Genomic DNA, 55,254 nt, shown 5'->3' on the forward strand with positions numbered 1-55,254 from the left:
GACCAGGTCCTGATCAACGACGGCAACGTCGAGCTGAAGGTCGTGGACGTCGAGGGCCCGCGGGTGCGGACCATCGTCATCGAGGGCGGTGTCGTCTCCGACCACAAGGGCATCAACCTGCCCGGCGCCGCTGTGAACGTGCCGGCGCTGTCCGAGAAGGACGTGGAGGACCTGCGCTTCGCCCTCCGCATGGGCTGCGACCTGGTCGCGCTGTCCTTCGTGCGGGACGCCAAGGACGTGGCCGACGTGCACAAGGTGATGGACGAGGAGGGCCGCCGGGTCCCCGTCATCGCCAAGGTGGAGAAGCCGCAGGCGGTCGACAACATGGCGGACGTCGTCATGGCGTTCGACGGCGTCATGGTCGCCCGCGGTGACCTCGCCGTCGAGTACCCGCTCGAAAAGGTGCCGATGGTCCAGAAGCGCCTGATCGAGCTGTGCCGGCGCAACGCCAAGCCGGTGATCGTGGCGACCCAGATGATGGAGTCGATGATCACCAACTCCCGGCCGACCCGCGCCGAGGCCTCCGACGTGGCCAACGCGATCCTGGACGGCGCCGACGCGGTCATGCTGTCCGCCGAGTCCAGCGTGGGCGCCTACCCGGTCGAGACCGTGAAGACCATGTCGAAGATCGTCAGCGCGGCCGAGCAGGAGCTGCTCTCCAAGGGCCTGCAGCCGCTGGTGCCGGGCAAGAAGCCCCGCACGCAGGGCGGTTCGGTGGCCCGAGCGGCCGCCGAGATCGCCGACTTCCTCGGCGGCAAGGGCCTGATCGCGTTCACCAAGTCCGGTGACACCGCGCGCCGGCTGAGCCGCTACCGCGCCGCCCAGCCGATCCTCGCGTTCACCACCGACGAGGGCACCCGCAACCAGCTCACCCTGAGCTGGGGCGTGGAGTCGCACGTCGTGCCGTTCGTGAACAGCACCGACGAGATGGTCGACCTGGTGGACCAGGAGGTCGTCAAGCTGGGCCGGTTCGACGCGGGCGACATCGTCATCATCACGGCCGGCTCCCCGCCCGGCGTCCCCGGCACCACCAACATGGTCCGCGTCCACCACCTGGGCGGCGCGGAGACCGACTGACGGCCCCGATGGTCCGGCACGGGCCCCTTCGGGGGCCTGTACGGCCCCTGGGGGCACGCGTGGCACCTGTACGGCGCGGAGGGCGCCCCCTGGCTTCCAGGGGGCGCCCTCGGGCGTGAGCGGCCCTGAACGGGCTTGCGCGGCCGTTCAGTCGGTGACGTAGACGTGCATGCCGGGCACGTGCAGGTTGCCGCCGAACTGGCCGGCCTGGACGACCTTCACGTTGGTGAAGTAGATCAGCGGGATGTTCAGCGGCGGCGGGCTGTCCGGGCTGAACGTGACCGGGATCAGACCGAACAGGTTGCCCGAGATGGACTCCGTGTACATCACGGTGTCGCCGTCCCTGATGGTGGACGTCGAGCCCTTGGCCGCCTGCACGTGGTAGGTCTTGCCGGCCTGCTTGTCCTGCACCGTCTGGTGCAGGTCGCCGATGTCGGTGCCGCCGGATATGACGTACTTCAGCACCTTCTTCTTGGTGCCGTTGGCCGTCTTCACCTCGACGATGCCCTGGTAGTCGGCGCCCTTGAGCAGCAGGGAGCTGGCGTTCAGGTACCAGGGGTCGTCCGCCACCGCCACGCTGTTGTCGACGCCGCTGACGTCCTCGGTGGCCGCCGGGCAGTCCGCCGCCGACGTGCCCGAACCGGCCGAGGGGCTGGGGTCCGCCGACTTGGCCGTGTCCGTCACCGTCTTGGTGGCGTCCCCGGCGGTCTTCGTCACCGTGCCGGTGGTGTCCTTCACGGTGTCCTTCACCGCGTCCGTGACCGTCTTCGTCGCCTTCGAGGCGGTGTCCCCGACGGTGCCGGTGACGGAGTCCTTGCCCGCCGTGGACGTCTTGTCGGACGACGTGGACGTCTTGTCGGACGAGGAGGACGCGGAGGACGAGGACGAGGTGTCCGACGCGGACTGGGACGCGCTCGGGCTGGGGCTCGCGGTCGTACCCGAGTCGCTCTTGCCGCCCGTGAGGATGCCGCCCAGCGTCGTGCCGATGTCGTCGATCGTGCCGAGGAGCCCGCCGCTCTTCTGCGTGGTGGTCTGCGTCGGCGTGGTGGTGCCGCCGGTGCCCGAGCCGGAGGACTTCGAGGTGTCCGCGGAACCGGAGCCGGTGTCCGTGGACTTGGTGTCCGTGGTCGGCTTGGGCGTGGACTTCGCGTCGGAACCTGAATCCGACGAGGAGCCCGTGTCCGCCTTCCCGGTGTCCTTGGCGGTCCCGGTGTCCTTGGTGTCCTCCGTGCCCGAGGTCGCGGAGGGGGACGGCGTCGCCTTGTCCGCCGAGGCGCTCGGGGACGCGGACGGCGACGGCGAGTCCGCGGCGTTCTGGTCCTTGTCCAGGGCCTTGACGCAGTCCTTGTACTCGTCGGCCGTCAGGCTCTTGGCCGTCGTCGACGGGGACGGGCTGCCACCGGCGGCGAGCGCGAGCGAGGACGTGAAGCCCAGGCCCACGAGAACCGCCGTGGGCATCGCCACGGTGGCTATCGCCTTGCCCGCCGGCATGTGGAACCTGGTGAACAGCGGCCTCCTGGGTGCCGCGTGGCGGGGCCCGGTTCTCGCACGGGACTCCTCCACATCAGCCCCGTGGGTCACCTCGTCAGCCGGCACTGTGCCTCCCGTTCGCCCCGTTGGCCGGGCTCGTTCCTGACAGGTCGTGCTCCGCCGGCCCGCCATGAGCCTGGGAGCCACCGCCACCGATCGCCCCGTCCACGCCGTGGTCGTAAGGCGCCTCGAAGGCCGCCCCGTCCACGCCCTGGCCGTACGGCGCCGCCTCCGGAGCCGTGCCCTCCGCCGGGGCCTCTCCGCCCGGCTGCGCCTGCGGGGGCTCGCCGGGCGCCCACGCCACGGCCATGCCGCCGCCGATGAGCGCCAGCAGGAAGCCGAAGATGAAGCCGCCGAAGTTGGACACCGGCAGGGACACCAGCGCCAGGAGGATCGCGGCGACACCCGCGAAGGTGCGCACGTGCTTCTGGACCCAGAGGGTGACGCCCAGCACGATCAGCAGCACGCCGATGATCAGGGATCCCGCACCCGCCGTGGTCGACATCGCCAGCGTCAGGTGGCCGAACTTCAGGTGGTAGTACGGGAAGTAGATGATCGGCAGACCGCTGAGCAGGACGAACAGGCCAGCCCAGAACGGACGGGTGCCCCGCCAGGCGCGGAACTGCAGCCTCCGGGCGGTGAACTGGCCGGACTCGGCGGCAGGGGTCTCTGCGCTCATGGAAAACAGCTCCCTGGTGCGGCGTTGCTGTGGTGGTGATGTGTGCCGCGCGTGAAGACGCGGCGGGATGGGGGACGGGCGGGGGCGCCATCGGCTCCCCCGCCCGTCAGCGAATGCCTAGTAGCACTCGTGCGTTCCGGTCGACACGGACATGTGCAGACCGCTCAGCTTGAAGGTTCCGGCGGTGGTCGCCCACGCCGTCTGCTTCACGTTCTTCAGCGTGGCGGAGTCGGCCTCCTGCGCGAACCCGAACGGGTTGGCCTGCTCGCCACCGCCCTTCATGCCCGGACCCTTGGTGGAGTCCTTGGCGGCAACACCGATGTTGATGTTGTTGAAGGTCGCGTCGGCGTCGAGGTCGGCAACGTCGATGTAGAGGTTGGACGCCTCGACAGGGGACTTGCTGCCGGCCGTCAGCTTGAGGCTGACCGAACCGAAGATCGGCACGTCCGGGGTGACCACGGACTGGCACATGTTGGTGATCTCGGCGGACTTGAAGCCCGAGACGGCGACGGGGTGAGCCGCCTTCTTGCCGTCCAGGGAGTAGCCCGAGTCGATCGCTCCGTACTGGACGAAGCCCTTGCCGTCGAGCTGGTCGGCCGTCACCTTGAACGACTGACCGGAAACGCTGAACGACGCCGCGAGAGCGCCCTGCGCGAGGGCGACACCTATGCACGCCGTGGCGGCGACGCTGGGCACCATGACCACAGCGAACCGCTTCCATCTGGTCCCGCCACGCACCTGGGACTCCATATTTCCTCCTTCTCGGACGTACATCTCCTGGCCCGGCCGGCCGCCGTCGGCGGTTCGAGCGGGCAGGGATGGGAGAAGTGCTACGTCCTCGGGAAGGAGAGCGCCTGCGGTCGGCGGCGCTGAACCGCGCCCGTATCACCGGCGATCACCCCCGAGCGACAACCACTGGTCGCGCCTGACACGCATCACGCACAACCTTGCCGGACAGGCTTCGCCGTGGTGGCGAAGACCCCCCTGTCCAAGAGCCGGCGCCACTGCCGCCGGCTCTGCCCGGTGGGGACCCTGAGTCTCCCGTGACCCGACCGGCTGCCGGGGTGTGGGATAGGACCGAGCGTCGCCGATCGTGGTGCATTCTCGCCGCCCGCACAAGGGGGTTCGTTACTCGCTAGTAACGGCCGGATAACCGAGCGGCGGCCCGCCGGCCTCGGAGGGGCACGCAGGGTGGCAACAAAGGGCAGTGCAAATCCGTTGATCTTTGGACGAAACCAGACAGATCAACGGCCCTGATTTACTGCGAGTAACAGCGGCCGCGATTACCAAGATTTGGCAAAGCGCGACCGCCGTGACGCCGTGTCGGCGAATCTTTCACTCGGGCATCACAACCCGTAGCGTTTAGCGACTGGTCAGAACAGCGCCCGCGCGAGGGCCCTGCGGGCCCCGATCACCCGTGGATCCTCGGCTCCGACGACCTCGAACAGCTCCAGCAGCCGACGCCGTACCGCGTCCCGGTCGTCACCCTGCGTACGCTGCACGGTCTCGATCAGCCGTCCGAAGGCGTCCTCGACATGACCGCCCACCAGGTCCAGGTCGGCCGCCGCGATCTGGGCCTCGGCGTCGCCCGGCCGGCCGGCGGCCGCCGTGCGCACCGCCTGCGGGTCCATGCCCTGCACCCGCTGCAGCAACTCCGCCTGGGCCAGGCCCAGTTTAGCCTCCGGGTTGCCCGGGTCGTCGCTCAGCACGTTCTTGTACGCCTGGACCGCCCCGCCCAGGTCGCCCGCGTCCAGCGCCTGTACGGCGGCCTCCAGCAGCGCGTCATACGGCCCCGCCGGCGCCTCGGACACCGGGGCGTCGCCCGGCTGCGCGTCCGGGTCGACCGTCAGGCCGGTCAGCCCGAACCGCTGCTCGGCGACCTGCACCAGCTGGTCCAGGGTCTCCCTGATCTGCTGCTCGCCGGCCGCGCCCTGGAAGAGCGGCAGGGCCTGCCCCGCGACGACCGCGAAGACGGCCGGGATGCCCTGCACGCCGAACTGCTGCATCAGCATCTGGTTGGCGTCGACGTCGATCTTGGCGAGCAGGAAGCGGCCGTCGTACTCGACGGCCAGCCGCTCCAGGACCGGGCTCAGCTGCTTGCAGGGCTGACACCACTCGGCCCAGAAGTCGATGACGACGGGTACCTCGGCGGACCGCTGGAGGACGTCCCGCTCGAACCCGGCCTCGTCGACGTCGATGACGAGATCGGCCGGCGAGACCGCGCCGGGGCCGCCGCCCTGCCGCGCGGCTTCGGCGCGCGCCTGCTCGGCCTTGGCCTTGGCCTCCTGGGCCGACTTCACCGCGGCGAGGTCGACGACTCCGCTCATGGACATGTTCCGTGGCTGCATGCGTCTATCCTCCCCCGATCCCGCGCCTGAAGAAAAAACGGTGTGAGTGCTGCGAGCGATGTGCGGTGCGGTGGCCGGCGCCGGGGTCCCCACCCCGCGCCGGTGGTCGTCGCCCGCGCACGTCCAGCACGGGCGTCCACCACGCTTTCGCTACGAGTCGTAGCGTAATGCCAACGGCAGCCCGCGCGACACCACTCCCCGGTGATCTCCCTCACGACCGCACAGTTCCCGCCGGTTATGGTCGAGACATGCAGAGCCCCACCCCCGCCGGCCGTCCCGGCCGCCCGCGCAGCGCCGCCGCGGACGCCGCGATCCTGGCCGCGACGCGGGCGGCGCTGGTGGAACTGGGCTGGTCCGGGCTCTCCCTGGGAGACGTCGCGACCCGGGCCGGGGTTGCCAAGACGACCCTGTACCGCCGCTGGTCCGGCAAGCCCGAACTGGTCGTCGACGCGGTCGCCGAACTCTTCGACGAACTCCGGCTGCCCGACAGCGGGACGCTGGCCGCGGACATCGAGGGCGTGGTCCTGCAGTTCGCCGCGATCCTGGCCCGGCCGGAGGCCAAGAGCGGCCTGATGGCGGTGGTGGCCGAGTCGACCCGGGACGAGGCGTTGCGCGAACGCATCCGGGCGTCGATCGTCGAGCGGCAGAAGCGGCTGGTTCTGGAGGGCCGGGCGCGTGCCCAGGCGCGCGGCGAACTCCCTCCGGAGCCCGGGCCCGAGGAAGCCGACCGCACCGCCGACCTCATCTTCGACATGGTCGCGGGCGCGGTGGTCCACCGGACCCTGGTCAGCGGCAAACCGGCCGACGAACCCTGGGTCCACAGCTTCACCCAGGTCCTCCTCCTGGGCCTGACGTCCCTCCCTCCGGCCCCGGCATAACCGCTGCGCGCTACGGTCACCCGCGGGAGGTGTCACTCACCCGCGCTCGCGGGGTGCCGCTGCGCCCACCCGTGCCGCCCCAGCGGCACGACTGCCCGCAGCTGCGTACGTACGCTGCTGGGTGGGGACGTGCCCCGTAAGGGGCGGGGAACTGCGCGACCGGCCACGGCGCGCCCGCGGGCGAAGACGGCGCAGAGGGGCACCGTCACCGTTCGACCTACCGAGTCGGGTGGTGGGTGGGCGCGGGGCCGGGGGTCCAGGGGGCGGAGCCCCCTGGGACCGGCACCGAAGGCACCGGGTGCCTAGAAGCCCGCCGGCTCCGTGTACACCCCCCACTCCTCCCGCAGCACCCCACAGATCTCCCCCAGCGTCGCCTCGGCCCGAACAGCCTCCAGCATCGGCTCGATCATGTTGGACCCGCCCCGCGCGGCAGCCAGCATCGCCTCCAGTGCCGAACGCACAGCGGCCTCGTCACGAGCCCCCTTCCGCTCCCCCAGAATGCGGACCTGCTCCCGCTCCACCTCATGACTGACCCGCAGGATCTCCAGGTCCCCGGTGACCGAGCCGGTCGCGACGTTCACGCCCACGACCCGCTTCTCACCCTTCTCCAGAGCCTGCTGGTACCGGAACGCCGACTCGGCGATCTCCCCGGTGAACCACCCGTCCTCGATCCCCCGCAGGATCCCGGACGTGATCGGCCCGATCGGGTGCTGCCCGTCGGGGTGGGCCCGCAGCCCCCGCTCCTTGATCTGCTCGAAGATCTTCTCCGCGTCCGCCTCGATGCGGTCGGTGAGCTGCTCGACGTACCACGAACCGCCCAGCGGATCCGCCACGTTGGCGACCCCGGTCTCCTCCATCAGCACCTGCTGCGTGCGCAGCGCGATCTCCGCCGCCTGCTCGCTCGGCAGCGCCAGCGTCTCGTCCAGCGCGTTGGTGTGCAGCGAGTTGGTCCCGCCGAGCACGGCGGACAGCGCCTCCACCGCCGTACGCACCACGTTGTTGTACGGCTGCTGCGCGGTCAGCGACACACCGGCGGTCTGCGTGTGGAACCGCAGCCACTGCGCCTTGTCGCTCTGCGCGCCGTACACGTCCCGCATCCAGCGCGCCCAGATCCGGCGCGCGGCACGGAACTTGGCGATCTCCTCGAAGAAGTCGAGGTGCGCGTCGAAGAAGAAGCTCAGCCCGGGCGCGAACACGTCCACGTCCAGGCCGCGCGAGAGCCCCAGCTCCACGTACCCGAACCCGTCCGCGAGGGTGTACGCCAGCTCCTGCGCGGCCGTCGCACCGGCCTCGCGGATGTGGTAGCCGGACACCGACAGCGGCTTGTAGGCGGGGATGCCGGCCGCGCAGTGCTCCATCAGGTCGCCGATCAGCCGCAGATGGGGCTCCGGCTGGAACAGCCACTCCTTCTGGGCGATGTACTCCTTGAAGATGTCCGTCTGCAGGGTGCCGTTCAGCACGGCGGGTTCCACGCCCTGCCGCTCGGCGGCGACCAGGTACATGCAGAACACGGGCACGGCGGGCCCGCTGATCGTCATGGAGGTCGTCACGTCCCCGAGCGGGATGTCCTTGAACAGGACCTCCATGTCGGCGGCCGAGTCGATGGCCACGCCGCAGTGCCCGACCTCGCCCAGCGAGCGCGGGTCGTCGGAGTCGCGGCCCATCAGCGTCGGCATGTCGAAGGCCACGGACAGGCCGCCGCCACCGGCGGCCAGGATCATCTTGTACCGCTCGTTCGTCTGCTCGGCGTTGCCGAACCCGGCGAACTGGCGGATCGTCCACGTACGCCCCCGGTAGCCGGTCGGATGGAGCCCGCGCGTGAACGGGTACTCCCCGGGCCAGCCGATCCGCTCGAATCCCTCGTACGTGTCCCCCGGCCGGGGCCCGTACACCGGCTCCACGGGATCGCCGGAGAGCGTGGTGAAGTCTGCGTCGCGCTTGCGGGCGGCGTCGTAGCGGGCCTGCCAGCGTCGGCGGCCTTCCTCGATGGCGTGAGCGTCCATACCCTCGAATTTACTTGGACGTCCTAGTAAATGTCGATGGCAGACCGCCGTACGATGCCGTACGGCGGTGAGACCTACGCCTCAGCGGCCACCGGAGCCGGCTCGGCGATCTTCGCCTCCAGCTCCCGGCTGACCTTCCGCTCGACGAAGAATGCGGCGGTCGGGATCGTTCCGGCCAGGAGAACCCAGAGCTGGCGACCGACGGGCCACTTCGCCTTGGAGCCGAGGTCGAAGGCGAAGATCAGGTACACGACGTACAGCCAGCCGTGGGCGATGCCGACGAAGGTGGTGAACTTCTCCGCCCCGTCGATCTGAAGCCCGTACTTGGCGATGACGCCCAGGGTCAGCAGGACCAGCAGCACGCCGGTGACGTAGGCCATGACGCGGTAGCGGGTCAGCACGCTTCGTTTCATGGATACGAGCGTAACCGCCCGAAAAATCCCCGCTTCGGCGGGGAGCACGGTACCGTCCCGACAAGCAGTACCCACATCTGCGGGACACCTCCGCGGCAGCGGAGAGCAGCGTGCTGACCCGCGAAAACTCTACTCGTCGTCGAAGTCGTGCGCGGCGACCCGCAGCGGCCGCAGCATCGCGAAGATCTCGTGGCACTCCTCCGCGTCGTACGCCCCGAGCCCGAAGTCCATCGCCATCAGGTCGCGGGTGGCCGCGTCGACCACCTCGCGGCCCTTGTCGGTGATGACGGCGAGCGTGCCCCGCCCGTCGTTCGGGTTGGGCCGCTTGGCGACCAGGCCCGACCGCACCAGCCGGTCCACCGTGTTCGTCACGGAGGTGGGATGCACCATGAGCCGCTCACCGATCTTGGACATCGGCAGCTCGCCGGCCTTGGAGAAGGTGAGCAGCACGAGCGCCTCGTAGCGCGCGAACGTCAGTCCGTACGGCTTGACCACCGCGTCGACCTCGGAGAGCAGGATCTGCTGGGCCCGCATGATCGAGGTGATCGCGGCCATCGACGGCACGTTTCCCCAGCGCTGCTTCCAGAGGTCGTCGGCGCGGGCGATGGGGTCGAAGGGAAGGCTGAGAGGCTTCGGCACGTCAGCAGACCCTACCGGCCGGTCATATGCCGGTCAGCCCTGTCTCGGCTTTCGGTCACCCGGCGGCCGCTTCGGACCGCCCCCGGTCATCCGGCACCGCCACGCCTGCGCCCTCCGTCGCCCGGCACGCCAGCGCCAGCCCCGCGCAGCACAGCGTGCCCAGTGCCCCGGCGCCCACGACAGCCCCGCGCACGCCGATCAGCTCGGCCGCCACCCCGGCCAGTGCCATGCCCACGCCCTGGAGGGTCATCAGGCCCGCGCTGAGCACGGTCATGGCCCGCCCCCGCAGCTCCTCGGGCACGGCGCGGACGAACCACTGGTCCAGGCCCAGCGTGTACGCCGACCCCGCGCCGGACAGCGCCAGGAGCAGCAGGGAGAGGGCGAGGCCGGGGCGCAGGGCGTAGCCGAGGTAGGGCAGCAGGGTCAGGCAGACCAGGGGCAGCGCGATCCGCTCGCGGGCGGCGGTCCGCAGCCGGGCCCCGGCGAACAGCTCGCCGGCCACGGTGCCGACCGGCAGGGCGCACATCAGCAGGCCGAGCCCGGTGGAGCCGGTGCCGAGGGCGTCGGAGTAGGGGGCGGCCAGCGCCTCGGGGACGACGGAGAACATCGCGGGCACCCAGAACAGCAGGAGCAGCACGCGGACGCGACGGTCGGCGAAGAGCGCGCGGGTGCCGGGCCGGGGCTCTCCCGGCCGGCGGGCGCGGGCGGGCCGGCGCCGGGTGCCGAGGCGCAGCAGGGCTGCCGAGGCGAGGAAGGTGCCGACGGTGATGAGCAGGGCGTGGCGCGGGGTAACGACGGTGAGCAGCAGGCCGCCGAGGCCGTAGCCGACGAGGAGGGCGCTCTGGGCGACGATGCGCAGCAGGGAGCGGCCGAGCACGAACAGGTCGCCGTCGCCGAGGACGTCGGCGAGGGTGGCCATGCGGGTGCCGGAGAACACCGGGGAGACGACGGCGAGGCAACAGCGCAGGGCGAGCAGCACGCCGATGCCCGTGCCGGGGGCCACCATCAGCGCGACACAGGCGGCGCACACCAGGTCGCAGGTCACCAGCACCCGGCGGGCGGGGAGGCGGTCGGCGACGGAGGCGAGGACGGTGCCGCCGACGACGTACGGCAGGAAGCCGAGGGCGAAGGTGAGGGCGCTGAGCAGGGGCGAGCCGGTGAGGTCGTAGACGAGGACGGAGAGCGCGATCTCGCTGACGATCAGCCCGAGCATGGACAGGACGTGGGCGGCGAAGACGGCCCGGAACTCGGGGACGGCGAGGACGCGGGCGTAGCCGGCGGAACGCCTGGACGCCGCCTTGGGCGGTGCGGACATGTCCGGCAGCGTGCCTGCGTCCGGGCGGGGCGGCGTAGAGTTTCGGCTGTGGCCGAATCTTCGGCTCGGGATGCTCGTGACCGGCGGTCGAGGGAGTGCGATGCCGTCGTATCTGCACTTCGGGGACGACGACTTCCTGCGCTGCCGGTTCGCCGTGTCGCCGCTGTGGGAGACGCAGGACGCGGTGCGCACGCTGAAGCGGCCGGACCGGCACGGCTACCACGCGCCCTGGCTGCGCCGGATGCGTACGGCGGCGGCCGGTCTCGACCTCACTCCGCTGTGGCTGCTGATGCCCCGGCGCGGGCATTCGCCGGACTGGCTGGGTCCGCCGCCGCTCGGGCCGGCGGCGACGTTCGAGGAGGAGATCGCGGCCGTACGGCGGGCCGATCCGGTGGCGGCCCGCGAGGACACCGCCCGTTCGCTCGCCTGCACACCGGGGGCCTTCGACTCGCCGTACGCGCGCGCGTGGATGGCGGATCCGGTGCGGATGGTCGCGGAGCTGGCGGACGCGGTGGAGGAGGTCTGGCGGGTGCTGATCGAGCCGGACTGGCCCCGGCTGCGGGCTCTGCTGGAGGCCGACGTGGCCTTCCACTCGCGGCGGCTGGCGGAGGTGGGCCTGGGCGGGCTGCTCCCGGAGCTGCACGGGCGGCTGGGCTGGCGGGAGAGCACGCTGACCATGGAGTCGCGGGGTGACTACGAGCGGCACCTGAACGGCCAGGGGCTGGTCCTGATGCCGAGTGTCTTCGTCTGGCCGGACGTGATCAGCGGCTTCGACCCGCCCTGGCAGCCGACCCTCGTCTATCCGGCCCGGGGTATCGCCGGTCTGTGGACGAACCCGGCGGACCGGGCCCCGCAGGCGCTCGTACGGTTGCTGGGGCGGGGCCGGGCCGCCGTGCTGACCGCGCTGGCCGAACCGGCGACCACCTCGGCCCTGGCCCACCGGCTCGGTCTGGCCCCGTCGTCGGTCTCGTCCCACCTCACGACCCTGCGCGACGCGGGCCTGCTGACCGCCCGCCGCTACGGTCACCAGGTGCTGTACGAACGCACACCCCTGGGGATGGCGCTGGCGTCGGGGGGCTGAGGCCCCGACGGCCGGGACCCGGAGGCCGGGACCCGGAGGCTGGGCCCTCGGAGGCCGGGACCTCGGAGGCCGGGACCTCGGAGGCCGGGGCCCCCGAGGCACGCGCGGCCGACGGCAGGGCTCAGGGGCGTCCCCGCTGCCCCCTGAGGTGTTCGGCGATCGGTTTGAGGCCCTTGTCCAGCTCCCGGAGGGTCTCCGCCGACAGCAGGTCGATGAAGTGCCGGCGCACCGAGGCCACATGGTGCGGCGCGACCTTGCGCATCGTCTCCATGCCGTGCTCGGTCAGCACGGCGTACAGCCCCCGCCGGTCGGACTCGCAGTTCTCGCGGCGCACCAGGTTGGCGTTCTCCATCCGCGTGATCTGGTGCGAGAGCCGGCTCTTGGACTGGAGGGTGGCGGACGCGAGGTCACTCATCCGCATCCGTACGTCGTCGGACTCGGAAAGGTTCACGAGGATCTCGTAGTCGTTCATCGTCAGCCCGAAGGGCTGCAGATCCTTTTCGAGTTGATACGTCAACAGCCTGTTGACCTCCAGGTGGGTGCGCCAGGCGCACTGCTCCGCATCGGTCAGCCAGCGCGTGGCCGTCTCGGTCTCCATGAATGAAGTCTACCTAAGAAGTTGAATGACGAACTACTTCGGGTGGTGTGACTGTGCGCACGCGTTCGACGTCACACTCCGCAGACTACCGCTCACAGTCCGAAGCGACGCTGGAGGTCCCCCAGCTGTCCGGGAAGACGCGGTGCACCCGACGATTGCGGACCGTGTCCACCCGACGCCGGAACGCCACCTCCGGGCACCCCCGGCTCCGCCGGAACCGCCCCCGCCGCCGGCTCCGCCATGAGCGCCTCGGACGACTGCAGCAGCACCGTCCCGGCACCCACGAACTCGAACTGGTGCTCCTCCCCGGAGACCCCGCCCAGGCCCGTCATCGCACGTAGACCGCCCATGACGCCGGTCAGATACCCGTGGTCGTAGTGATGGCACGGCGAGGGGCAGTCGGCCCAGCCGACCAGCGCCTGCGGGTCCACCCGGATCGGCGGCTCCATGAACACCACCGGCCCGTTAGACGCGGCCACGAACTTTCCGGTTCCGATGAGTGTCAGGAAACCCGGCACGATCGATTGTTTCAGTGCGAGAGTTGGCTGAAAAGCGAGCAGGTTGCCCGCGCGAATGGTCAAGTTCCCGTCGTCGAGGTCGTAGGAATTGACATCGAAGGCCCGGTCGGCCAGCAGCATCTTGCCCGAGCCCTCGGCCACCACCCAGTCGCTCGCGTGCAGTGGCGAATGGAACGACGTACGGACAAGTCGGTCGAGTCGGCCGTGCCCGACGCCGTTGAACTCGATCGCCCCGTAGTAGGCGATCATCTTCCCCTTCTGCAGGAACCACTGCCCGCTCTTGAGCTCCACGCAGAACGTGTACTTGTTCACGTTGTCGTCGACGGGCAGCGTCATGGGGTCGTGGACGACCGGGCCGCCGGGGGTTCCGTACGCGCTCACAGCTTCTCCTCCGACGCCTGGACGTACACCGTGCCGCTGCCGCTCAGCTCCAGCTGGAACGCCTCGCCGGAACCGCGGCCGACCATGTCGCGCCAGCCGAGGGCGGTGGACAGCTTGTTGCGCACGTCGCCGTGGTGGGCGACGTACGCCTGCGGGTCGACGTGCACCGGGCGCTGCGGGGTGATCGGGACCTCGAAGACGCCGCCGTGCGCCATCACGGCCACGGCGCCCTGCCCCTGGAGGGTGGTGGTGAACAGGCCCTGGCCGGTGACCTGTCCGCGGACCATGCCCATGACCCCGCCCTGGGAGCCCATGAACATCGTGCCCTGCCGGAGCGTGCCCTCGAAGGCGAGCAGCCGGTCGGCCTCCACGTAGAGGGTGTCGCCGGTGAGTTGGATGACGTGGACGTGGTGGCCGCCGTGCCCGAAGAAGACGGTGCCGCTGCCCTCGACGGACATCAGCGGGGTCGCCTCGCCGGCCACCCGGCGCCCGATCATGGACATCAGGCCGCCCTGGCCGCCCTGCATGTTGGGCGTGAAGGACACGTCCCCCTTGTAGGCGAGCATCGCCCCGCGCTGGCTGAACAGCCGCTGCCCGGGCAGGACGGTCGCCTCGACCATCTTGGAGTTGATCTCCCTCAAGCTCATCTCACACGTCCCCCGCGATCGTGTTCCGCTCGCTCGGCTGCACGTAGACCAGCCCGTCGCCCTCGAAGCGGATCTGGAAGGCCTCGCCGCCGCCCTCCCCGAAGAACGTGCGGAACGTCACACCGGACTGGAAGGACTGCCGTACGTCCCCCTGGTGGGCGATGTACGCGCCCGGGTCGACGATCAGCGGGTACTGCGGGCTGACACGCAGCACCACCGCCGGCCCGTCCGACATGATCGCCGCCTGCCCGTGTCCCTCGACGGTCGTCGTGAACAGCCCGTTGCCCTGCGAGGCTCCGCGCAGGCCGGTGAAGGTCGTCCCCGTTCTCAGCCCCGCGTCGGTCGCGAGCAGGTTGCTCGACTCCACGTAGAGCTTGTCGCCCTGGAGTCCCACCAGGTTGATCTCCGAGGCCCGGTCCGCGAACCAGCAGGTCCCCCGCCCCCTCACCTCCATCACCGTCATCTGCTCGCCGGTGAGCCGCCGGGTCACCATCCCCCGCAGGCCCTCGCCGCCGCCGCTCAGTTTCTTGAAGGCCATCTCGCCGTCGTACGCCACCATGGAGCCGTTCTTCGCCTTCACGGCGTCCCCGGTCATGTCGACGGCCAGCACCTTGCTGCCTTGAAGTCGGAACATCGCCACGCTGTGAAAGTAGCGGCCCGGTGGGTGGAGAGAACAGGGCCGGAGGGTGGAGACGGACCCTGAGCGCACCCCTAAGGGCACCGTTTGCCACAATGGGCGAACCTTTGTGCTTCCGTTCACAAAGCGGATCACGAAGCGCGCCACAGCGGATCACGAAGCGACCGCGCCCCCAGCGACTCTCCCACCCGAAGGTGACCCGTGGACATCAAGACCGCCACCGCCCTCCGCCGCCTCCGCCTGGTCTCGGCCCCCGAGGCCGTGTCCTTCCTCGTGCTGCTCGTCTGCTCGGTGCTGAAGCGGACCACGGACTTCAACGCGGTGCCCGTGATGGGCGCGATCCACGGTGTGCTGTTCGTTCTCTACGTCGTCTTCTGGGCGGACGCCTGGAACCGCGCCAAGTGGAGCCTGAAGACCGCGGCCCTGTACTTCGTCCTCTCCGTCCTGCCGACCGGCGGCTTCTTCGCCGAGCGCAAGCTGCGCCGCGAGGCCGAGGATGCGGTCATCGCCGCCCGCGCGCGTGAGGAAGGGGTCGTGAACGCATGATCGTCGCCTTCTCCGTGACGCCGCTCGGCGTCGGCGAGGACGTGGGCGAGTACGTCGCCGACGCCGTCCGCGTGGTCCGCGAGTCGGGCCTGCCCCACCGCACCGACGCGATGTTCACCTCGGTCGAGGGCGACTGGGACGAGGTGATGGACGTGGTCAGGCGTGCCGTCGCCGCCGTGGAGGAGCGGGCGCCCCGCGTCTCGCTCGTCCTCAAGGCCGACATCCGGCCCGGCGTCACCGACGGACTCACCTCCAAGGTGGCGACGGTGGAGCGGCACCTGGCGGAGTGAGCCGCGCGGTCGCCACGCGCGCGTGCCTGTGCGGAACCCCGGTCCCCGACAGGGCCGGGGTTCTCTGCCTCCCGCCGTTTGAGCGGTCGCTCAAACACCATGTACCGTCGCCCTCAACGGGTTTGAGCATTCGCTCAACGACTGGCCGAGGTGGGGGAACGCCATGGGTGTCTACATAGAGACGCACATCCGCGCGGACCTGGACGACCTGTGGGCGCGCACCCGGGAACCCGCCCGGCACCGGCGCTGGGACCTGCGGCTCACGGATATCCACTACCTCCCGCGCGCGGAGGGCGAGCCGCGGCGCTTCCGCTACGTCGCCCAGGTCCTGCCCTTCCTCACCACGACCGGCACCGGCGTCGTGGCCGGCGAGAAGGAGGGCTCCGACGGCACCCGCACCGCCGCGCTCCGTTTCACCTCCTCGCACCCGCTGTCCCCGATCGCCGAGGGCATCGGCTACTGGCGCTGCGTCCCGGACGCGCACGGCGTCCGCTTCCTCACCGGCTACGACTACCGCCCTCGCTGGGGAGCCCTCGGCGCCCTCGCCGACCGCCTGCTGCTGCGCCCGTTCCTGCGCTGGGCGACCGCCTGGTCCTTCGACCGGCTGCGGCTGTGGCTGGAGCGCGGCATCACCCCGGAGCGGGCCCTGGCCAACTGGCTGACCGAACTGGCGGTCCGCGCGCTGGTGCTGACCGCGTGCCTGACCGGACTGGGGCTGGAGTCCCCACCGGGGCCGGGGTCGTCCCTGAACGCCTTCGGCACGCTCGCGCCCGCCGTGGCGTACCTGTGCCCGCTGCTGCTCCTGGCCGCCGTCTGCGTCACCCTGTTCAAGAGCCCCCTGGACTCCACCCCCGCCGCCCGCCGCTGCGACCGCTCCCCGGTCACCCGCGTCTGCACCCCGCGCGTGCTGCGCACCCTGGAGGACCTCGGATGACCGTGCGACCGCGGACGACGCCCCCGGAGGCACGCTTATGAGCCCGGAGACGGCGAAGTCTCAGGAGACCAAGGCCAAGCTGCTGCAGGGGGCCCTGCGGGTCCTCACGGAGCAGGGGATCGCCGCGACCTCCGGGCGTACGGTCGCGGCGGCGGCCGGGGTCAACCAGGCGCTGGTGTTCTACCACTTCGGCTCGGTCGACGAACTCCTCGCCGCCGCCTGCCGCTACGGCGCCGAGCAGGCCGTCTCCCGCTACCGGGACCGGCTCGCCACGGTGGCCTCCCTCACCGAACTCCTCGCCGTCGGCCGCGAGATACACGAGCAGGAGCGGGCCGGCGGCCATGTGGCGCTGCTCGGCCAGCTGCTGGCCGGCGCCCAGACCCACGCCGCACTGGGACCCGCCGCCGCGGCCGGCCTCAACCTGTGGATCACCGAGATCGAACACGTCCTGCGCCGCGTCCTCACCGCCACCCCGCTCGCCGAGTTCACCGACCCGGCCGGCCTGGCCCGCGCCGTCGCCGCGACCTTCGTCGGCATCGAGCTCTACGAGGGCGTCGACGCCCACGGCGCCCACACGGCCCTGGACGCCCTCGAACAACTGGGCGCCCTGGTAGCGGCCCTGGACGAACTCGGCCCGGTCGCCACCCGAGCGGTCCGCCTCCACCTGCGGCGCACGCGGCGGCGCTGACCGGCCGGTCACCCGGTCCCGCGGAGCGTTGCCTCAGATCGTGCAGGGGTCCTCGGCGATCAGGCCCCGCATGTGATCCAGGGCATCCCGCAGGTTCGCGGGCAGCCGGCTCAGCTCCTTCCCCCGTTGTGCCGTGCGGTCAAGCTGGACGCGTTCCGGGACCTGCGGCGGTAGAAGCCGCCGGGGCGACCGGTGGGCGGGCTGCCTCCGCCGCTGTGCAGGCATGGCGAGCGGTTCGGGCTCTCTCGCCGGCGCGGGCGATCGTGGGCCTCTACACGGCATGGGATTGGCAGTTTTGGGCCGCCCCGGAAGTCCTTGACCAGACTGTATCGAGGTCACGGGCAGCCCAAACCTGCCAACCCTCCTACGGCCGACCGCTCAACGCCGGCTTGGACGGCGGCGCCGAGGTCCCGCCGCGAACGCCGACGCGATGGCCACCCCTCCGGCCAGCAGGAAGCAGATGCCGAGGGGGACGGCGCCGATCAGGAGGCCGGTCAGGAGGGCGCCGGTGGAGCTGCCCGCGTTGACGGCCGCGTTCACCCAGGCGCCGGCGCGGGTGCGGGCGTCGGTGGGGGCGAGTTCGTCGGCGAGGAGGTAGGCGGTCGTCAGGGAAGGGGCGATGAAGGCGCCGGCGAGGGTGACGGCCGCCGTGAGGGTCCACAGGTCGGGGGCGAGGGCGGCCGCGGCGATGACGAGGCCGAGGGCGACGGCGAAGCGGCACAGGCGGGTGCGGGCCGGCATGCGCCAGGGCACGGCCCCGTTCAGCAGGCCGCCCACCGCGCTGCCCGCCGAGAGGGCGCCCAGGACCCAGGGCACGAGCGCGGGGTCGTAGGCGTGTTGGGCGGTGAAGGCCATCACCAGGAGGTCGAGGCCGCTCAGGGACAGGCCGACTCCCGCGGCGACCGCGACCGGGGCGAGGAGTCCCCGTACGACGCCGGAGGGGCGGGCGGTCCGCTGCCGCGGGCGGGGGCCCGGCAGCGCGGGCGAGGCGGTGAAGGCCCAGGTACCGGCGACGATCAGCAGGGCGCTGAGCAGGAGGCCGGCGGCGGGACGCGTGAACCCGGCCAGGACGCCGATCAGGGCCGGTCCGGAGACGTACAGCAGTTCCTCGGCGACACCGTCGAGGCTGTAGGCGCGCTGCAACAGGGCCCGGTCCTCGACGAGTTCGCTCCACAGGGCGCGCATGGTCGGGCCGAGCGGGGGCGTGCAGGCGCCCGCGAGGGCCGCCGCCGTGGCGATGAGTGCGGACGGTGCGCCCTGCCGCCAGGTCAGGGCGGCCAGCGTGCACAGCAGGGCGCCGTAGAGGGTCGCCATGGGGCGCAGGGCGCGGCGTGCGCCGTGACGGTCGATCAGGGAGGCCCGTAGGGGCATCAGGAGGACCGACGCGGCGCCGAAGAGGGACAGGACGGCCCCGGAGACGGCGTACGAGCCGGTGGCCCGGGTGACGGACAGCAGCAGGGCGAGGGAGACGGTGCCGTAGGAGAGGCGGGCGGTCAGAGCGGCCGTGAAGGCGCGGCGGACGTACGGGACGCGCAGGACGGCGCCGTACGAGGGCCGCGGGGGCAGGGCAGAGTGCTGCGCGGTGGGCGCGGACATGGGCTGGGTTCCTCACGGGAGGCAGGGAGAGGGGACACCGAAGCGCCGCGCCGGCCGACGGTGCTGCGTCGGCCGCGTACGCGGGCGCGGGGTGCGCGCTCTATGCCAGAGAGAGGAACATGCGGATCAAGGTACCGGCCCGGCCCCGGGCTTGCCCAGCCCCGAGACTCACGAGCCCGGTCGCCCCCTCGCCAGGCCCGCGCCGAACCGGCCCCGGACCGGCCCTTCACAAGGTTCGTGACTCCGCCAGCCCCAAGATTGCCCAGCTTCGGCCCAGCCCATCGCCAGGCCCCCTACTCCGCCGTCCCCGGACCAGCCCGGCCGGTCAGCCCTCCACCAGGCCCCGCGGCCCCGCCGACCCCCGACAGGCCGAGCCGGTCGGTCCTCCCCCGGGCCTCGCGCCCGCCGGCCCCCGCGGATCCGCCGGCCCGAGGCGCCCAGCCCCGTCAGCCCCAAGATTGCCCAGCTTCGGCCCAGCCCATCGCCAGGCCCCCTACTCCGCCGTCCCCGGACCAGCCCGGCCGGACGGCCCTCCACCAGGCCCCGCGGCCCCGCCGACCCCCGACAGGCCGAGCCGGTCGGTCCTCCCCCGGGCCTCGCGCCCGCCGGCCCCCGCGGATCCGCCGGCCCGAGGCGCCCAGCCCCGTCAGCCCTTCGTCAGGCCCACCCCCTCACCAGCCTCCGCCGGTGCCGCCCTCGGGGTTGCCCGGCCCGGAGACGTACGAGCCGGATCAGCCCTCCGCCGACCCCGGCCCGGCCCCGGCGCGCGGCAGCGTCCCTCAGCCCTTCGTCAGGCCCGCGGCCTCACCAGCCCCGCGGGTACCGGCCCCCGGGTTGCCCGGTCCCGGGACGTACGAGCCGGATCAGCCTTTCGCCGGCCCTCGGCCCCGACGACCCCGGACCGGCCCGGCTCCGGCGCTCAACAGCGCTCCTCAGCCCTTCGTCAGGCCCGTGACCAGTTCGTCTGCCGCGCTGTACGGGTCCAGTTCGCCGGCGACGATGCGTTCGGCGAGGGTGCCGAGGTGGCGGTCGCCGTGGAGGTCGCCGATGCGTTCGCGCAGGGCGGTGACGGCGATCGTCTCGACCTCGTGGGAGGCGCGGGAGAGGCGGCGTTCCGCGAGGACGCCACGCTCCTCCATCCAGGCGCGGTGTTTTTCGAGGGCCTCGACCACCTCGTCGACGCCCTCGGCGCGGGCGGCGACCGTCTTGACGATCGGGGGGCGCCAGTCGCCGGGGCCGCGGGCCTCGCCCAGGCCGAGCATGTGGTTGAGTTCGCGGGCCGTGGCGTCCGCCCCGTCCCGGTCGGCCTTGTTGACGACGTACACGTCGCCGATCTCCAGGATGCCGGCCTTGGCCGCCTGGATGCCGTCGCCCATGCCCGGAGCGAGGAGGACGACGGCGGTGTCGGCCTGGGAGGCGATCTCCACCTCGGACTGGCCGACGCCGACCGTCTCGACCAGGATCACGTCGCAGCCCGCCGCGTCCAGGACGCGGATCGCCTGCGGGGCGGCCCAGGCGAGGCCGCCGAGGTGGCCCCGGGTCGCCATCGAGCGGATGTAGACCCCGGGGTCGGAGGCGTGGTCGGACATCCGGACCCGGTCGCCGAGCAGGGCGCCGCCGGAGAAGGGCGAGGACGGGTCGACGGCCAGGACGCCGACCCGCTTGCCCTGCTTGCGGTACGCCGTGACGAGCGCGGAGGTCGACGTCGACTTGCCGACGCCCGGCGAGCCGGTCAGACCGACCACGTAGGCGTTGCCCGTGAGCGGGGCCAGCGCCGCCATGACCTCCCTGAGCTGCGGGGACGCCCCCTCCACCAGGGAGATCAGCCGGGCCACGGCCCGCGGCCTGCCGTCCCTGGCCTGGGCCACCAGAGAGGAGACGTCCTGCATCACACGGCTCCGTTCACGTTCACCGACAGACAAACAGAAACAGCTCAGGCCTTCGGGACCCGGACGATCAGGGCGTCGCCCTGGCCGCCGCCGCCGCACAGGGCGGCCGCGCCGACCCCGCCGCCGCGCCGCTTCAGCTCCAGCGCCAAGTGGAGCACGAGCCGCGCGCCGGACATGCCGATCGGGTGGCCCAGGGCGATGGCACCGCCGTTGACGTTCACCTTTTCCGTGGACACGCCCAGGTCCTTCATTGACTGGACGGCGACCGCGGCGAACGCCTCGTTGATCTCGATCAGGTCGAGGTCGGAGACCTCCAGGCCGTCCTTCTTCAGCGCGTGCCGGATGGCGTTGGACGGCTGGGACTGCAGGCTGTTGTCCGGGCCGGCCACGTTGCCGTGGGCGCCGATCTCGGCGAGCCAGGTCAGGCCCAGCTCCTCCGCCTTGGCCTTGCTCATCACGACGACGGCGGCGGCGCCGTCGGAGATCTGCGAGGAGGTGCCCGCGGTGATCGTGCCGTCCTTGGTGAAGGCCGGGCGCAACTTGCCGAGGGACTCGGCCGTGGTGTCGCCGCGGATGCCCTCGTCCTTGCTGAACAGGACGGGCTCGCCCTTGCGCTGCGGGATCTCGACCGGGGTGATCTCGGCCTCGAAGACGCCGTTCTTCTGCGCGGCGGCGGCCCGCTGGTGGGACAGGGCGGCGATCTCGTCCTGCTCGGGGCGCTGAATGCCGAGGCGGGTGTTGTGCTTCTCCGTGGACTCGCCCATGGCGATGCCCTCGAAGGAGTCGGTGAGGCCGTCGTAGGCCATCGCGTCGAGCATCTCGACCGCGCCGTACTTGAAGCCCTCGCGGGACTTCGGGAGCAGGTGCGGGGCGTTGGTCATGGACTCCTGGCCGCCGGCGACGACGATGTCGAACTCGCCGGCGCGGATCAGCTGGTCGGCGAGCGCGATGGCGTCGAGGCCGGAGAGGCACACCTTGTTGATGGTGAGCGCCGGGACGTTCATCGGGATGCCGGCCTTGACCGCCGCCTGGCGGGCCGGGATCTGGCCGGCGCCGGCCTGGAGGACCTGGCCCATGATCACGTACTGCACCTGGTCGCCGCCGATCCCCGCACGGTCGAGGGCGGCCTTGATCGCGAAGCCGCCGAGGTCGGCTCCGGAGAAGGACTTGAGGGAGCCGAGCAAACGGCCCATGGGCGTGCGCGCGCCCGCGACGATCACCGAGCTGGTCGTACCGGGAGTTCCAGAAGACATGAGCTGCGATCCCCTTACCGGCCTGCCCGGCCGAGGAGTGAACGAGGGTTTACATCGAATGTACTGAGTGGCACTCCGTGCCGTCACCGGCACGCGGGTGTGATCGCGCGCACGTTGCGTAACCACCTCCGGAGCGCTCCACTGATTCCATGCTGACGCGAATCGACCACATCGGGATCGCCTGTCACGACCTCGACGCGACCGTCGAGTTCTACAAGGCCACGTACGGCTTCGAGGTGTTCCACACCGAGGTCAACGAGGAACAGGGCGTGCGCGAGGCCATGCTCAAGATCAACGAGACGTCCGACGGCGGCGCCTCCTACCTTCAGCTGCTGGAACCGACCCGCGAGGACTCCGCAGTCGGCAAGTGGCTCGCGAAGAACGGGGAGGGCGTCCACCACATCGCCTTCGGCACCGCAGACGTCGGCCAGGACGCCGCCGGCATCCGTGAGAAGGGTGTCCGGGTGCTCTACGAGGAGCCACGGATCGGCTCCATGGGGTCGCGGATCACCTTCCTGCACCCCAAGGACTGCCATGGTGTGCTGACAGAACTGGTCACTTCGGCCCCGGTTGAGTCGCCTGAGCACTGACCCTCGTACATAGGGGCCGGTAGGGTTGGGGGCGGTCGTCCCTGAACCGGGGCGACCGCGTCCTGTCGTCGTGGCGGCGGGACCAGGCCGGGGTCCGGGTTTCGGGGGACGAGCGTCGGGGCGGCAGCCCGTGCTCCGCCGTTGATCTGACACCATTTCCCCGGGGGCACCGTTCGGCCGATGGACGGAGCTCGTTGGAGAAGCTGACCAGGGGACGGATGGGACCGCGCAGTGCGGGGCTACGAGAGCCAGGAGCGAGAGCCGGCGGCTGACGTCGACCACCTCTCTCGGTTCGAGGCCGAGATGAAGCGGCTGAGGACCGAGCGGGAGAAGGCGATCCAGCACGCCGATGACCTCGGCTACCAGGTCGAGGTGCTGCGCGCCAAGCTGCACGAGGCGCGCCGCACCCTCATGACCCGGCCCGCCTACGACGGCGGTGACATCGGCTACCAGGCCGAGCAGTTGCTGCGCAACGCCCAGATGCAGGCCGACCAGCTGCGTCAGGACGCCGAGCGGGAGCTGAGCCAGGCCCGCGCGCAGACCCAGCGCATCCTCCAGGAGCACGCCGAGCAGGCGGCCCGGCTCCAGGCGGAGCTGCACCAGGAGGCGGTGAGCCGGCGCCAGCAGCTCGACCAGGAGCTGGCCGAGCGCCGGCAGACCGTCGAGTCGCACGTCAACGAGAACGTGACCTGGGCCGAGCAGGTGCGCTCGCGTTCCGAGCAGCAGGCCCGCCGGCTGCTGGAGGAGTCCCGTGCCGAGGCGGAGCAGGCGCTGGCCGCCGCCCGCGCGGAGGCCGAGCGGCTGACCCGGGAGGCCCGCGAGCGGCTGCAGAGCGACGCCGAGGCGGCCCGCGCGGAGGCCGAGCAGCTGCTGCGCCGGGCCCGCACGGACTCCGAGCGGCTGCTGAACGCCGCCTCGACGCAGGCGCAGGAGGCCACCGACCACGCCGAGCAGCTGCGCACGGACGCGGCCGGCGAGTCGGACGCGGCCCGCAGGCAGGCCGGCGAGCTGAGCCGGGCCGCCGAGCAGCGCATGGCGGACGCCGACGAGGCGCTGCGCAAGGCGCAGGCCGCGGCGGAGAAGCTGGTCAAGGAGGCCGAGGAGGCCGCGGCGAAGGCGCTGTCGAGCGCCGAGGCCGCCAACGAGACCCGCACGCGTACCGCCAAGGAGCAGGTGGCACGGCTGGTCGGCGAGGCCACCAAGGAGGCGGAGGCCACCAAGGCGGACGCCGAGCAGCTGGTCGCCGACGCCCGCGCCGAGGCCGAGAAGATCGTCACCGAGGCCGCCGAGAAGGCCCGCGGCATCACCGCCGAGGAGGCGGCCACCCAGCTGTCGAAGGCGGCGAAGACCGCCGAGGACGTCCTCGACAAGGCCGCCGAGGACGCGAAGAAGACCACGAAGGCCGCCGCCGAGGAGGCCGAGCGGATCCGCACCGAGGCCGAGGCCGAGGCGGACCGGCTGCGCGCCGAGGCGCATGACATCGCCGAGGAGCTCAAGGGCGCGGCGAAGGACGACACCAAGGAGTACCGCGCCAAGACGGTCGAGCTGCAGGAGGAGGCGCGCCGGCTGCGCGGCGAGGCCGAGCAGCTGCGCGCCGACGCGGTCGCCGAGGGCGAGTCGATCCGCGCCGAGGCCCGCCGGGAGGCGGTGGCGCAGATCGAGGAGGCGGCCGGCTCCGCCGAGGAGCTGCTCGCCAAGGCCAAGGCGGACGCCGACGAGCTGCGGCAGACCGCGACGGCGGACAGCGAGAAGGTCCGCACCGAGGCCATCGAGCGGGCGACCGCGCTGCGCCGGCAGGCCGAGGAGACCCTGGAGCGCACCCGCAAGGAGGCCGAGCGGCTGCGCGCCGAGGCCGCAGAGCAGTCCGAGGCGCTGACGGCGGACGCCGAGCGGGCCGCGCGCGAGCTTCGCGAGGAGACCGAGCGGGCCGTCGAGGCGCGCCGGGCGGAGGCCGCCGAGGAGCTGACCCGGCTGCACACGGACGCCGAGGAACGCCTCGCGTCCGCCGAGCAGGCCCTCACCGAGGCCCGCGAGGAGGCGTCCCGGATCCGCCGGGAGGCCGGCGAGGAGGCCGAGCGCCTGCGCACGGAGGCCGCCGACCGGATCCGTACGCTCCAGCAGCAGGCCGAGGCCGAGGCGGAGCGGCTGCGCACCGAGGCCGCCGCGGACGCGTCCGCCTCGCGGGCCGAGGGCGAGAACGTGGCCGTACGGCTGCGTTCCGAGGCCGCCGCCGAGGCCGAGCGGCTGAAGACGGAGGCCCAGGACAGCGCCGACCGGGTCCGCGCCGAAGCGCAGGCCGCCGCGGAGCGGCTGGGCACGGAGGCGTCCGAGACGCTGGCCGCCGCGCAGGAGGAGGCCGTACGGCGCCGCCGCGAGGCCGAGGAGCTCCTCGGTGCCGCCCGCGAGGAGGCCGAGGAGGAGCGCCGGCGGGCCCGCGAGCAGAGCGAGGAACTGCTGGCCTCCGCGCGCAGGCGCGTGGAGGAGGCGCAGGCCGAGGCGACCCGGCTGGTCGAGGAGGCCGACCGGCGGGCCGGCGAGATGGTGTCGGCCGCCGAACAGCACGCCCAGCAGGTACGGGACTCCGTCGCCGGGCTGCACGAGCAGGCGCAGGAGGAGATCGCCGGGCTGCGCTCGGCCGCCGAGCACGCGGCGGACCGCACCCGGCGGGAGGCCGAGGAGGAGGCGGACCGGGTCCGCGCCGACGCCTACGCCGAGCGGGAGCGGGCGAGCGAGGACGCCTCGCGGCTGCGGCGCGAGGCGCACGAGGAGACCGAGGCGGCGAAGGCGCTCGCCGAGCGGACGACGGCGGACGCGATCGCCGAGTCCGAGCGGCTGCGCGCCGAGTCGTCGGAGTACTCCCAGCGGGTGCGCACGGAGGCGTCCGACGCGCTCGCCGAGGCCGAGCAGGCGGCGTCCCGCACCCGGGCGGACGCCCGCGAGGACGCGAACCGGATCCGGTCGGACGCGGCGACGCAGGCGGACACCCTCATCACCGAGGCCCGCAGCGAGGCCGAGCGGCTGGGCACCGAGACGGCCGCGGAGGCCGACCGGGTGCGCACCGAGGCGCTCACGGAGGCCGAGCGGCTCCAGTCGGAGACCGTCGCGGAGGCCGACCGGGTCCGCACGGAGGCCCTCACCGAGGCCGAGCGGGTGCGCGCCGAGACCCTCGCCGAGGCGGACCGGGTGCGGGCCGAGTCGGTCGCGGCGGCCGAGCAGGTGCTGGCGGACGCGAGCGGCGACGCGGAGCGGCTGCGCGCCGAGGCCGCCGAGACGGTCGGGTCCGCGCAGCAGCACGCGGAGCGGCTGCGCGCCGATGCCGAGCGCCTGCGGGCGGACGCGGAGGCGGAGGCCGAACGGCTGGTCGGCACCGCGCGCCAGGAGGCCGAGCGGACCCTGGACGAGGCCCGCAAGGACGCCAACAAGCGGCGCTCGGAGGCGGCCGAGCAGGTCGACACGCTCATCAACGAGACGGCCGCCGAGGCGGACAAGCTGCTCACCGAGGCGCAGAAGCAGGCGCTGAAGACCACCGCGGACGCCGAGTCGCAGGCCGACACCATGGTCGGCGCGGCCCGCAGCGAGGCCGAGCGGATCGTCTCGGAGGCGACGGTCGAGGGCAACTCCCGGGTGGAGAAGGCCCGTACGGACGCGGACGAGCTGCTGGTCGGCGCCCGCCGGGACGCGACGGCCATAAGGGAGCGCGCGGAGGAGCTGCGCGACCGCATCACCTCCGAGATCGAGGAGCTGCACGAGCGGGCGCGCCGCGAGGCCGCCGAGACGATGAAGTCCACCGGCGACCGCTGCGACGCGCTGATCAAGGCGTCCGAGGAGCAGCTGGCCAAGGCGCAGGCGAAGGCCAAGGAGCTGCTGTCGGAGGCCAACTCCGAGGCCGGCAAGGTGCGCATCGCCGCCGTGAAGAAGGCGGAGGGCCTGCTGAAGGAGGCCGAGCAGAAGAAGGCCACGCTGGTCCGGGAGGCCGAGGAGCTGAGGGCCGAGGCGATCCGCGAGGCCCGGGCCACGGTCGAGGAGGGCAAGCGCGAGCTGGAGACGCTGGTGCGCCGGCGCGAGGACATCAACGCCGAGATCTCCCGTGTCCAGGACGTCCTGGAGGCGTTGGGCTCCCTGGAGGCCCCGGCCTCGGGCAAGGACGGCGGGGTCAAGGCGGGCGCCACCGTCGGACCCCCTCGATCGGGTGGCAAGTCGTCAGAGGGCTAGCCCTGGAGGTTCGTTCCGGTGTGTTCTGGGGGCTTTGCCCGGGTCGTCTTGGCAAGCCCTCCGACCGTCAGCCACTCAAAAGAGGTGTCATTCTCCAGATCAAACACGTATCCGCTCGATGACACACCGCTTCGGCCCCTAGGATTCCACCTATCACCTCACCGGTCTCATTCGACAGGAACCCCATGAGCGACACTTCCCCCTACGGCTTCGAGCTTGTGCGGCGTGGGTACGACCGCGCTCAGGTGGACGAACGTATCTCCAAGCTCGTCTCCGACCGTGACAGCGCTCTCGCCCGCATCACCGCTCTGGAGAAGCGCATCGAGGAGCTCCACCTCGAAACGCAGAACGCCCAGGCCCAGGTCACCGACGCCGAGCCGTCGTACGCGGGTCTCGGCGCGCGGGTCGAGAAGATCCTGCGCCTGGCCGAGGAAGAGGCCAAGGACCTGCGCGAGGAGGCCCGGCGCGCGGCCGAGCAGCACCGTGAGCTCGCCGAGTCGTCGGCCCAGCAGGTCCGCAACGACGCGGAGTCGTTCGCCGCGGAGCGCAAGGCCAAGGCCGAGGACGAGGGCGTCCGGATCGTCGAGAAGGCCAAGGGCGAGGCGGCCCAGCTGCGCTCCGAGGCGCAGAAGGACGCGCAGTCCAAGCGCGAGGAGGCGGACGCCCTCTTCGAGGAGACCCGCGCCAAGGCCGCGCAGGCCGCCGCCGACTTCGAGACGAACCTCGCCAAGCGCCGCGAGCAGTCCGAGCGCGACCTGGCCTCGCGTCAGCAGAAGGCCGAGAAGCGGCTCGCGGAGATCGAGCACCGGGCGGAGCAGCTGCGCCTGGAGGCGGAGAAGCTGCGCACGGACGCCGAGCGCCGCGCCCGCCAGACGGTGGAGACGGCTCAGCGCCAGGCCGAGGACATCGTGGCCGACGCGAACGCCAAGGCCGACCGGATCCGCTCGGAATCCGAGCGGGAGCTGGCCGCGCTGACCAACCGGCGCGACTCGATCAACGCGCAGCTGACGAATGTGCGGGAGATGCTGGCGACGCTGACGGGGGCGGCTGTGGCCGCCGCCGGCTCGCCGGTCGAGGACGAGCCGGTTTCCCGGGGTGTTCCGGCACAGCAGTCTCGCTAGCCGCGGGCTCTGCGGTTCGAGGGTTCGCGGGGAGCTGCCGGTCCGCTGTGGCTGGTCGCGCAGTTCCCCGCGCCCCTTTGGGGCGCGGTCCGTCCGCGGTGCTTCCAAGTCGGCGGTGCTGGTCGCGCCCGCGCGGCGGAGCCGCATATCGACACAGCCCCGCGCCCCTTTGGGGCGCGTTTCCCTTCGGGTGCTTTGAAGCTGAGCATCGATACAGCCCCCTGTTCTCCAGTGGCAGGGGGCTTTTTGCCGTTTTAGCGTGGCCGCATGATCGAGCTGGTGGGGCTGAGCAAGCGGTATGGCGAGAAGGTGGCGGTCGACGGGCTGAGTTTCGCTGTGCGGCCGGGGATCGTGACGGGGTTCCTGGGGCCCAACGGTGCCGGGAAGTCCACGACGATGCGGATGATCCTGGGGCTGGACCGGCCGACGGCCGGGGACGTGCGGATCGACGGCCGGCACTACGAGGAGCTGCGGGACCCGCTGACGTACATCGGGGCCCTGCTGGAGGCGAAGGGGGTGCACGGTGGCCGCAGTGCCTTCAACCACCTGCTGTGCCTCGCGCAGAGCAACGGCATCCCCCGGCGCCGGGTGGACGAGGTGCTGGACACGGTCGGTCTGACCGGGGTGGCCCGGAAGAAGGCCAAGGGGTTCTCGCTGGGCATGGGGCAGCGGCTCGGGATCGCCGCCGCGCTGCTGGGCGACCCGCGGATCCTGATGTTCGACGAGCCGGTCAACGGGCTCGACCCCGAGGGCATCCACTGGATCCGGAACCTGATGAAATCGCTGGCCGCGCAGGGGCGGACGGTGTTCGTCTCCAGCCATCTGATGAGCGAGATGGCGCTGACCGCCGACCACCTGGTCGTCATCGGTCAGGGCAGGCTGCTCGCCGACACCTCCATGGCGGAGTTCATCCGGCAGAACTCACGGTCGTACGCCCGGGTCCGCAGCCCGCAGCGCGAGCGGCTGCTCGACGTGCTGCACGAGGAAGGAATCACCGTCGTCGAGGCGGGCGGCGGGACGCTGGAGGTGGAGGGCGGCAAGGAGGCCGAGCGGATCGGCGAGCTCGCGGCCCGGCACGGGATCGTGCTGCACGAACTGAGCCCGCAGCAGGCTTCGCTGGAGGAGGCGTTCATGCGGCTGACGGCGGAGTCGGTGGAGTACCACGCGCACACCGGGGACACTCCCGTCCCACGGGACTGGGGCGCCGACTGGAAGGGGGCGTAGGCCATGGTGGTCGTCCAGGTCATCCGCTCGGAGTGGACCAAGATCCGGTCCGTGGCGTCCACGGTGTGGACACTGGGACTCGCGGTGGTCGTCACCATCGCGCTCGGGATGCTCATCTCCGCGCTGTCCAACCACCAATTCGACTCGATGCCCGAGAACGAGCGGCTCTCCTTCGACCCGACGTTCATCAGCTTCGCCGGGATGACGCTCGGCCAGCTCGCGATGATCGTCTTCGGGGTGCTGGTGGTGTCGAACGAGTACAGCACCGGCATGATCCGCACCTCGCTGGCCGCCGTGCCGAGGCGCGGCACGTTCCTGTTCAGCAAGCTCGCGGTGGCCGCCGCACTGGTGCTGGTCGTCGGCATGGCCACCAGCTTCGCCACGTTCTTCCTCGGCCAGGCCATGCTCGGCACCCACCGGGCCCACCTCGGCGACCCGGGCGTGCTGCGCGCGGTCTTCGGCGGCGGGCTGTACATGACGCTGATCGCGGTGTTCTCGATGGGCGTCGCCACCATGCTGCGCTCACCGATGCTGTCGCTCGGCATCCTGATGCCGTTCTTCTTCCTGATCTCCAACATCCTCGGCAACGTCTCCGCGACGAAGAAGGTCGGCCAGTACCTGCCGGACCAGGCCGGCAGCCGCATCATGCGGGTCGTCCCGCGCATCGGCGACAGCACGCCCTACGGCCCCTGGGGCGGGCTCGGCATCATGCTGCTCTGGGTGGTCGCGGCGGTCGCCGGCGGGTACCTCCTGCTGCGGCACCGCGACGCCCAGTGAGCCGGCCGCTGACGCTCGGTGATGCTCTGGCTTTACTTTCTTTTGGGCGGAACCGTCAGTGCCCCGATATCCTCCTAACCCTTACGGGGGCGTGTGCCCCGCTGTCCGAAATTTTCAGGGGTACCGTCCGATGGGATCCGGAGCATGATCGAGGCTGTCGGCCTGACCAAGCGATACGGCGACAAGACCGCCGTGTACAACCTTTCCTTCCAGGTGCGTCCCGGCGCCGTGACCGGCTTCCTCGGCCCCAACGGCTCGGGCAAGTCGACCACCATGCGGATGATCCTCGGGCTGGACAACCCGACGTCCGGCGGCGTGACCATCGGCGGCTACCCGTACCGCAAGCTGCCCAACGCCCCCCGCCAGGTCGGCGCCCTGCTCGACGCCAAGGCCGTGCACGGCGGCCGGGCCGCGCGCAACCACCTGCTCAGCCTCGCCCAGCTGTCCGGCATCCCGGCCCGGCGGGTGGACGAGGTGCTCGGCGTGGTCGGCCTGCAGGAGGTGGCGAGGAAGCGCTCCAAGGGCTTCTCGCTCGGCATGGGACAGCGCCTCGGCATCGCCGCCGCGCTGCTCGGCGACCCCCAGGTGCTGCTCTTCGACGAGCCGGTCAACGGCCTCGACCCCGAGGGCATCCTCTGGGTGCGCAACCTGATGAAGGCGCTCGCGGCGGAGGGCCGTACGGTCTTCGTCTCCTCCCACCTGATGAGCGAGATGGCGCTGACCGCCGACCACCTCATCGTCATCGGGCGCGGCCAGCTGCTCGCCGACATGAGCGTCACCGACTTCATCTCGGCCAACTCCGCCGACTTCGCGCGCGTCCGCACGCCCGACGGCGAGCCGCAGCTGCGCGAGAAGCTCACCTCCACGCTGACCGAGGCCGGCGGCCACGTGCTGCCCGAGCAGGACGGCGGTCTCCGGGTCACCGGGCTGCCGCTCCCCCGCATCAGCGACCTCGCGCACGAGTCCGGCGTACGGCTGTGGGAGCTGTCCCCGCACCAGGCCTCGCTGGAGGAGGCGTACATGCGGATGACGCAGGGCGCCGTCGACTACCGCTCGACGATCGACCAGCGCACCGGCCTCCAGCAGCCGCTGCCGCCCGGTGCGCAGCCGCCCATGCCGGTTCCCGGCCAGGGCCAGCCCGGCTGGTACGCCCCGCCGCCGCCCCAGCAGGGCGGCCGGCCGTTCGCGATGCAGGGCCCGCCCGCGGGTCCGTACGGCGCTCAGCCCGCACCCGCGGTCCCGAACCCCTACGGCACCCCCGGCACCGCCCCCGCCGGGGCACCCGCCGCCGGGGCGCCGAACCCGTACGCGGCCCCGCAGGCGCCCGGTTCGGCGCCGCAGCCGCCCGCGGCCGCCCCGGCGGCCCCGGCCGCGACGGCGGCTCCCGCCGCGCCGGCCCAGCCCGCCGTCGCACCCGCCGCGCCCCCCGCAGAGGGCCCCGCCGCCTCCGCCACCCCCGCTGCCCCCGCCGCCTCCGCCGCCTCTTCCGCCGCCGAACCGACCGAGCCCGAGGACGCCCGATGAGCACCCACCAGCCCCCGATGCCGCAGGCCCCGGCCGCCGCGCCCGACTGGCAGGCGGCGCCCGGCGGGACGTACCCCGGCTACACCTCGCCGATCCCGGTCGTGCGCACCCACCTCGGGCACGCGCTGGTCTCCGAGTGGACGAAGATCAAGTCGGTGCGGTCGACGATGTGGACGCTCGGCGTGTTCGTCGTCCTGGTCCTCGGCATCGGCCTGATGGCCGGCCTCGCGGTCAGCAGCTCCGGTGACATGAACGGCGAGAACCCGCTGACCCTGGGCTTCTTCGGCCTGCTGCTCGGCAGCATCTGCATCATCACGCTCGGCGTGCTCACCACGGCGTCCGAGTACGGCACCGGAATGATCCGTACGACGATGACCGCGTGCCCGAGCCGGGGCCGGGTGCTCGCCGCCAAGGCCATCGTGTTCTTCGTCGTCGCGTTCGTGGTGACGCTCGTCGCCTCCACCCTCGTGGCGATGATGCAGACCGCCCTGCTGGACGGTCACGCCGGCGCGCGCACCCCGTCCGGCGGCGAGTGGCTGAAGGGCACGGTCGGCGTCAGCCTCTACATCGCGCTACTCGGACTGCTCTCGCTGCTCGTCGGCTCGATGATCCGGCACTCGGCCGGCGCCATCACCATCATGATCGGATTGGTGCTGGCCCCGCTGGTGATCGCGCTGTTCATGTTCGCGTCCTCGCTGGAGAAGGTGCGCCAGTTCCTGCTGGAGTACTCGATCCCCACCCAGCTCGGCACCTTCTACGGCAGCTCGCTCAGCGATTCCGGGCCGTCCGGCTGGGATCCGCTGTGGATCATCCTGGTCATCACGGCCGTGGCGTTCGGCGGCGCCTTCGCGCTGCTGCAGAGCCGGGACGTCTAGTACCTGGGCTGCCCTCAGAACCTCGGCGCGTTACGGGACCGCTGCGCCCGCGTGGTGCGGCGGTCCTTCGCGTTCCAGCACGCCTTGTGCCAGTGCCGGCGGTCGTCGACGCCCGCGTGTTCCGGCCACGCCACCACGTGCGGGACGCCGGACGGGATCACCTGGTCGCAGCCCGGGCAGCGGTAGGTCTTGCCCTGCGTGCTCGCGCCCGCGACCTGGCGCACGCTCCACTCCTCGCCCTGCCAGCTCTCCGTGGTCTGCCAGCCGCCGTACCGGCCGGTGCCCTCGTCCTCGGCGCTCCGGCCGGACGCGCCGGCTGCCTTCGGTCGGTTGCGACGCGGGGACACGGGACACCTCTCGGGGCTATACAGGAAGCACGGGCCGCCTCCAGCCTACGCGGCGCTCTGAGGGGTACGCGTGCACACCAAGCGGTACAAGTCCCCCTCCCGGACGACCCATTCTGCAGACAATCCGCAAATTACTCCGCCAGGCCGTGTCCTGGGCACGTGTCAGACGGTTATGCCGGGTGGGGGAGCTCCGGGTCGGAGCCGAGGAAGCAGGAAGAGCGATGCGCGTAGGAAGTTTTGTGCTGGCGGCCCAGTTCCCGGGCCAGGGTCCCGGGGAGGCGCTGCACCGGGCGGTCCGTGCGGCCGAGGTCTCCGAGGAGGCCGGGCTGGACACAGTATGGCTGGCCGAGCACCACTTCGTGCCGTACGGCACATGTCCGTCCGCGGTCACCCTGGCCGCGTTACTGCTCGGCCGCACCCGCCGCATCCGGGTCGGCACGGCGGTCAGCGTGCTGCCGACCGCCCACCCAGTGGCGCTCGGCGAACAGGCCGCGCTGCTGCACCTGACGAGCGGCGGCCGGTTCACGCTGGGCGTGGGGCGCGGCGGCCCGTGGGTGGACCTGGAGGTGTTCGGCGCGGGCCTGGAGGCGTACGAGCGCGGCTTCCCGGAATCACTCGATCTGCTGGTGCGCTGGCTGCGGGAGCCGTCGGTGTCGGCGGCGGGCGAGCGGTTCGCCTTCCGCGAGGTGCCCGTGGTGCCCCGTCCGTCGGAGTCCCTGGCGGAGGCCCCCGGGCCGGAGGTCGTCGTCGCCTGCACCTCACCGGCGAGCGTACGGCTGGCCGCCGAGCGCGGGCTGCCGATGCTGCTGGGGATGCACGTCGGAGACGAGGAGAAGGCCGAGATGGTCGCCCTGTGGCGGCGCTCGGCGCGGGCGGCCGGCCGGTCCGCCGAGGAGATCGCGGGGGCGGCTCATGTCTCGGCGGGGGTCTGCCAGATCGCGGACCGGCGCACGGACGCGGCGGAGACGCTGCTGAAGGCGATGCCGGGTTGGCTGAAACAGGGTCTGGACGCGCATGTGACGGTGGACGGCCGGAAGCGTTCGATGCGCGATCCGCACGCCTACACCGAACTGCTCTGCGGGCTGCACCCGGTGGGCACTCCGCGGCTGTGCGCCGACCGGCTCGCGGCGACCTCCGAGCGCACCGGCATCTCCCGTTTCGCGCTGCTCGTCGAGGGCTCGGGCGACCTGGCCGCGACGGAGGAGAACGTACGGCGCCTGGGTGCCGAGGTCCTCCCGCACCTGGGCTGAACGCGGCCCTGTGGGCCGGGTCCGTGCGGACCCGTGCGGGCCTCGCCAGGGGTGCTTGCCGCCCCGCGTGTGATGCACCTCCCCCGAGGAGCGGCAAGCCATCGGCTCACTGTGGCTGAACCGGGGCCGAGCGTCAGCAGTCCCGGAGCTCCGGCGACTGGTTCAGCAACTGGTTGCGCGCCGAGGTGAAGCGGGCCAGCGTCTCGTCCACCGAGGGGTCCTGCGGGAACACGGCCACCCGGTGGCAGTTCTGGAAGGCCAGCCGCACTCCGAAGTGCCGCTGCAGCGCGCCGCGTATGGCGTCACTCGCGAGCGCACGCAGCAGCTGACCGCGTGCCTGCTCGTCCGGCGGCGGCGTCTGGTTGTCGGCGAACGGACCGCCGTCGACCTTCAGCCGGGCCACCAGGGAGCTGATCATCTCCCATGCGTAAGGCAGGGAGGTCCGGACGCAGTCGACGAACGCTGCGTCGTCGACCTCGCCTCGCTCGGCCTGTTCGAGTAGGGCCGGTGAGACGTCGAGCGACATGGGTTCTCCTCTCGCACCCCCGACGGGCAGGGGTTGCCGGACAGATAAGGGGAGTTCGGTATGCCGAACACGCTCAGTACACGCACCGCGACCTCCCGTTCCTACGGTAGGCAACCGTAGGTGACCACACCAGCAGAATGCGTATTTGGAATGGTCGGGTTGCACCCACAATCGGCCAAGGATGAACAGGAGTTTCCAGGGATGAAAGGGATGGGGCCGAGGGCCGCTGTGCCGGATGGGGGCGGGTGACCGGAGGGCGAATCGCGTGCACTCCCGTGATTCGAGTAGCGTTGCCGACCATGCGTCTCGTCATCGCCCGGTGCTCGGTGGACTACGCCGGCCGGCTCACCGCCCACCTGCCCTCGGCTCCCCGCCTGATCCTGGTCAAGGCGGACGGCAGCGTCTCCATCCACGCCGACGACCGGGCCTACAAGCCCCTCAACTGGATGTCGCCGCCCTGCACGCTGAAGGAGGGGGACGGCGAGGAGCAGGGGGTGTGGACGGTCGTCAACAAGGCGGGCGAGAAACTGATCATCACGATGGAGGAGATCCTGCACGACTCCTCGCACGAACTCGGCGTGGATCCGGGGCTGATCAAGGACGGCGTGGAGGCCCACCTCCAGGAACTGCTCGCCGACCGCATCGAGACGCTGGGCGACGGGTACACGCTGATCCGCCGGGAGTACATGACCGCGATCGGGCCGGTGGACATCCTGTGCCGGGACGCCGACGGCGGGACGGTCGCGGTGGAGATCAAGCGGCGCGGCGAGATCGACGGCGTCGAGCAACTCACGCGCTACCTGGACCTGCTGAACCGCGACCCCCACCTCTCCCCGGTCCGGGGGGTCTTCGCCGCCCAGGAGATCAAGCCCCAGGCCCGCGTCCTCGCCACCGACCGCGGCATCAACTGCCAGATCCTCGACTACGACGCCCTCCGAGGCATCGAAGACGACAAACTCCGCCTCTTCTGACCCGGCTGCGCCGGGCCCCCCTCCCCACCACCAATTCCGGCCACTCCGTCACCAGGCCCTACCTACCCCCGCCAGGGGCCAGGCGGGATCGGTCGCGTGTCGCTACAGCACAGGGTCGGAGTCGGTCGGGGCGACTGCGGAGCTGCTGGCGGCCGCCGGGGCGCTGGAGGCTGAGCGGCTGGCCGTAGTCGTGGTGGACGCGCTGTCCGACGGGCCTGGGGACGTCGACGAAGAGCTGGACGTGGACGCCGACGGGGACGGGGACGGCGAGGTGGACGACTTGGTCGGCTTCGGGGAGGACTTCGTCGGCGTCGGCTTGGTCGACACGGATGACGTGGTGGGCGTGGGGGATGTGCCCTTCTTGCCCGTTCCGTGGGCTCCCGTCGGAGTCGCCGAAGAAGTGGACGTCGAAGTCTGGGCGGTCGACGTGGCGCCCGGTGCCGCGGTGACCGGACTCGACTTCGCCTTGGGCGGGCCCGCCGTCACCCCGGGGTCTGCGTCCAGGTCTCCCGTGGGGGGGTTCTCCGCTGCTGTGGGGTTGGTGTTGACCTTGTCGGCCGGGTTGTTGTCCGTGTCGTGGGAGGTCATGCCCAGGGTGACGACGGTGCCGAGGACCACGGCGAGGAGGGCGCCGGAGCCGGCCGCGACCAGGTTGCGGCGGGCCAGGCGGCGCAGGGTGCCGCCGCTCTGGGGGGCGGGGAGTTGCTGCGTGGCGATCAGCGGGTCGGCGTACAGGGGGCCGTAACTGGACGGGACGCCGGGCCGGACGGCCGTGGTGGTGCCGGAGTTGTAGATCGCGGGGATGGTCCGGCGCGGGAGGGACGGCTCCTCGTGGGACGTTTCCGGGGCTTCCTCGGCGGCCGGGAACGCCAGGGGGCCCGGTGTGTCGCCCGCCCGGTCGGCGACCAGGGCGAGGGCGCGGCGGCCGGCGACGGTGCCCCGCTTGTCGGAGAGGGCGCCGCGCAGGCCGATGGACGCCTCCAGTTCCGCGCGGGCCCGGTCGAGTTGGCCGCCGCACAGTGCGAGTACGCCCAACTCGTGGTGGAAGTAGGCCTGTTCCGGTACCTCGCCGGCCAGCCGGGAGGCCTCCGTACCGGATCGCAGCGCCCGTTCCCAGGCGCCCCAGTGGAGTCCGGACGCGAACGCTGGGGCGGCCGTGCGGGCCAGTCGTACGGCCGTGCTCTCCTCGTCCTCGGCGGGCGGGGCGGTGTCGGGCACCACGACCGCGAGCGCGGCGAGGACCGCGTCGGCCTCGGCGCACACCCGCTCGGGGGTGACCGAGGGGTGGCCGGTCCACCAGGCGTAGTGCTGGGCGGCGGCGAGGGCCTGGGCGGGCACGTCGTCGCCGTAGCCCGCGGCCTCCAGCTGGGTCTGCACGCCCGCCGCGAGGCGGTAGCGGGGTCCCACCGGGGAGACCAGGCCGCAGGCCGCGAGTTCGCCGAGCGCGGCGTCCGCGTGAGTGTCGCCGACCAGCGCGGGCAGGTGCGCCTGGTGCGGCACCTCGCCGCCGAGGGCGACGGCGAACCGCAGGGTGGCGCGCGCGGAGGCGCTGAGCCGGGAGGCCAGCAGCGGGGCGGGGGCCGCGGCCTCGCCGAGGGAGGGCAGCGGGACCTCCTCGTCCTCGGCCGGCTCCAGGGGCTCGTCGTCGGCGTGGGAGCCGTCCGGGTGCCGTACGTCCTCGAAGACGCCGTACTCGTCGACCGCGCCGGTGCTCGCGCGCAACTGGTCGCGCTGCCGGAGCAGCGCGCCGGCCTGGACGAAGCGCAGGGGCAGGCCCTCGGACTCGAACCACAGGTCGCCGGCCCAGTTGGCCTCCTCCTCGGTGAGGACGCGGCCGACGGCCCGTTCCAGGATCTCCACGCCGCCGGCCCGGTCGAGACCGGTGAGGAAGACCTCCTCGACATCGGCGTCGGCGGACGGCGCGGGCACCTCGGGGGTGGCGCCGAAGAGGAACGCGCACTCGGGGGTGGCGTCGAGGAGTTCGTCGAGGGCGGCGCCGCCGATCTCGGTGTCGTCCACGACGACGACCGCGCCGATCTCGCGGACCAGTCCGAGCAGTTCGTCCCGGCCGGGGCGGTGCAGCGGGGCGTCGTACACGGCGTGGCAGAGGTCGTGCAGCAGCTCGGCGGCGGTGCGGCGGAACCCGATGAGCCGGACCACACCGTCGGGGGCGAGGTCGAGGCAGTCCTCGGCGACCAGGTCGAGCAGGGCGGTGCGGCCGGAGCCGGCGGGGCCGGTGAGGCGGACGGAGCGGCCACGGGCGAGAAGGCGGACCAGGCGTTCACGCTCGTCCTGGCGTTCCAGGAGGGACAGCACGGGCTGCGCCGGGCCGGGCGGTACGGGGGGCCGGGCGGCACGCTCGCGCTCGGCGCGCTCGGCCGCGGTCAGCTTGCGGGGCCGGCCGGGCTGTTCACCCGGCGGGCAGGGTTCTATCTCGCTGCCGTCGACGGGGTTGACGGTCAGCAGGAAGTCGCCGGAGACGAGTCGCACGGTACGGGCGAGCGCGGGTGCGCCCGGGCCGAAGTCGGCGGTGAGGGACTCCCGGGGCGGACGGCGGCTCGGTGCCTGGCCGTGGTCCTCGGGTCCCGGGTTGATCGGGTCCATGGGTTCGTGCCCCCAAAAGCGTCGTGTGCCCTGCCGTTGCGGCCCCTCCCGGCCTGTTCGCACACCGCGCGCTGTCGCTTCTGGTCCGGGCCCGCGTGAGGGTGTGACGAGGCTGCGGGCGACCGAACCCTAAACCTTCGCACAGTATCTCCGACAGGGCGGGGTGCCGCGCGGTCCGGGACGTCACGGTCCGGTGAGGATTGCCCCCGACGTGCGGTTGGGCGCTCCGCGCCCCGTTCCGTCCCGTCGCCCCGGTCCCGCCCGAACCACACCGTCACGGCCGGGACATCGCACCCGGGAAGCCCCGAAGACCCCCGACCGTCACACCCGGGGCAGTGACTCCACGCCGATGCCGCCCTCGATGGCGAGGATCCGGTGCAGCCGGGTCGCCACCAGGAGGCGCTGCATCTGGGCCGGGACGCCGCGCAGCACCAGGCGGCGTCCGCAGCGGCCGGCCCGCCGGTGCGCACCCATGATCACCCCGAGGCCGGTGGCGTCCCACGAGTCCAGTCCGGACAGGTCGAGCACCAGGTCGCCGGCCCCGTGGTCGACGGCCGTGTGCAGGGCCGTACGGGCGTCCGCCGCGCTGCGGACGTCGAGGCGGCCCCCGACGACCAGCTCGGCGTGGTCGCCCCTGATGTACATAAGCGCTCCCCGTTGAGTGCGGTGGCGTGCTCCGTGACGGTGCTGTGCAACGTCTGACTGCCTGAACGGCACGAGCGTTGCTGGTTGTAAGCGAACCGATACCGAATTCACCCTTAGGAGTGACAACCTCAGGGCGTGCGGCAGTACGGCGTCGGTTCAGTACGTGTAGAAGCCCTGCCCGCTCTTGCGGCCGATGTCACCGGCGTCAACCATCCGGCGCATCAGCTCCGGCGGAGCGAACTTCTCGTCCTGGCACTCGGTGTAGATGTTGCCGGTGGCGTGCAGCAGGATGTCCACGCCGGTCAGGTCGGCCGTGGCGAGCGGGCCCATGGTGTGCCCGAAGCCCAGCTTGCAGGCGAGGTCGATGTCCTCGGCGGTGGCGACACCGGACTCGTAGAGCTTGGTGGCCTCGACGACCAGCGCGGAGATGAGGCGCGTGGTGACGAAGCCGGCGACGTCGCGGTTGACGACGATGCAGGTCTTGCCGACGGACTCGGCGAACTCCCGCGCGGTGGCGAGGGTCTCGTCGCTGGTCTTGTATCCGCGGACCAGCTCGACGAGCTGCATCATCGGCACCGGCGAGAAGAAGTGCACGCCGACGACCCGTTCGGGCCGCTCGGTGGCCGCCGCGATCTTGGTGATCGGGATGGCGGAGGTGTTGGAGGCGAGCACGGTGTCCGGGCGCACGATCTTGTCGAGCGCGCGGAAGATCTCGTGCTTGACCTCCAGCTTCTCGAAGACGGCCTCGACGACGACGTCGGCGTCGGCGGCGGCGTCCAGGTCGGTGGTGGCGGTGATGCGGCCGAGGGCGGTCTCGGCGTCGTCCGCCGCCAGCTTGCCCTTGCTGACGAACTTGTCGTACGAGGCCTTGATGCCGTCGGTGCCACGCTTCAGCGCCTCGTCGGTGACGTCCCGCAGGACGACGTCCCAACCCGCCTGTGCGGACACCTGGGCGATGCCGGAACCCATGAGCCCTGCCCCGATGACGGCAAGCTTCCGTGCCACTGACGACTCCCTCGAACGCGCTCCAAGTCTGCTTCTCGGGCGGACCCTAGCGCTCCGGCGCCGCTGTGTGAGCGGTTAGTAACGCGTGTCACGGTCTCAGGGGGTGAGACACCCGTCACGTCCTGTGCGCCGTGACCCGCGGCCGGCTGCCGCGGGCTCAGGACGCGCCGCGCACGGCGTAGTTGAGCACCGACCGGGACCGACCGACCGGGACCGAGGAGAAGCACCTCTCTTGACATCCTCCCCTCCTTGAGGGAGGGGATTCCCGGCTCAGGCTGCCTCAGGGAGCAGCGCCCCCAGGGGTCTTACGCCCTCGACACCGGCCGGGTTGAGACCAGCCCGGACGAGCATCACGCGGGCGGAGTTCTTGTCTCTGGGGGACACGGCTCCGCAGGTGGTGCAGGTGTAGGTACGTTCTGAGAGAGGTAGTGCGTGCTTGGTTCTCGCTCCGCACGACGCACAGTCCATGGTGGTGTGCGCGGGATGTACCAGGCGGATGTCCCGCCCATGCTTGCGGCCCATATCGATCAAGGCCTGCTTGGTGGCGCCGATCGCCGCGTCGGCAGCTTTACGGGCCATGGTGGTCTTGGCCAGGAACTTCGGCCGGAAGTCCTCGACGGCAATCGCGTCGTGATCGCGAACCACGCGCTTGGCCCACTTGCGGGCGGCGTCCTGCCGCTGCCTGGTGATCTTCGCGTACACCTTGGCACGCCACCTCTTCGCCTCGCGATAGCCCTTCGAGGCGACCTGTCCCTTCTTCGGCTTGCGGCGGGCCATCATCCGGTCATACCGGGTCAGCTTGGCCTGCGCCTTGCGTCCGTGCTGTGGGTGGGGGAGGTCGTGGGCATCGGACGTGGTGGTGGCAGTCTCTTTCACGCCCCAGTCAACGCCGAGCACGGCGCCCGTTTTGAGGAGCGGCTGAGTCCCGGTGGCGACGACGAACGAGGCGTACCAGTGCCCCAGCGCGTCCTGGTACACGCGCACACTGGAGGGCTTGGCGGCAAGGTCACGCGACCACACCACCGTCAAACTGATGCCGCCGGCGAGGTGTAGGCGGCCGTCCTTGAGCCGGAACCCGCGCTGCGTGTAGTTCAGCGTGGGCAGCGCCTCGCGCTTCTTCTTGTGTTGGGGCATGCCCGCGCGCTGCCGCAGCGGAAGCCGTTTCTCGATGTCCTTCAGTGCCCTGGAGCGAGACGTGGCGAAGTCCCGGATGGTCTGCTGCTGCGGCACCGACGTGCCGGCGCGGAGCCAGGCCGTGCGGGCACGGGCTTCGGTGAGCATCTTGTCGAGTTGTGCCGGGCCGCACGTCAGCTTGCCGCCGGGGTTGACCCGGTTGTGAGCGTGCACCTGGCGCGACTTGGCCACGGCCTCGTTCCAGATCCAGCGGCAGCGGTCCCACTCGGCAAGCAAGGCCGCCCTGACGGTCGACGACACGCGAAGCCGGTAGGTGTATCGGGCATACCCCGTATCCCCCGATCCCTTCCGCAGTGTCGCCATGGTGTCAATCTACTACTGGAAGGCCCCCGAGCAGACACCAGACATTATTCTCGGGTCATGAGTGAAGAGAAGCGCATCACGCTCCGCCTGCCCGCCGATCTGCACGAGTGGCTGGTCGCTCAGGCCAGGTCCTCCCGCAGGTCTCTCAACTCCGAGATCGTCTACCGGTTGGAGGTCGAGCGTGACCTCGCTGCGGTCGACGGACACTAAGACACCGCGATGGCGACTCAGCCTTCCGTTCGCCGCGCTGTCCGTGACAGTGGGCACACGCGTGTTCCGTACGGCCGGAGCATAACTACGCTGGTCGCATGGTCAATCTGACGCGTATCTACACCCGCACCGGCGACAAGGGCACCACCAACCTCGGTGACATGAGCCGGGTCGGCAAGACCGACCTCCGGATCTCCGCCTACGCGGACGCCAACGAGGCGAACGCGGTCCTCGGCACCGCCATCGCGCTGGGCGACCTGGAGGCGGACGTCGTCACGGTCCTCACCCGCGTGCAGAACGACCTGTTCGACGTGGGCGCGGACCTGTCGACGCCGGTCGTGGAGAACCCGGAGTACCCGCCGCTGAGGGTCGAGCAGTTCTACATCGACAAGCTGGAGGCGGACTGCGACCGCTTCAACGAGCGGCTGGAGAAGCTCCGCTCCTTCATCCTGCCCGGCGGCACCCCCGGCGCGGCCCTGCTGCACCAGGCCTGCACGGTCGTGCGCCGCGCCGAGCGCTCCACCTGGGCCGCCCTGGAGGTCCACGGCGACACCATGAACCCCCTGACGGCCACCTACCTCAACCGCCTCTCGGACCTGCTGTTCATCCTGGCCCGGGTGGCGAACATCGAGGTCGGGGACGTGCTGTGGGTGCCGGGCGGCGAACGCTGACCCGTCCGGCACCGGCCGTCACTTCCCGTCGCTCGCCGCGTCCCGGTCGGCGGCGTTCGCCGCGGACTCGGCCGCGTGCACCTTCTTCTCCATCTCGGCGTAGCCCGACGGTGTGCCGGCGGGGGCGGGCGAGGTCGCCGTGGCGGCGGGGCCGGTGCCGGTGGCTGCTCCGTCGTGGTGGGAGCAGCCCGTGGCGAGCGCCACGAGTACGGCGGCCCCGACGGCCGTGGACACCCCGGCCCGGCCCCTCGTCCCGCAGGCCGTCCGCCGCCCGGCCCGCATCAGCCCGCCGCCTTGCCGGCGTTGTTGTCCTGGCACCAGGTCCGCACGGCGGCCAGGTCCTTCTGGCGCTGCTGGAGGGTGGTGCGCAGGGAGGTGCGGAAGTCCAGGCGGTTCTGGAGGTAGGTCGCGATCTCCGTGTGGCCGGCCTTCTTGGCGTTGTCGACGCGCTTCTGCAGCCGCGCCACGGATCCGCGCTGGTCCGCGCCCGCGTCGAGGCGCTTTAGGGCGCGGGTGATCCGCTTGTCGATCTTCGGCACCCGCTTGCACAGCGCCTGGGCCCCGTCGCCGCTCCCCTTCGCGCCGGTGCCGGCCGGGGTGGCCGTGGGCGTGCCGTCGTCGGCGGCCGCCGTACCCGCCGTACCGGCGAGGACGGCCGTCACGGCGAGTCCCGCGAGCAGGGTGCGGGTTCCCCGTCGTCCGTACATCTGCGTCTCCGTTCGTCACGCGGACGGCCATTGCCTCCGTCCGTCACGACGGAGGCTAGGGACGGTCTTTGGGGAAACTCTGTGACCGGTTCGCCCTGACTGTCCCGATCAGCCAGTCCCGTCGGCCGGGAGGACGGCCGGGCGGCCCGTCGCCGCGCGAGGGCAGCCGGACCTCGAAGCGCGCCCCGGTGCCGTCCGGGTTGTCCGTCACGGTGACGCTCCCCCGATGCAATGCCGCCTGCTGGGCGACGAGGGTGAGTCCGAGGCCCGAGCCCGCGCTCGCCGGGCCCCGCTGGAACCGCTCGAAGACCCGGACGCGGGCGTCGGGCGGTACGCCGGGCCCGGCGTCGTCGACGGTGGCCACGACCTGGCCCGTGGCACCGGCCCGCACGGTCACCCGTATCCGGGCCGCGCCCCCGGCGTCCCGGCCGTGGGCGAGGGCGTTGCCGAGCAGGTTGTCGAGCAGCAGCCTGAGGCCCGGTTCCCAGCCGTGCACCGTGAGTCCGGGCGCCGCGTCCAGGGCGAGTACGGCGTCGGGGGCACGGCGGCTGGCCTCGGCTACGGCCGCGTCGGCTACGTCGGAGAGGTCGACGGCCCGGAACGCCTCCGCCTCCACGAGGTCGCCCCGGCCCAGCTCGCGGAGCATGACCAGCAGGCCGAGCAGCCGCGCGTGCTCGCGCCGCAGGTCGGCGAGGACCTCGGTGCGGTCGGGGGCGGGCAGGGAGGGATGGTCGGCGAGGATGTCGAGGTTGGTGCCCATGCTCATCAGCGGGGTGCGCAGCTCGTGGGCGGCGGCGGAGGAGAAGGACCGGGCGGTGTCGAGTGCCTCGGCGGTTCGGGCGGCCTGCTCGTCGTAGCGGGCGAGGGCGGTGCGCACGGTGGCGGCCAGCTCGTCGACCTCCTGCACTCCGGTGCGCTCCTCGGGGAGCCGGGCCGTGCTGGTGCGCGGGTCGAGCCCGGCGGTGCGGCGGGTGAGGCGGCGCAGGGGCGCCCCGGCGCCGGTGGCGACGCCCCAGGCGAGCAGGCCGGACAGGGGTGCGGCCAGGAGCGCGGTGAGGAACACCCGGCGCCTCACCAGCCGGACCTGGGTGCGGTCGGCGGTGTCGGGCGAGAAGACCCACAGTGTGCCGGAGACGCCCGCGCCCCGCAGCGGCCGGGCCAGGGCGCGCCAGCCGCGGGCGCCGTCGCGGACGGTGACCGGGCCGGTGGTCCCGGCGGGCAGGCGCACCGAGGCGCCGGGCTGGGGGCCGCCGCTGAACACCCCGTCCGGTCCGACGACGCGTACGCCGACGTCGAGGGCGGCACTGAACAGCCGGCGCTGCCGGGTGTCGGCGGCCTTGGGGCGGTCGCCCGCCGAGGCGCGCAGCAGCGCACGGGCGTCCGGGGCGACGGCCAGCGCGCGCTGGCGCAGGTGCTGGTCCTCGGTCTGGCGGAGGTCCCGGGCGACCAGGTGCAGCAGCAGCCAGCCGGAGGCAAGGACCAGCAGGGGCACGGTGCAGCCGACGGCGAGGCCGATGCGGGTGGAGAGTCTCATCGCGGGTCCCTCGGATTCCGCGGGTCCCGCGAGTCCCGCGAGTCCCGCGGGACCCGCGGGACTCGCGGGACTCGCGGGACTCGCGGCGCGCGGAGGACGAAGCCGACGCCGCGCACGGTGTGGATCAGCCGTGCCTGCCCGTCGGCCTCCAGTTTGCGGCGCAGATAGCTGACGAACGTGTCGACGGCGTCGGTGCGGACGTCGAAGTCGTAGCCCCAGACGCGTTCCAGGAGCTGGTCGCGGGTGAGGACGAGTCCGGCGTTGCGGGCGAGCACCTGGAGCAGTTCGAACTCGCGGCGGGTCAGCTCCAGCGGTGTGCCGGCCCGTTCGGCGGTGCGGGCGGCCGGGTCGATGACGAGGTCGGCGACCCGCAGCAGCTCGCGGCCGCCCGTCGGCGGCCGGCGGCGGAGCAGGGCGTGCAGGCGCAGCACCAGTTCCTGGAGGGCGAAGGGTTTGACGAGGTAGTCGTCGCCGCCCGCCTGGAGGCCGGCGATGCGGTCGGCGGTCTCGTCCAGCGCGGAGAGCATGAGGACGGGCAGGTCCCGGCCCTGGGCGCGGAGCCGGGTGCAGACGTCGATGCCGCTCATGCCGGGCATCGACACGTCGAGGACGAGGACGTCGGGCGGCGCGTCCTCGATCGCCGTGAGCGCGGCGGGGCCGTCGGCGGCGGTGCGCACGGCGAAGCCGCTCAGTCTGAGTCCGCGTTCCAGTGAGCGCCGTATCGCCGCGTCGTCGTCGACGACCAGCACCGCACCGGTTTCGGCCGTGTCCGTCATGGGCCGCCCTCCTCGTCGCGGGCCAGGGTACGGCCCCGTGCTGTGGGGGCGGCAGGGCGGACGCGGCCGGGCGCGGCAGGGTGGACGCGGCCAGGCCGGCAGGGCGTGCCGGCCTCGCCCGGAAACGGCTCGCCGCCGCGCGCGGCGCAGGTCAGTGGCCGGTCACCGGGGCGTCAGTGGCGGCTGCTTGTGTGGTCCGGTCGGGGCACCCGCCGCCCGGGGCTGCCGGGTGGCGAGGGAATTCACGTACGGGAAGGGAAGGGATCATGCCCGGTGGACACTCCAGCGTGCTCGACTGGCCGCTGGCCCGTAAATGTCCGATGTCGGCTCCGCCGGCCCTCGGGGTGGTGCGTGACGGCCCGCCGGCGCGGGTGCGGTTACCGGCCGGCACCGGTGAGGCGCAGACGGTCTGGCTGATCACCCGCTACGACGACGTGAAGGCCGCGCTCAAGGACCCCCGGCTGAGTGCCGACGAGACACGGTCCGGTTTTCCGGTGCGCTTCCCGGTGCCCGTCGACGACCGGCCGAGCGGCTTCATGCGCATGGACGATCCGGAACACGGCCGGCTGCGCAGGACGGTCGCACCGGAGTTCACCGGGCGCCGGGTGCGCGCGCTCGCGCCCCGGGTCCAGGAGGTGACCGACCAGGTGGCCGACGCGCTGGCGTCCGGTCCGCGACCGGCCGATCTGGTGGGGGACTTCGCGGCCACGGTGTCGGCGCTGGTCATCGCCCGGCTGCTGGGGATTCCGGACGACGACACCGCGTTCTTCCTGGAGCAGACCCGGATCATGCTCGCGGACGGCGACCCGGCGCTCTCCCTGGCCGCGCACCACCGGATCCTGGCGTTCCTCGACGAGACCGCGCGCGCCAAGGAGCGGGCGCCGGGGGACGACCTGGTCAGCCGGCTCGTCGTCAGCCATGTGCGCACCGGCGGTATCGACCGCGCCGAACTGCTGGGCATCCTCAAGCTGCTGCTGGTCGCGGGGCACGAGTCGACCGCCACGCAGATCGCGTTCAGCGCGTTGAGTCTGCTGACCGACGACGGGCTGCGCGCCCGGGTCCTCGCCGACGGCGGGGCGCTCCTGCCGGAGTTCACGGAGGAGTCGATGCGCTTCTGGTCGATCGTGCAGGACGGCGTCGTACGCCAGGCCACCGAGGATGTCCGGATCGGTGAAACCCTGGTGCGGGAGGGCGAGTCGGTGATGATCAGCCTGCTCGCCGCCAACCACGACCCCGCCGTCTTCCCGGACCCCGAGCGGCTGGACATCCGTCGTGACGCCTCCGGCCATGTGCTGTGGGGCCACGGACCGCACTTCTGCCTGGGTGCTCCGCTGGGCCGGCTGGAGGTCAGGCTCGCCCTCGGCTCGCTCTTCGCCCGGCTGCCGGGCCTGCGTCTGGCCTGCGCGTCCTCCGGGCTGCGGTTCCGTGAGCACCCGGTCTTCCTCAGCCTGGCGGAACTGCCCGTCACCTGGTAACTGGCGCCTCGCAGCACGGGAGTTGGGGATCAGCCGAAATCGGACGGCCCACTGCCACAGAGTGGTCCAGACCTATTGACCTGTGGTCCAGACCTTTCTATTCTCGCGGCACCGTGGGCGTGAAGGCTCAGTCATGCCCCTGACATCCCCACTACCGAGGGAGGCGCAGCATGCGCTTCAGACACAAGGCCGCGGCAGGGTTGGCGTCCCTGTTGCTCCCCGTGGCCGGCCTGGTCGGACTCGCGAGCCCCGCCCAGGCCGCGAGCAACGCCACCGCCACCTTCACCAAGACCAGTGACTGGGGGACCGGCTTCGGCGGCCAGTGGACCATCAAGAACACCGGTTCGGCCAGCATCAGTTCCTGGACCGTGGAGTGGGACTTCCCCTCCGGCACCAAGGTCACCTCGGCCTGGGACGCCACCGTCACCAACTCCGGTGACCACTGGACCGCCAAGAACGTCGGCTGGAACGGCACCATCGCCCCCGGCGCCTCGGTGTCCTTCGGCTTCAACGGCAGCGGCCCCGGCAACCCGTCGGGCTGCAAGCTCAACGGCGACAGCTGCGACGGCACGACCGTCCCCGGCGACAACGCCCCCTCCGCGCCGGGCACTCCGACCGCCTCGAACATCACCGACACCTCGGTGAAGCTGAGCTGGAGCGCCGCCACCGACGACAAGGGCGTCAAGAACTACGACGTCCTGCGCGACGGCAAGAAGATCGCCACCACCGCGTCGACCTCGTACACCGACAGCGGGCTGACCGCCGGCACCGACTACTCCTACAGCGTGCAGGCCCGCGACACCGCCGACCAGACCGGCCCGGCCAGCGGCTCGGTCGCCGTGCACACCACCGGCGGCGGCACCACTCCCCCGCCCACCGGCGGCGGTGACAAGGTCAAGCTCGGCTACTTCACCGACTGGGGCATCTACGCCCGCAACTACAACGTCAAGAACCTGGTGACGTCCGGCTCGGCCGCCAAGATCACGCACATCAACTACGCCTTCGGCAACGTGACCGGCGGCAAGTGCGCGATCGGCGACTCCTACGCCGACTACGACAAGGCGTTCACCGCCGACCAGTCCGTCAGCGGCGTCGCCGACACCTGGGACCAGCCGCTGCGCGGCAACTTCAACCAGCTGCGCGAGCTGAAGGCCAAGTACCCGAACCTCAAGGTGATCTGGTCCTTCGGCGGCTGGACCTGGTCCGGGGGCTTCGGTGAGGCGGCCAAGAACCCGGCCGCGTTCGCCCAGTCCTGCTACGACCTGGTGCACGACCCGCGCTGGTCCGACGTCTTCGACGGCATCGACATCGACTGGGAGTACCCCAACGCCTGCGGTCTCAGCTGTGACACCAGCGGCCCGGACGCGTTCAAGAACGTGATGTCCGCGCTGCGCGCCAAGTTCGGCAGCGAGCTGGTCACCGCCGCCGTCACCGCGGACGGCTCCGCCGGCGGCAAGATCGACGCCTCCGACTACGCCGGCGCCTCGAAGTACGTCGACTGGTTCAACGTGATGACGTACGACTTCTTCGGCGCGTGGGACGCCAAGGGCCCGACCGCCCCGCACTCCCCGCTCACCTCGTACTCCGGCATGCCGAAGGAGGACTTCGACACCGCCGACGCCATGGCCAAGTTCAAGGCGCAGGGCGTGCCCGCGGACAAGCTGCTCATCGGCATCGGCTTCTACGGCCGCGGCTGGACCGGCGTCACCCAGGACGCCCCCGGCGGCACGGCGACCGGCGCGGCCACCGGCACCTACGAGGCCGGCATCGAGGACTACCACGTCCTGAAGAACAGCTGCCCGGTCACCGGCACCATCGCCGGCACGGCCTACGCGCACTGCGGCAGCAACTGGTGGTCGTACGACACCCCGTCGACCATCAAGTCGAAGATGGCCTGGGCCAAGAACCAGGGCCTCGGCGGCGCGTTCTTCTGGGAGTTCAGCGGCGACACCAGCGACGGTGAGCTGGTGAGCGCGCTCAGCAGCGGGCTGTCGTAACCGAGTTCGAGTAAGTACAGCGCCTACGCCTCGTTCACTCGCCTTCGGACTTCGTCTGGGGGAGGGTGAACGAGGCTACGCCACGTTCACCCGCTGTCCGGGCGGGGCTGCTTCCAGCCACGCGAGAAATCCGGTCAGCGCGTCTTCGCTCATGGCGAGTTCGAGGCGCGTGCCCCGGTGGACGCAGGCGAGGACCACCGCGTCGGAGAGCAGCGCCAGCTCCTCCTCGCCCTCGGGCAGCCGGCGGCCGGCCACCTCGATGCGGTCGCGCTCCAGGGTGCGGCGGGGGCGGAAGCCGTAGGAGAAGACGCGGTACCACTCGATGCGGTCGCCGTTGTAGCGGGCGACGCCGTAGCTCCAGCCCTTGCCGCCCTCGTCGGGTTTCTCCGGCACCTCCCAGCGCAGCGAGCAGTCGAAGGTGCCGCCCGAGCGCTGGATGAGCCTGCGGCGCAGGCCGAACAGGAACAGTCCCACCACCACGAGCGCGACCACGATCCCGCACACAGTCAGAGCGAGGACCATCGGCACCGACCTCCTCGTCTCCCAGGTAGTGGAACTACGTTCAGCACTAGGTAATGAAACGGAAAAAACACCCACATCTGCCTCAGCCGCGACCGGCACCGGATTGCTCCGGGCCGGCCGCGGCTGAGTACGTCATCACACGACGCGCGGCTCGGGTCAGTGCACCGCCGCCGCTCGCAGCCGGACGTCCGCCCGGCGCTCGGCGATGGCGTCGCCCTCCGCCTTCGCGCGCTCCAGCTCACGCTCGGTCCGCTGGACGTCGATCTCGTCCGCGAGTTCGGCGATCTCCGCCAGCAGCGACAGCTTGTTGTCCGCGAACGAGATGAAACCGCCGTGCACCGCGGCGACGACCGTTCCACCATCGCTCGTACGAATGGTCACCGGGCCCGACTCCAGCACGCTGAGCAGCGGCTGGTGACCGGGCATGACGCCGATGTCGCCGGACGCGGTGCGAGCGACGACCAGACGGGCCTCACCGGACCAGACCTGGCGGTCGGCAGCGACCAGCTCGACGTGCAGCTCAGCAGCCAAGGGTGGCTCCTCGGGTCACCACCCGGCGGTGTCGCCGGGTGTTGGTTACAAGTCTAATGGGCGTGGCAGAGGGGGCGGGACGCCCGCCCCCTCACACCACGGTCACCGGGGGTCAGGAGACGCCCAGCTCCTTGGCGTTGGCCTTGAGGTCTTCCAGGCCACCGCACATGAAGAACGCCTGCTCCGGGAAGTGGTCGAAGTCGCCGTCGCAGATCGCGTTGAACGCCGCGATCGACTCCTCCAGCGGCACGTCCGAACCGTCCACGCCGGTGAACTGCTTGGCGGCGTGGGTGTTCTGGGACAGGAAGCGCTCCACGCGACGGGCACGGTGGACGACGAGCTTGTCCTCCTCGCCGAGCTCGTCGATACCGAGGATCGCGATGATGTCCTGGAGGTCCTTGTACTTCTGCAGGATCGTCTTGACGCGCATGGCGGCGTCGTAGTGGTCCTGCGCGATGTACCGCGGGTCCAGGATGCGGGACGTGGAGTCCAGCGGGTCCACGGCCGGGTAGATGCCCTTCTCGGAGATCGGACGGGACAGAACCGTCGTCGCGTCGAGGTGGGCGAAGGTGGTGGCCGGGGCCGGGTCGGTCAGGTCGTCCGCGGGGACGTAGATCGCCTGCATCGAGGTGATCGAGTGACCGCGCGTCGAGGTGATGCGCTCCTGCAGCTGACCCATCTCGTCGGCCAGGTTCGGCTGGTAACCCACCGCGGACGGCATACGGCCGAGCAGCGTGGAGACCTCGGAACCGGCCTGCGTGAAGCGGAAGATGTTGTCGATGAAGAACAGCACGTCCTGCTTCTGGACGTCACGGAAGTACTCGGCCATGGTCAGGCCGGCCAGCGCGACGCGCAGACGGGTGCCCGGGGGCTCGTCCATCTGGCCGAAGACCAGCGCGGTCTTGTCCAGAACGCCGGACTCTTCCATCTCCGCGATGAGGTCGTTGCCCTCACGGGTGCGCTCACCGACGCCCGCGAAGACGGAGACGCCCTCGTGGAGGTTGGCGACACGCATGATCATTTCCTGGATCAGCACGGTCTTGCCGACACCGGCACCACCGAACAGACCGATCTTGCCGCCCTTGACGTACGGGGTGAGGAGGTCGACGACCTTCAGGCCCGTCTCGAACATCTCGGTCTTCGACTCGAGCTGGTCGAACGCGGGGGCCTTGCGGTGGATGGACCAGCGCTCGCCCTCGTAGGTCTCGTCGACGTTCAGCACCTCGCCGAGGGTGTTGAACACCTTGCCCTTGGTGAAGTCGCCGACGGGGACGCTGATGCCCGAGCCGGTGTCGGTCACCACGGCCTGGCGGACCAGACCGTCGGTGGGCTGCATCGAGATGGTGCGGACCAGGCCGTCACCCAGGTGCTGGGCGACCTCCAGGGTCAGCGTCTTCTTCTCGCCCGCGTTCGCCGGGTCGGCGACCTCGACGTGCAGGGCGTTGTAGATCTCCGGCATCGCGTCGACGGGGAACTCCACGTCGACGACCGGGCCGATGACCCGGGCGACGCGGCCCGTGGCAACGGCCGTCTCAACAGTGGTCGTCATTACTTGTCACTCCCCGCGGTCGCGTCGGCCAGGGCGCTGGCGCCACCGACGATCTCGCTGATCTCCTGGGTGATTTCGGCCTGGCGGGCCGCGTTGGCAAGACGGGAGAGCGTGTTGATCAGCTCACCCGCGTTGTCGGTCGCCGACTTCATCGCGCGGCGCGTGGCGGCGTGCTTGGAGGCAGCCGACTGGAGCAGCGCGTTGTAGATACGGCTCTCGACGTAGCGCGGCAGCAGGGCGTCGAGGACGTCCTCCGCCGACGGCTCGAACTCGTAGAGCGGACGGGCTCCGCCCTTGGGCGACGCCTCGTCGGACGACTCCGTCGCCACGTCCTCAAGGCGCAGCGGCAGCAGCCGGCTGTCGACGGCCGTCTGCGTCATCATCGAGACGAACTCGGTGTAGACGATGTGGAGTTCGTCCACGCCGCCGTCCGCCGTGTCCTTCTCGACGGCCTCGATGAGCGGGCCCGCGACCTGCTTGGCGTCGCCGTACGTGGGCTCGTCCGTGAAGCCGGTCCACGAGTGCGCGAGGGCGCGCTCACGGAAGTTGTAGTGGGCGATGCCACGCCGGCCGACGACATACGTCTCGACCTGCTTGCCCTCGCCCTCCAGACGCGCGGTGAGGCGCTCCGCCGCCTTGATGGCGTTGGAGTTGAAGGCGCCGGCCAGGCCGCGGTCGCTCGTGATGAGCAGCACCGCGGCACGGGTCGCCGACGCCGCCTCGGTGGTCAGCGGGTGCTTGGTGTTCGAACCGGTCCCGACGGCCGTGACCGCGCGGGTCAGCTCGGTCGCGTAGGGGGTGGAGGCCGCCACCTTGCGCTGCGCCTTGACGACGCGCGAGGCGGCGATCATCTCCATCGCCTTCGTGATCTTCTTGGTCGCGGTGACGGATCGGATGCGACGCTTGTAGACCCGGAGCTGGGCTCCCATGAGTCAGGTCCCTTCCTTACGTCACTTGGCGGCAGCGGCCGGAGCGTCCTCGCCGAGCAGCTTGCCGTCGCCCGTCTCGAACTGCTTCTTGAACTCCGCGACGGCGTCGGCCATGGCCTGCAGGGTGTCGTCCGACATCTTGCCGCCCTCCTTGATGGAGGTCATGAGGCCCTGCTCCTTGCGGTGCAGGTACTCCAGCAGCTCCTTCTCGAAGCGGCGGATGTCGGCGACCGGCACGTCGTCCATCTTGCCGGTGGTGCCGGCCCAGATGGAGATGACCTGGTCCTCGGTGGCCATCGGCTGGTACTGCGGCTGCTTGAGCAGCTCGACCATGCGCTGACCGCGCTCCAGCTGGGACTTCGAGGCCGCGTCCAGGTCGGAACCGAAGGCGGCGAAGGCCTCCAGCTCGCGGAACTGGGCGAGGTCGACACGGAGTCGGCCGGAGACCTGGCGGATCGCCTTGTGCTGGGCGGAGCCACCGACGCGGGAGACCGAGATACCGACGTTCAGGGCCGGGCGCTGGCCGGCGTTGAACAGGTCGGACTCCAGGAAGCACTGGCCGTCGGTGATGGAGATGACGTTGGTCGGGATGAACGCCGACACGTCGTTCGCCTTGGTCTCGACGATCGGCAGACCGGTCATCGAGCCCGCGCCCTCGGCGTCGGAGAGCTTCGCGCAGCGCTCCAGCAGGCGGGAGTGCAGGTAGAAGACGTCACCGGGGTAGGCCTCGCGGCCCGGCGGGCGGCGCAGCAGCAGGGACACGGCGCGGTAGGCGTCGGCCTGCTTCGAGAGGTCGTCGAAGATGATGAGGACGTGCTTGCCCTCGTACATCCACTGCTGGCCGATGGCCGAACCGGTGTACGGCGCGAGGTACTTGAAGCCGGCCGGGTCGGACGCCGGGGCGGCGACGATGGTCGTGTACTCCAGGGCGCCGGCCTCTTCGAGGGAGCCACGCACCGAGGCGATGGTGGAACCCTTCTGACCGATGGCGACGTAGATGCAGCGGACCTGCTTCGACGGGTCGCCGGTGCGCCAGTTGTCGCGCTGGTTGATGATCGTGTCGACGGCCAGGGCGGTCTTGCCGGTCTGACGGTCACCGATGATCAGCTGACGCTGACCGCGGCCGATCGGGGTCATCGCGTCGACGGCCTTGTAGCCGGTCTCCATCGGCTCGTGCACCGACTTGCGCTGCATGACCGTGGGGGCCTGCAGCTCAAGGGCGCGGCGGCCGCTGGTCTCGATCTCGCCGAGGCCGTCGATCGGGTTGCCGAGCGGGTCGACGACGCGGCCGAGGTAGCCCTCGCCCACGGCGACGGAGAGCACCTCACCGGTGCGCTGCACCGGCTGGCCCTCCTCGATGCCGCTGAACTCGCCGAGGACGACCGCACCGATCTCGCGCTCTTCCAGGTTCAGTGCGAGGCCGAGGGTGCCGTCCTCGAACTTCAGCAGTTCGTTGGCCATGGCCGAGGGCAGGCCCTCGACCTTCGCGATGCCGTCGCCGGCAAGGGTGACCGTACCGACCTCCTCGCGCGAGGCCGCGTCCGGCTTGTACGACTGGACGAAAGTCTCCAGTGCGTCCCGGATCTCCTCCGGCCGGATCGTGAGCTCCGCCATCTGGGTTCCCTGCTCTCCTTGTTGGGCCCGAAGTCTTTGGGGGTCTGGGGCTGTTCCCTTGAGCGGCTGTCGCCGCGGGCCCCCAGCAATCTTCTGCAATTTCTGCACGGCCCAACCGGGCCGCTGTTGTTCTTGGTGGCCGGTCGGCCGTCAGCCGGCCAACCGCCGCGACGCCTCTTCGAGGCGCTCCGCGATCGTGCCGTCGATGACCTCTTCACCGACGCGTACGGAGATCCCGCCGAGGACCGAGGGGTCCACGTCCAGGTTCAGATGCATCTGGCGTCCGTACAGCTTCGCCAGCGCGGCGCCGAGGCGCTGCTTCTGTCCGTCCGTGAGGGGCACCGCCGAGGTGACGACGGCGACCGCCCTGTCGCGGCGGGCCGCGGCGAGCCGGGACGTGGCCTCCAGGCCTGCCTCCAGGCTACGTCCCCGCGGCCGGGTGGCCAGGCGTGCGACCAGGCGCTCCGTGACCGGGTTGGCACGGCCGCCGAGCAGGCTGTGCAGCAGCTCGGTCTTGGCCGTGGCCGTGGCCTCGCGGTCGGTGAGCGCGGCACGCAGTCCGGCGCTGGACTGGATGATCCGGCCGAACCGGAACAGCTCGTCCTCGACGTCGTCGAGCGTGCCGGCCCGCTGGGCCGCCGTCAGGTCGGCGGTGGCGGCAAGCTCCTCCACCGCGTCGACCAGGTCGCGCGAGCGGGACCAGCGGGAGCGGACCATGCCGGCGACCAGGTCGACGGCCGGGCCGTCCACCTGTCCGCCCAGCAGGCGCTCCGCCAGGGCGGCGCGGGCCTCGGCGGGCTGTACCGGGTCGGTCAGGACCCGGCGCAGGCCCACCTCGCGGTCGAGGAGCGCGGTGATGGCGGCCAGCTGCTCGGCGAGCTGTGCGGCGTCGACCGACGTGCTGTCGGTCAGCGCCTCAAGACGCGTCCGGGCTGCTGCCAGCGCCTCGCGGCTCGCTCCGTTCATGGCGTGGCCTCGGCCTTCACAGCGTTCTCCTCGAGTCCGTCGAGGAAGCGGTCGATGATCCGGCTCTGCCGGGCGTGGTCCTCGAGGGACTCACCGACGAGCTTGCCGGCGAGGTCGGTGGCGAGGGTGCCCACGTCCTGCCGCAGCGCGGTGACGACTGCCTTGCGGTCGGCCTCGATCTGGGCGTGACCGGCGGCGACGATCTCCTCGCGCTGCCGCTGACCTTCCGCCCTCATCTCCTGGATGATCGTGGCCCCCTGCTCGGTCGCCTCCTGGCGCAGGCGGGCGGCCTCGTGCCTGGCCTCAGCGAGCTGGGCCTTGTACTGCTCAAGAATCTGCTGTGCTTCGGCCTGTGCCGTGGCCGCGCGCTCCAGACCGCCCTCGATGGCGTCGTGCCGCTCTTCCAGAGTCTTCTGGATGTTGGGCAGGAGCTTCTTGCCGAGGAAGCCGAAGACGATGAAGAAGCAGATCAGGCCGATGATCAGTTCCGCGGTGTCGGGGACGAGCGGATTCTCCGATCCCGCCTCCGCCAGGAAGGTCATCATGTCTGAACCTTTCGTCGAGTGTGGCTACTGGTCGTCAGCTCACTTGCTGAAGATGAAGGGGACGACCAGACCGAGGAGCGCCAGCACCTCACAGAGCGCGAAGCCCAGGAACATGTTGGT

The 55,254-nt window shown here is 71.6% G+C and carries 53 protein-coding genes (2 of these 53 only partly in view); 20 read left to right on the plus strand and 33 right to left on the minus strand.

Features of this window, described 5'->3' with window-relative positions:
• Nucleotides 1-1,077: the 3' portion of a pyruvate kinase gene (gene pyk, locus DBP14_RS09025; RefSeq protein WP_129306496.1), read on the plus strand. 354 nt of this gene lie to the left of the window's left edge; only the last 1,077 of its 1,431 coding nucleotides appear in the window; its start codon lies beyond the left edge, outside the window; the stop codon is at nt 1,075-1,077.
• 147 nt (nt 1,078-1,224) lie between these two features.
• Here the strand turns inward: pyk and DBP14_RS09030 are convergent, their stop codons facing one another.
• The 4 genes from DBP14_RS09030 to DBP14_RS09045 all read right to left on the minus strand — a co-directional run bounded on the left by DBP14_RS09030 (nt 1,225) and on the right by DBP14_RS09045 (nt 5,634).
• A complete protein-coding gene (locus DBP14_RS09030; protein WP_206739234.1) occupies nt 1,225-2,673 on the minus strand; it encodes a hypothetical protein in 1,449 nt (482 codons plus the stop codon).
• Nucleotides 2,663-3,286, minus strand: a complete 624-nt coding sequence (locus DBP14_RS09035) for a DUF6114 domain-containing protein (protein ID WP_129306498.1) — start codon at nt 3,284-3,286, stop codon at nt 2,663-2,665. Before DBP14_RS09035 ends, DBP14_RS09030 begins: the two co-directional genes overlap by 11 nt.
• Nucleotides 3,287-3,403: 117 nt before the next feature.
• Entirely contained in the window at nt 3,404-4,036 is a 633-nt protein-coding gene (locus DBP14_RS09040; RefSeq protein ID WP_129306499.1) for a DUF6230 family protein, read from the minus strand.
• 623 nt (nt 4,037-4,659) lie between these two features.
• A complete protein-coding gene (locus tag DBP14_RS09045) occupies nt 4,660-5,634 on the minus strand; it encodes a tetratricopeptide repeat protein (RefSeq protein WP_129306500.1) in 975 nt (324 codons plus the stop codon).
• 248 nt (nt 5,635-5,882) lie between these two features.
• Between DBP14_RS09045 and DBP14_RS09050 the strand changes: the two genes are divergently transcribed.
• Entirely contained in the window at nt 5,883-6,512 is a 630-nt protein-coding gene (locus DBP14_RS09050; protein WP_129306501.1) for a TetR/AcrR family transcriptional regulator, read from the plus strand.
• A gap of 302 nt (nt 6,513-6,814) precedes the next feature.
• Here DBP14_RS09050 and DBP14_RS09055 read toward each other — a convergent pair whose 3' ends face one another.
• The 4 genes from DBP14_RS09055 to DBP14_RS09070 form a co-directional block, all read right to left on the minus strand.
• Complete coding sequence (locus DBP14_RS09055; protein WP_129306502.1) at nt 6,815-8,515, minus strand: methylmalonyl-CoA mutase family protein; 1,701 nt, start codon at nt 8,513-8,515, stop codon at nt 6,815-6,817.
• A gap of 74 nt (nt 8,516-8,589) precedes the next feature.
• A complete protein-coding gene (locus tag DBP14_RS09060) occupies nt 8,590-8,928 on the minus strand; it encodes a DUF3817 domain-containing protein (RefSeq protein WP_129306503.1) in 339 nt (112 codons plus the stop codon).
• Nucleotides 8,929-9,057: 129 nt separating this feature from the next.
• Nucleotides 9,058-9,567, minus strand: coding sequence for a MarR family transcriptional regulator (locus DBP14_RS09065; RefSeq protein WP_129306504.1), 510 nt, complete (start codon nt 9,565-9,567; stop codon nt 9,058-9,060).
• 55 nt (nt 9,568-9,622) lie between these two features.
• Nucleotides 9,623-10,882 (minus strand): MFS transporter, encoded by a 1,260-nt coding sequence (locus tag DBP14_RS09070; protein WP_129306505.1) that lies wholly within the window; start codon nt 10,880-10,882, stop codon nt 9,623-9,625.
• A gap of 100 nt (nt 10,883-10,982) precedes the next feature.
• On the opposite strand from DBP14_RS09070, the gene DBP14_RS09075 reads away from it, so the two are divergent.
• Complete coding sequence (locus DBP14_RS09075; protein WP_129306506.1) at nt 10,983-11,963, plus strand: DUF5937 family protein; 981 nt, start codon at nt 10,983-10,985, stop codon at nt 11,961-11,963.
• A 121-nt stretch (nt 11,964-12,084) separates the two neighbouring features.
• Here DBP14_RS09075 and DBP14_RS09080 read toward each other — a convergent pair whose 3' ends face one another.
• The 4 genes from DBP14_RS09080 to DBP14_RS09095 all read right to left on the minus strand — a co-directional run bounded on the left by DBP14_RS09080 (nt 12,085) and on the right by DBP14_RS09095 (nt 14,741).
• Complete coding sequence (locus DBP14_RS09080) at nt 12,085-12,561, minus strand: MarR family transcriptional regulator (protein ID WP_129306507.1); 477 nt, start codon at nt 12,559-12,561, stop codon at nt 12,085-12,087.
• A gap of 92 nt (nt 12,562-12,653) precedes the next feature.
• Nucleotides 12,654-13,460 (minus strand): AIM24 family protein, encoded by an 807-nt coding sequence (locus DBP14_RS09085; protein ID WP_129306508.1) that lies wholly within the window; start codon nt 13,458-13,460, stop codon nt 12,654-12,656.
• On the minus strand, nt 13,457-14,107 hold the full coding sequence (locus DBP14_RS09090) for an AIM24 family protein (protein ID WP_129306509.1): 651 nt from the start codon (nt 14,105-14,107) through the stop codon (nt 13,457-13,459). The genes DBP14_RS09085 and DBP14_RS09090 overlap by 4 nt, the downstream gene beginning before the upstream one ends.
• A gap of 1 nt (nt 14,108) precedes the next feature.
• Complete coding sequence (locus DBP14_RS09095) at nt 14,109-14,741, minus strand: AIM24 family protein (RefSeq protein WP_129311755.1); 633 nt, start codon at nt 14,739-14,741, stop codon at nt 14,109-14,111.
• Between the two features lie 204 nt (nt 14,742-14,945).
• Between DBP14_RS09095 and DBP14_RS09100 the strand changes: the two genes are divergently transcribed.
• The 4 genes from DBP14_RS09100 (at nt 14,946) to DBP14_RS09115 (ending at nt 17,202) form a co-directional block, all read left to right on the plus strand.
• Nucleotides 14,946-15,290: a DUF3817 domain-containing protein gene (locus DBP14_RS09100; RefSeq protein WP_129306510.1), complete on the plus strand. Its 345-nt coding sequence runs from the start codon at nt 14,946-14,948 to the stop codon at nt 15,288-15,290.
• The gene (locus DBP14_RS09105; protein ID WP_129306511.1) at nt 15,287-15,580 is read left to right on the plus strand and encodes an MTH1187 family thiamine-binding protein; all 294 of its coding nucleotides are present in this window, start codon (nt 15,287-15,289) and stop codon (nt 15,578-15,580) included. The genes DBP14_RS09100 and DBP14_RS09105 overlap by 4 nt, the downstream gene beginning before the upstream one ends.
• A 163-nt stretch (nt 15,581-15,743) precedes the next feature.
• The gene (locus DBP14_RS09110) at nt 15,744-16,514 is read left to right on the plus strand and encodes a hypothetical protein (RefSeq protein WP_129306512.1); all 771 of its coding nucleotides are present in this window, start codon (nt 15,744-15,746) and stop codon (nt 16,512-16,514) included.
• Nucleotides 16,515-16,551: 37 nt separating this feature from the next.
• The gene (locus DBP14_RS09115) at nt 16,552-17,202 is read left to right on the plus strand and encodes a TetR/AcrR family transcriptional regulator (RefSeq protein WP_129306513.1); all 651 of its coding nucleotides are present in this window, start codon (nt 16,552-16,554) and stop codon (nt 17,200-17,202) included.
• Nucleotides 17,203-17,580: 378 nt separating this feature from the next.
• Here DBP14_RS09115 and DBP14_RS09120 read toward each other — a convergent pair whose 3' ends face one another.
• From DBP14_RS09120 to DBP14_RS09130, 3 genes are all read right to left on the minus strand, one after another.
• Entirely contained in the window at nt 17,581-18,798 is a 1,218-nt protein-coding gene (locus DBP14_RS09120; protein ID WP_129306514.1) for an MFS transporter, read from the minus strand.
• Nucleotides 18,799-19,730: 932 nt separating this feature from the next.
• Entirely contained in the window at nt 19,731-20,687 is a 957-nt protein-coding gene (gene meaB, locus DBP14_RS09125) for a methylmalonyl Co-A mutase-associated GTPase MeaB (protein ID WP_129306515.1), read from the minus strand.
• A 44-nt stretch (nt 20,688-20,731) separates the two neighbouring features.
• Complete coding sequence (locus tag DBP14_RS09130; protein ID WP_129306516.1) at nt 20,732-21,940, minus strand: acetyl-CoA C-acetyltransferase; 1,209 nt, start codon at nt 21,938-21,940, stop codon at nt 20,732-20,734.
• Nucleotides 21,941-22,089: 149 nt separating this feature from the next.
• Here DBP14_RS09130 and mce point away from each other — a divergent pair, with 149 nt between their 5' ends.
• From mce to DBP14_RS09170, 7 genes are all read left to right on the plus strand, one after another.
• Nucleotides 22,090-22,530, plus strand: coding sequence for a methylmalonyl-CoA epimerase (gene mce, locus DBP14_RS09135; protein ID WP_129306517.1), 441 nt, complete (start codon nt 22,090-22,092; stop codon nt 22,528-22,530).
• A gap of 231 nt (nt 22,531-22,761) precedes the next feature.
• Complete coding sequence (gene scy, locus DBP14_RS09145) at nt 22,762-26,742, plus strand: polarized growth protein Scy (protein ID WP_129306518.1); 3,981 nt, start codon at nt 22,762-22,764, stop codon at nt 26,740-26,742.
• 185 nt (nt 26,743-26,927) lie between these two features.
• Entirely contained in the window at nt 26,928-27,863 is a 936-nt protein-coding gene (locus tag DBP14_RS09150) for a cellulose-binding protein (RefSeq protein ID WP_129306519.1), read from the plus strand.
• A gap of 267 nt (nt 27,864-28,130) precedes the next feature.
• Nucleotides 28,131-29,087: an ABC transporter ATP-binding protein gene (locus DBP14_RS09155; RefSeq protein ID WP_129306520.1), complete on the plus strand. Its 957-nt coding sequence runs from the start codon at nt 28,131-28,133 to the stop codon at nt 29,085-29,087.
• A 3-nt stretch (nt 29,088-29,090) separates the two neighbouring features.
• Nucleotides 29,091-29,864 carry an ABC transporter permease gene (locus DBP14_RS09160; RefSeq protein WP_129306521.1) on the plus strand — a complete coding sequence of 258 codons (774 nt, stop codon included), beginning with the start codon at nt 29,091-29,093 and terminating at the stop codon, nt 29,862-29,864.
• Between the two features lie 144 nt (nt 29,865-30,008).
• Nucleotides 30,009-31,388: an ABC transporter ATP-binding protein gene (locus DBP14_RS09165; protein ID WP_129306522.1), complete on the plus strand. Its 1,380-nt coding sequence runs from the start codon at nt 30,009-30,011 to the stop codon at nt 31,386-31,388.
• Nucleotides 31,385-32,263: an ABC transporter permease subunit gene (locus tag DBP14_RS09170; protein WP_129306523.1), complete on the plus strand. Its 879-nt coding sequence runs from the start codon at nt 31,385-31,387 to the stop codon at nt 32,261-32,263. The genes DBP14_RS09165 and DBP14_RS09170 overlap by 4 nt, the downstream gene beginning before the upstream one ends.
• 14 nt (nt 32,264-32,277) lie before the next feature.
• On the opposite strand, the gene DBP14_RS09175 is transcribed toward DBP14_RS09170, so the two are convergent.
• Complete coding sequence (locus tag DBP14_RS09175) at nt 32,278-32,610, minus strand: ATP/GTP-binding protein (protein ID WP_129306524.1); 333 nt, start codon at nt 32,608-32,610, stop codon at nt 32,278-32,280.
• Nucleotides 32,611-32,831: 221 nt separating this feature from the next.
• On the opposite strand from DBP14_RS09175, the gene DBP14_RS09180 reads away from it, so the two are divergent.
• Nucleotides 32,832-33,860 (plus strand): LLM class flavin-dependent oxidoreductase, encoded by a 1,029-nt coding sequence (locus tag DBP14_RS09180; RefSeq protein ID WP_129306525.1) that lies wholly within the window; start codon nt 32,832-32,834, stop codon nt 33,858-33,860.
• 133 nt (nt 33,861-33,993) lie between these two features.
• Here DBP14_RS09180 and DBP14_RS09185 read toward each other — a convergent pair whose 3' ends face one another.
• A complete protein-coding gene (locus DBP14_RS09185; protein ID WP_129306526.1) occupies nt 33,994-34,386 on the minus strand; it encodes an SCO5389 family protein in 393 nt (130 codons plus the stop codon).
• 299 nt (nt 34,387-34,685) lie between these two features.
• On the opposite strand from DBP14_RS09185, the gene nucS reads away from it, so the two are divergent.
• Complete coding sequence (nucS, locus tag DBP14_RS09190) at nt 34,686-35,357, plus strand: endonuclease NucS (RefSeq protein WP_129306527.1); 672 nt, start codon at nt 34,686-34,688, stop codon at nt 35,355-35,357.
• A 102-nt stretch (nt 35,358-35,459) separates the two neighbouring features.
• On the opposite strand, the gene DBP14_RS09195 is transcribed toward nucS, so the two are convergent.
• From DBP14_RS09195 to DBP14_RS09210, 4 genes are all read right to left on the minus strand, one after another.
• On the minus strand, nt 35,460-37,961 hold the full coding sequence (locus DBP14_RS09195; RefSeq protein WP_129306528.1) for an ATP-binding protein: 2,502 nt from the start codon (nt 37,959-37,961) through the stop codon (nt 35,460-35,462).
• Between the two features lie 321 nt (nt 37,962-38,282).
• Nucleotides 38,283-38,606 (minus strand): STAS domain-containing protein, encoded by a 324-nt coding sequence (locus tag DBP14_RS09200; RefSeq protein WP_129306529.1) that lies wholly within the window; start codon nt 38,604-38,606, stop codon nt 38,283-38,285.
• A 156-nt stretch (nt 38,607-38,762) separates the two neighbouring features.
• Nucleotides 38,763-39,611 carry a 3-hydroxyacyl-CoA dehydrogenase family protein gene (locus DBP14_RS09205; RefSeq protein ID WP_129306530.1) on the minus strand — a complete coding sequence of 283 codons (849 nt, stop codon included), beginning with the start codon at nt 39,609-39,611 and terminating at the stop codon, nt 38,763-38,765.
• A gap of 270 nt (nt 39,612-39,881) precedes the next feature.
• Entirely contained in the window at nt 39,882-41,108 is a 1,227-nt protein-coding gene (locus tag DBP14_RS09210) for an RNA-guided endonuclease TnpB family protein (RefSeq protein ID WP_129306531.1), read from the minus strand.
• Between the two features lie 15 nt (nt 41,109-41,123).
• Here DBP14_RS09210 and DBP14_RS09215 point away from each other — a divergent pair, with 15 nt between their 5' ends.
• Together DBP14_RS09215 and DBP14_RS09220 are read left to right on the plus strand one after the other, a co-directional pair.
• Nucleotides 41,124-41,318 carry an Arc family DNA-binding protein gene (locus tag DBP14_RS09215; RefSeq protein WP_277752751.1) on the plus strand — a complete coding sequence of 65 codons (195 nt, stop codon included), beginning with the start codon at nt 41,124-41,126 and terminating at the stop codon, nt 41,316-41,318.
• 98 nt (nt 41,319-41,416) lie between these two features.
• Nucleotides 41,417-41,989: a cob(I)yrinic acid a,c-diamide adenosyltransferase gene (locus tag DBP14_RS09220; RefSeq protein WP_129306533.1), complete on the plus strand. Its 573-nt coding sequence runs from the start codon at nt 41,417-41,419 to the stop codon at nt 41,987-41,989.
• An 18-nt stretch (nt 41,990-42,007) separates the two neighbouring features.
• Here DBP14_RS09220 and DBP14_RS09225 read toward each other — a convergent pair whose 3' ends face one another.
• From DBP14_RS09225 to DBP14_RS09240, 4 genes are read right to left on the minus strand one after another with little or no spacing between them, the layout of a single operon-like run.
• A complete protein-coding gene (locus DBP14_RS09225) occupies nt 42,008-42,223 on the minus strand; it encodes a hypothetical protein (protein WP_129306534.1) in 216 nt (71 codons plus the stop codon).
• Nucleotides 42,224-42,270: 47 nt separating this feature from the next.
• Complete coding sequence (locus tag DBP14_RS09230) at nt 42,271-42,696, minus strand: hypothetical protein (RefSeq protein ID WP_129306535.1); 426 nt, start codon at nt 42,694-42,696, stop codon at nt 42,271-42,273.
• Between the two features lie 55 nt (nt 42,697-42,751).
• A complete protein-coding gene (locus DBP14_RS09235; protein ID WP_129306536.1) occupies nt 42,752-44,230 on the minus strand; it encodes a HAMP domain-containing sensor histidine kinase in 1,479 nt (492 codons plus the stop codon).
• Entirely contained in the window at nt 44,227-45,006 is a 780-nt protein-coding gene (locus DBP14_RS09240) for a response regulator transcription factor (protein WP_129306537.1), read from the minus strand. Before DBP14_RS09240 ends, DBP14_RS09235 begins: the two co-directional genes overlap by 4 nt.
• A 266-nt stretch (nt 45,007-45,272) precedes the next feature.
• On the opposite strand from DBP14_RS09240, the gene DBP14_RS09245 reads away from it, so the two are divergent.
• Together DBP14_RS09245 and DBP14_RS09250 are read left to right on the plus strand one after the other, a co-directional pair.
• Nucleotides 45,273-46,481, plus strand: coding sequence for a cytochrome P450 (locus DBP14_RS09245; RefSeq protein ID WP_129306538.1), 1,209 nt, complete (start codon nt 45,273-45,275; stop codon nt 46,479-46,481).
• Between the two features lie 170 nt (nt 46,482-46,651).
• A complete protein-coding gene (locus DBP14_RS09250; protein WP_129306539.1) occupies nt 46,652-48,478 on the plus strand; it encodes a glycoside hydrolase family 18 chitinase in 1,827 nt (608 codons plus the stop codon).
• Between the two features lie 75 nt (nt 48,479-48,553).
• Here the strand turns inward: DBP14_RS09250 and DBP14_RS09255 are convergent, their stop codons facing one another.
• From DBP14_RS09255 to atpE, 8 genes are all read right to left on the minus strand, one after another.
• Nucleotides 48,554-49,000 carry a DUF2550 domain-containing protein gene (locus DBP14_RS09255; RefSeq protein WP_129306540.1) on the minus strand — a complete coding sequence of 149 codons (447 nt, stop codon included), beginning with the start codon at nt 48,998-49,000 and terminating at the stop codon, nt 48,554-48,556.
• A gap of 156 nt (nt 49,001-49,156) precedes the next feature.
• Nucleotides 49,157-49,531 carry a F0F1 ATP synthase subunit epsilon gene (locus DBP14_RS09260; protein ID WP_129306541.1) on the minus strand — a complete coding sequence of 125 codons (375 nt, stop codon included), beginning with the start codon at nt 49,529-49,531 and terminating at the stop codon, nt 49,157-49,159.
• Between the two features lie 112 nt (nt 49,532-49,643).
• Nucleotides 49,644-51,080 carry a F0F1 ATP synthase subunit beta gene (gene atpD / locus DBP14_RS09265; RefSeq protein WP_129306542.1) on the minus strand — a complete coding sequence of 479 codons (1,437 nt, stop codon included), beginning with the start codon at nt 51,078-51,080 and terminating at the stop codon, nt 49,644-49,646.
• Nucleotides 51,080-52,009 carry a F0F1 ATP synthase subunit gamma gene (locus tag DBP14_RS09270; RefSeq protein WP_129306543.1) on the minus strand — a complete coding sequence of 310 codons (930 nt, stop codon included), beginning with the start codon at nt 52,007-52,009 and terminating at the stop codon, nt 51,080-51,082. The genes atpD and DBP14_RS09270 overlap by 1 nt, the downstream gene beginning before the upstream one ends.
• Before the next feature lie 21 nt (nt 52,010-52,030).
• Nucleotides 52,031-53,623 (minus strand): F0F1 ATP synthase subunit alpha, encoded by a 1,593-nt coding sequence (atpA, locus tag DBP14_RS09275; protein WP_129306544.1) that lies wholly within the window; start codon nt 53,621-53,623, stop codon nt 52,031-52,033.
• A 150-nt stretch (nt 53,624-53,773) separates the two neighbouring features.
• Nucleotides 53,774-54,589 (minus strand): F0F1 ATP synthase subunit delta, encoded by an 816-nt coding sequence (locus tag DBP14_RS09280; protein ID WP_129306545.1) that lies wholly within the window; start codon nt 54,587-54,589, stop codon nt 53,774-53,776.
• A complete protein-coding gene (locus DBP14_RS09285; RefSeq protein ID WP_129306546.1) occupies nt 54,586-55,134 on the minus strand; it encodes a F0F1 ATP synthase subunit B in 549 nt (182 codons plus the stop codon). The genes DBP14_RS09280 and DBP14_RS09285 overlap by 4 nt, the downstream gene beginning before the upstream one ends.
• A gap of 39 nt (nt 55,135-55,173) precedes the next feature.
• Nucleotides 55,174-55,254, minus strand: the end of a protein-coding gene (gene atpE, locus DBP14_RS09290; protein WP_129306547.1) for an ATP synthase F0 subunit C. It continues 165 nt past the right edge of the window; the window shows 81 of its 246 coding nt (coding positions 166-246); the start codon falls outside the window, past its right edge — the gene reads right to left on this strand; it ends in the stop codon at nt 55,174-55,176.

The sequence above is a fragment of the Streptomyces sp. L2 genome (assembly GCF_004124325.1).
Classification (GTDB): domain Bacteria; phylum Actinomycetota; class Actinomycetes; order Streptomycetales; family Streptomycetaceae; genus Streptomyces.

Excerpts from the sequence above, each read along its gene's own strand:
- DBP14_RS09150 (WP_129306519.1), top strand. The coding sequence starts at position 26,928 with ATGAGCGACACTTCCCCCTACGGCTTCGAGCTTGTGCGGCGTGGGTAC.
- DBP14_RS09095 (WP_129311755.1), bottom strand. The coding sequence starts at position 14,741 with ATGTTCCGACTTCAAGGCAGCAAGGTGCTGGCCGTCGACATGACCGGG.
- atpA (WP_129306544.1), bottom strand. The coding sequence starts at position 53,623 with ATGGCGGAGCTCACGATCCGGCCGGAGGAGATCCGGGACGCACTGGAG.
- atpD (WP_129306542.1), bottom strand. The coding sequence starts at position 51,080 with ATGACGACCACTGTTGAGACGGCCGTTGCCACGGGCCGCGTCGCCCGG.
- DBP14_RS09120 (WP_129306514.1), bottom strand. The coding sequence starts at position 18,798 with ATGTCCGCGCCCACCGCGCAGCACTCTGCCCTGCCCCCGCGGCCCTCG.
- DBP14_RS09220 (WP_129306533.1), top strand. The coding sequence starts at position 41,417 with ATGGTCAATCTGACGCGTATCTACACCCGCACCGGCGACAAGGGCACC.
- DBP14_RS09040 (WP_129306499.1), bottom strand. The coding sequence starts at position 4,036 with ATGGAGTCCCAGGTGCGTGGCGGGACCAGATGGAAGCGGTTCGCTGTG.
- DBP14_RS09285 (WP_129306546.1), bottom strand. The coding sequence starts at position 55,134 with ATGATGACCTTCCTGGCGGAGGCGGGATCGGAGAATCCGCTCGTCCCC.
- DBP14_RS09075 (WP_129306506.1), top strand. The coding sequence starts at position 10,983 with ATGCCGTCGTATCTGCACTTCGGGGACGACGACTTCCTGCGCTGCCGG.
- DBP14_RS09105 (WP_129306511.1), top strand. The coding sequence starts at position 15,287 with ATGATCGTCGCCTTCTCCGTGACGCCGCTCGGCGTCGGCGAGGACGTG.
- DBP14_RS09050 (WP_129306501.1), top strand. The coding sequence starts at position 5,883 with ATGCAGAGCCCCACCCCCGCCGGCCGTCCCGGCCGCCCGCGCAGCGCC.
- DBP14_RS09255 (WP_129306540.1), bottom strand. The coding sequence starts at position 49,000 with ATGGTCCTCGCTCTGACTGTGTGCGGGATCGTGGTCGCGCTCGTGGTG.
- DBP14_RS09155 (WP_129306520.1), top strand. The coding sequence starts at position 28,131 with ATGATCGAGCTGGTGGGGCTGAGCAAGCGGTATGGCGAGAAGGTGGCG.
- meaB (WP_129306515.1), bottom strand. The coding sequence starts at position 20,687 with ATGCAGGACGTCTCCTCTCTGGTGGCCCAGGCCAGGGACGGCAGGCCG.
- DBP14_RS09060 (WP_129306503.1), bottom strand. The coding sequence starts at position 8,928 with ATGAAACGAAGCGTGCTGACCCGCTACCGCGTCATGGCCTACGTCACC.
- DBP14_RS09080 (WP_129306507.1), bottom strand. The coding sequence starts at position 12,561 with ATGGAGACCGAGACGGCCACGCGCTGGCTGACCGATGCGGAGCAGTGC.
- DBP14_RS09070 (WP_129306505.1), bottom strand. The coding sequence starts at position 10,882 with ATGTCCGCACCGCCCAAGGCGGCGTCCAGGCGTTCCGCCGGCTACGCC.
- DBP14_RS09110 (WP_129306512.1), top strand. The coding sequence starts at position 15,744 with ATGGGTGTCTACATAGAGACGCACATCCGCGCGGACCTGGACGACCTG.
- DBP14_RS09160 (WP_129306521.1), top strand. The coding sequence starts at position 29,091 with ATGGTGGTCGTCCAGGTCATCCGCTCGGAGTGGACCAAGATCCGGTCC.
- DBP14_RS09245 (WP_129306538.1), top strand. The coding sequence starts at position 45,273 with ATGCCCGGTGGACACTCCAGCGTGCTCGACTGGCCGCTGGCCCGTAAA.
- DBP14_RS09280 (WP_129306545.1), bottom strand. The coding sequence starts at position 54,589 with ATGAACGGAGCGAGCCGCGAGGCGCTGGCAGCAGCCCGGACGCGTCTT.
- DBP14_RS09055 (WP_129306502.1), bottom strand. The coding sequence starts at position 8,515 with ATGGACGCTCACGCCATCGAGGAAGGCCGCCGACGCTGGCAGGCCCGC.
- DBP14_RS09230 (WP_129306535.1), bottom strand. The coding sequence starts at position 42,696 with ATGTACGGACGACGGGGAACCCGCACCCTGCTCGCGGGACTCGCCGTG.
- DBP14_RS09200 (WP_129306529.1), bottom strand. The coding sequence starts at position 38,606 with ATGTACATCAGGGGCGACCACGCCGAGCTGGTCGTCGGGGGCCGCCTC.
- DBP14_RS09035 (WP_129306498.1), bottom strand. The coding sequence starts at position 3,286 with ATGAGCGCAGAGACCCCTGCCGCCGAGTCCGGCCAGTTCACCGCCCGG.
- DBP14_RS09090 (WP_129306509.1), bottom strand. The coding sequence starts at position 14,107 with ATGAGCTTGAGGGAGATCAACTCCAAGATGGTCGAGGCGACCGTCCTG.
- DBP14_RS09115 (WP_129306513.1), top strand. The coding sequence starts at position 16,552 with ATGAGCCCGGAGACGGCGAAGTCTCAGGAGACCAAGGCCAAGCTGCTG.
- mce (WP_129306517.1), top strand. The coding sequence starts at position 22,090 with ATGCTGACGCGAATCGACCACATCGGGATCGCCTGTCACGACCTCGAC.
- DBP14_RS09180 (WP_129306525.1), top strand. The coding sequence starts at position 32,832 with ATGCGCGTAGGAAGTTTTGTGCTGGCGGCCCAGTTCCCGGGCCAGGGT.
- DBP14_RS09130 (WP_129306516.1), bottom strand. The coding sequence starts at position 21,940 with ATGTCTTCTGGAACTCCCGGTACGACCAGCTCGGTGATCGTCGCGGGC.
- DBP14_RS09045 (WP_129306500.1), bottom strand. The coding sequence starts at position 5,634 with ATGCAGCCACGGAACATGTCCATGAGCGGAGTCGTCGACCTCGCCGCG.
- DBP14_RS09165 (WP_129306522.1), top strand. The coding sequence starts at position 30,009 with ATGATCGAGGCTGTCGGCCTGACCAAGCGATACGGCGACAAGACCGCC.
- DBP14_RS09195 (WP_129306528.1), bottom strand. The coding sequence starts at position 37,961 with ATGGACCCGATCAACCCGGGACCCGAGGACCACGGCCAGGCACCGAGC.
- DBP14_RS09270 (WP_129306543.1), bottom strand. The coding sequence starts at position 52,009 with ATGGGAGCCCAGCTCCGGGTCTACAAGCGTCGCATCCGATCCGTCACC.
- DBP14_RS09185 (WP_129306526.1), bottom strand. The coding sequence starts at position 34,386 with ATGTCGCTCGACGTCTCACCGGCCCTACTCGAACAGGCCGAGCGAGGC.
- DBP14_RS09210 (WP_129306531.1), bottom strand. The coding sequence starts at position 41,108 with ATGGCGACACTGCGGAAGGGATCGGGGGATACGGGGTATGCCCGATAC.
- DBP14_RS09240 (WP_129306537.1), bottom strand. The coding sequence starts at position 45,006 with ATGACGGACACGGCCGAAACCGGTGCGGTGCTGGTCGTCGACGACGAC.
- DBP14_RS09170 (WP_129306523.1), top strand. The coding sequence starts at position 31,385 with ATGAGCACCCACCAGCCCCCGATGCCGCAGGCCCCGGCCGCCGCGCCC.
- DBP14_RS09250 (WP_129306539.1), top strand. The coding sequence starts at position 46,652 with ATGCGCTTCAGACACAAGGCCGCGGCAGGGTTGGCGTCCCTGTTGCTC.
- nucS (WP_129306527.1), top strand. The coding sequence starts at position 34,686 with ATGCGTCTCGTCATCGCCCGGTGCTCGGTGGACTACGCCGGCCGGCTC.
- DBP14_RS09235 (WP_129306536.1), bottom strand. The coding sequence starts at position 44,230 with ATGAGACTCTCCACCCGCATCGGCCTCGCCGTCGGCTGCACCGTGCCC.